Source organism: Amycolatopsis sp. NPDC051716 (assembly GCF_040681595.1).
Lineage (GTDB): Bacteria > Actinomycetota > Actinomycetes > Mycobacteriales > Pseudonocardiaceae > Amycolatopsis.
Genome location: NZ_JBFAZA010000006.1, coordinates 50136 through 106930, shown reverse-complemented (window position 1 = coordinate 106930; position 56795 = coordinate 50136). Strand labels below are relative to the sequence as shown.

Sequence of the window (56795 nt, the reverse complement as noted above, 5' to 3'; positions counted from 1 at the left end):
CGGAACTGGTCACCCGTGGTGAACAGGTAGCCGTTCCCGGCGCCGCCCGTCGTGTTGCCGAGGCCCCACAGGAAATACGGCGTGCCCTGGTCGGCGGCGACGTTGACCTGAACCGAAACCGTGATGTCCGTGAGACCTCGCATGAGGTTGTCGGGCAGCCGGACGTGCCCGTTCGTGCCGCCGAGGCGCAGGCCTTCGTCGCCTTGCCACGTCGTGTCGCCGCTGACGCCGGCGTTGCGTCCGTGGCCCGAAGCGTCGGGCACGGTGGTCCCGGAGCCGCCGGTGAGGTCGTAGCGCACGACCAGGCCGTCGTCGAGGGTCGCCGCGTGGCCGGAAGTGGCCCAGACGGTGGTGGAAGCCGCGGCGACGGCGAGGGTGGCGAGGATCGCGGTCAGCGGTCTGGGCCGCCGGGCGAACTTCGGCGACGACGTCGTCGCCGAGAGTCGAACGGGCATACCGGATCTCCAGGAGGTGGGCGCCGACGGCGCGGGAAAGGGGTGATGCGGCTGATTCCGGGACCTGGGAATGGTCGCCGAGCGCGGAGTGAGCGCTAACATAGCTGCCGATCCCCGCGGGGTCAATCAGCTGTTTTGCCTGGTGGTGTCGGCGTCCCGACGATCGGGCCCTTGACACCGTGTGGCGCGGGTCACCTACACTACGACGGCTTGTTAGCGCTAACAATTCTGGGCCCGGCACTCGACGACGAGGTGGGTGGACGATGATCAGTCGACGCGGACTGATGGCGGGCACGGCGGCAGCCGCGGTCGCCGGCGTGCTCGGCAGCAGGGCCACGGCTCGCGCCCAAGCCGCCTCCGGCGGGTACGTCATGGCGTACTTCACCGAGTCGCCGTCGATGACGGGCGCCGACTACGGGCTGCACCTGGCGGTCAGCGCGGACGGCCTCGACTGGATGCCGCTCAACCAGAACAACCCCGTGGTGACGCCGACGGCGGGCACCGGCGGGCTGCGCGACCCGTTCGTGCTGCGCAAGCAGGACGGCCGGTTCGTCGTCCTGGCGACCGACCTCAAGGGCACCGACTGGTCGCTGCAGAACCAGTACGTGCACGTCTGGGACTCGGCGGACCTGCGCGGGTTCACCGGCTACCGCCGGATCAAGCTGCACTCGATGGCGACGCACAGCTGGGCACCGGAGGCGTTCTGGGACCCTTCGCGCAACCAGTACGCGATCATCTACTCGGCGGCGTACGGCGGCCACGACGTCATCATGGTCAACTACACCACCGACTTCACGACGGTCAGTGCGGCGCAGGTCTTCTTCGACCCCGGCCACGCGACGATCGACGGGACGATGGCCACCATCGGCGGCGTCAACTACCTGTACGTCAAGAACAACACCAACAGCACCCTGGTCGGCCAGCGCTCCGGCTCCCTGGCCGCCGGCGGTTTCACCACCTACAAGACCGGGATCTCCCCCGGGCGGGGGGTGGAGGCGCCGCAGATCGTGCCCGCGCTGTCGGGGAACCGCTGGTACCTCTGGGGTGACACGTGGAGCCCCAACGGCCGGTTCTTCTGCTGGGAGACCACCGATGTCGGCGCCGGGAACTGGACGCTGCTGAACGACCGCGCCTACACCCAGCCGCTGAACTCCAAGCACCCCGGCATCACGCCGATCACGGCCGCGGAGCGGTCCGCGCTCGTCGCGCAGTGGGGCGCCCCGGCGTGGCGACGGCTCAAGTCCTACAACTTCCCGGACCGCCACGTCCGGCACGCCGACTCCGTCGGACGCATCGACGCCTACCCGTTCGACCCCTACCAGGACCAGCTCTGGAAGCTGGTGCCCGGCCTGGCGGACGCGACCGGCGTCTCGTTCGAATCCGTCAACTACCCGGGCCGGTACCTGCGGCACAGCAACTACGAGTTGCACCTGGCGGCCGACGACGGCTCGGCGTCGTTCAAGGCGGACGCCACCTTCCACCAGACGGCCGGGCTCGCCGACGCGAGCTGGTCTTCGTTCCGATCGCACAACTACCCCGACCGCTACCTCCGGCACTACTCCTACGTGCTGCGGATCGACCCCCTCGGCAGCACCTCGTCCACTGTGGACAAGCAGGACGCGACTTTCCGCGTCGGCTACTGACCCGCTTGAGAAGGAGCCGTGATGCTACGACGACGTGGCGCGGTCTTGTCCTTGCTCGTGCTTGTCACTCTGTTGCTCGGCGCACCCGGTGCGGGCGCCGCGACGGTGACGGTGACCAACGGGAGCCAGTTCACCGATACCTCCGGCGCCCTGGTGCACGCCCACGGCGGCGGGATGCTCAAGGTGGGCGCGTACTACTACTGGTTCGGCGAGAACCGCAACGCCGACGACACCTTCCGGGCCGTCTCGGCCTACCGCTCGGCCGACCTGAAGACCTGGGAGTTCCGGGGCGACGTGCTGACGCAGTCGTCGGCGGCCGAGCTGGGCCGGGCGAAGATCGAACGGCCGAAAGTGCTCTACAACAGCTCGACCGGACAGTACGTGATGTGGATGCACAAGGAAAACGGGGACGACTACGCCGAAGCACGCGCGGCCGTGGCCACCTCCTCGACGGTCGACGGCGGCTACACCTACCGCGGCAGCTTCCGCCCGCTCGGCGTCCACATGTCGCGGGACATCACGCTGTTCAAGGACGACGACGGAACCGCGTACATGGCGTCCGCGGCGCGTGAGAACGCCGACCTCAACGTGTACCGGCTCACCGCCGACTACACCGGCGTCGCGGCGCTGGTGCGGACGCTGTGGCCCGGCTCGTACCGCGAGGCGCCGGCGATGTTCAAGCGCAACGGCGTCTATTTCCTGCTCACCTCGGCGGCCACGAGCTGGCAGCCGAACCAGCAGAAGTACGCGACGGCCACGAGCGTCACGGGCACGTGGAGCGGGTTGGCGAACGTCGGCGACTCCACCGGCTTCGGCAGCCAGACCGCGTACGTGCTGCCCGTGCAGGGCTCGCAGGCGACCTCCTACCTCTACCTGGGCGACCGCTGGGCGGGTGCCTGGAACCGCCCGGTCAACGAGTCCCGGTACGTGTGGCTGCCGCTGAGTTTCCCCAGTGCCACCACGATGTCGATGAGCTGGTACCCGAAGGTGAGTGTCGACGCGGCGACCGGTGTGGTCGCGGGTGCCGCCACCGGCAGTGCGTACGAGTCGCTGGTAGCGCGCCACAGCGGCAAGTGCGCGGACATCCCGAGTTCGGCGCGCGACGACGGCGTGCAGCTGAAGCAGTATTCGTGCAACGGCGGCGGGAACCAGCAGTGGAGCGAGCTGGACCTCGGCAACGGGTACGTCAACCTGATCGCCCGGCACAGCGGGAAGTGCCTCGACGTCTCGGACGGCTCGACGGCGGACGGGGCCGCGGCGGTGCAGTGGACGTGCAACGGCGGCACGAACCAGCAGTGGCAGGCGCAGGCGGCCGACGGCGGGTACGTCCGGTGGGTGGCCCGGCACAGCGGCAAGTGCCTGGACGTCGTCTCCGCGTCGACGGCCGACGGCGCCGCCGTCAAGCAGTACCCGTGCACCGGCGTGACGAACCAGCAGTGGCAGCGGCGAGCGGCCTGAGCGGGCTCCGTTCGGCCCTTGACGACCGGAGGAGGGCTCGCTAGCTTTTTGCGAAACTCCTTCACGTTTGGGGCCGCCATCATGCGCCTGCTCGTGGCTTTGCTCACCGCCGTGGCGATGACCTCCGGTGTCGTCGCTTCCGCTGTCGCCGAAGACGTTCCGCAGCACCGGTTGACCGTGCGCGGCTCGGCTTTCGTCGACGAGTACGGCCGCGAAGTGGTCTTGCGCGGCTTCAACGTCTCGGGGGAGACGAAGCTGGCAGAAAACGGTTTCCTGCCGTTCGCCAACGCGGCCGACGCACGCCGTTCCGCGCAGGCGATGCGGGCCCTCGCCGGCGCGAACGCCGTGCGCTTCCCGATCGCGTGGGCCGGGACGCAGCCGGTGCGCGGGCCGGTGAACACGCAGTACCTGGCGAAGCTGACCGACCAGCTGAAGGCGTTCCTGGACGAGGGGTTCACCGTCCTGCCCGACTTCCACCAGGACCTGTTCTCCCGCTACCTGTTCAACCGCGGCAGCTGGTACACCGGCGACGGCGCGCCGAAGTGGGTCGTCGACCTCGGCGGCTACCCCGCGGAAAGCTGCGGCGTCTGCGCCCACTGGGGCCAGAACATCACCCAGAACGGCGCGGTCCAGGACGCCACGAAGGACTTCTGGCACAACGCCCGCGGCGTCCAGGACGAGTTCGTCGGCCAGGCCGTCCAGACGATGTCCTACCTGCGCACGAACCTCAGCGCCGCCCAGTTCGCGGGCGTCGCGGGCATGGACCCGTACAACGAGCCCTTCGCCGGGCGCTATGACCAGGGCCAGGACAGCAAGGCGTGGGAACAGAACGTGCTGTGGCCGTTCTTCAAGCGGTTCCGCGACGCGATGGATTCCGCCGGCTGGCAGGACAAGCCCGCGTTCGTCGAGCCGAACATGTTCTGGAACGCCAACATCTCCTTCCAGCTCCACCCCGGCGGCTTCCAGGACACCGGCGTGCTGGGGCCGCGGTACGTGTTCAACACGCACTTCTACGACCAGCTGGCGCAGTCCGGCGTGTTCATGCCGGGCAAGGCGGGCGACGGCCAGTACAGCGCGAGCTTCGGCACGGTCCGGGACCGCGCGGCCGCGCTGGGCACGACGGCGATCGTCACGGAGTTCGGCCACCCGATGACCGGCTACACCTCCGACAAGACCCCGACCGTGGACAAGGCGATGTACCAGGCCCTGGACTCGCGCGTGGCCGGCGCGAACTGGTGGCGCAAGCCGGCGGAGTCGGGCCCGGTGCTGTCGGCGACGCAGTGGCAGTGGGACATCTACAGCGGCCGCCACCACGAGCTGATGAACGACAACCCGGGCAAGGTCAAGACGGACGGCGACGCCTGGAACGGCGAGGACTTCTCCTCGGCCCGCACGGCGGACGACGGCACGGTCCAGCTCCGCCAGGACGCGCGCTTACTCGACCGCCTCTACCCGGCGGCGGTCGCCGGGCACACGCTGGCGTTCACCTACGAGGACCGCTCGCGCGACGGCAGCCAAACGCTGACGTGGAACCAGATCCCGTCGACGATGCCGGCGACCGCGGCGCTGACCGGCGCGGGCCGGTACGGCGTCCTCGTGTGGCAGGGGACGGACTCGGGAGCCCCGACCGAACTGCACGTTCCGGCCGGGCTGACCCCGACGGTGGTCACGGACCTGGCCTCGGTCACCCGGGTGGGCGACCGCCTGCGCCTGCCGGCGACCCCGGGCCTGCACTACGCCCTGATCGCGGAACCGGCGGCGGCGCCGACCGCGGCCCAGCTGGCGGCGGTCCGGGCGGAACTCGCCGCCTGGGCACCGACCGCGGTGAAGTAGCCCGCCCGGCCCCAAGCGCCCCAATGTGGCCTTCGGTGCGTTCAACGCACCGAAGGCCACCTTGGGTGCGTTCAACGCAACCAAGGCCACATTGGGGCGCTTCTCTCGGGCGGCGGGCGGCGGGCGGCGGGCGGCTTGCGGTGCTAGCGCAGGGAGGCGATCCCGGCCAGGAAGATGTCGACGCCCGCGAGGAACTGCTCGCGGTCGTCGTGCTCCCGGAGCTGGGTCGCCGCCCGATGCACGAACGGGTATTCGTCCGGGTCGAGTGCCGCCCACCGGGCGGCGACCGCGCCCAGGAAGGCGTCGCGGTCGCCCTCGTCGGCGGCGAGCAGCCGGGCGTTGGCGGCGTTCTGCCCGGCGACGCCGAGGACGTAGTTGACCAGCGCGCCCGCGGCGTCGAACAACGCCTGTTCGGGCACTTCGAGCGCCACGAGCAGCCCGCCGATGCGCTCGTAGACCTCCAGGAGCGCGGGCCGCCACGGCTCCCGGGACAGCTGGGCGCCGACCCAAGGGTGGGCGTCGATCGCGTCGAACAGGCCCAGCGACACCGTGCGCAGCGCTTCCCGCGGGTCGCCGCCGGCCACGGCATCGCCCATGACGCGGGCGATGACGGCGTCGGTCGCCGCCGCGAGGAGGTCGCTCTTGTTGGCGACGTGGTGGTAGATCGCGCCGTAGCCGGTCGACAGGCGGGCGGTGAGCGCGCGGAACGTCAGCGCGGCCTCGCCGCCCTCGTCCAGGATCGCGGCCGCCGCCTGCACGATCACTTCCTTGGACAGCCCGTCCGTGCGCCGTTGGGCTCGGTTCGCCATGTGCTGATCATCGCACGGTTGGAACGCCGATCCAAACTCGTGCTAGCGTGATGTTTGGAACGACGATCCAAACGGAGGAAAACCATGACTGTCACGATCATCGGAGCCGGCCTCGGCGGGCTCGTCCTGGCCCGCGTCCTGCACCTGCACGGCATCCCGGTCGAGGTGCACGAGGCCGACGCTTCATCGGCCGCCCGGCGCCAGGGCGGCATGCTCGACATCCACCCCTGGAACGGCCAGCCGGCGCTCGAGGCGGCCGGCCTGACCGAGGGGTTCCGCAAGCTCGTCCTGCCGGGCCGGGAATCCTCGCGCGTGGTCGACCACCACGGCACCGTGCTGCTCGACCAGCCCGACGACGGCACCGGCGAACGTCCCGAAGTGCAGCGCGGCGAGCTGCGGCAGCTGCTGCTCGACTCGCTGCCACCCGGCACCGTCCACTGGGGACACAAGGTCACCGGGGTGCGGTCCCTCGGCGACGGTGGCCACGAGGTGCGCCTGGCCGACGGCACCAGCTTCGGCACGAGCCTGCTGGTGGGCGCGGACGGCGCGTGGTCGAAAGTCCGGCCGCTGGTCTCCGCGGCCACCCCGGAGTACGTCGGCGTGTCGGTCGTCGAGACGTTTCTCTTCGACGGCGACGTCCGCCACCCCGCCGCCGCGAAGGTGGTCGGCGCGGGCGCGCTCTACGCGCTGGCGCCCGGCAAGGGGTTCGTCGCGCACCGGGAAAGCGGCGGGACGCTGCACACGTACGCGCAGCTGTTCAAGCCCGAGGACTGGCTGGCCGGGGCCGACGCGGCGACCGTGACGGCGCGGGTCGCCGGGGAGTTCGCCGGCTGGGCGCCCGAGCTGACCGCGTTGATCACCGAAAGCGACACCCCGCCGGTGCTGCGCCGCCTCGCCACGCTGCCGGCCGGCCACCGCTGGGACCGCGTGCCGGGGGTGACCCTGCTCGGCGACGCGGCCCACCTGCTGCCGCCGAACGGCGAAGGGGCCAACCTGGCCATGCTGGACGGTGCCGAACTCGGCCAGGCCCTGGCCGCCCACCCCGGTGACGTGGAGACGGCGCTGGCCGAGTTCGAGCGGGCCATGTTCGCGCGTGCCGCGGCGGAAGCGGAGGACGTCGACGTCTACGCGATCATGTTCGGCGACGACGCCCCGCACGGCATGGTCGCCATGCTGACCGGGGCCGGGGAGTAGCTACTCGGCGGCGGTGTCCGCCCCGATGCCCGCCGCGATGCCCGCCCCGATGCCGTCGAGGAGGAAGCCGAGGCCGAGGCGGAAGGTCTCGTCGGCGTCGAGGTGGGCGGCGTCGCGGACGACCGTCTCCAGTGCGGGGAACCGGCCGGTGGCGAACATCCGCACCAGGTAGGGCCCGTGGGTGCGCTGCCACTGCCGCTGGTCCAGCCCGCTGGCGCGCTCGGCCCGCCGTTCGGCGATTTCCCGGCGGACCGCGCCGATCACGTACGCGTCGACGGCGGCGGCCACCGGCATGACCACGTCCACGTCGACGCCGTCCAGCGCGGCCAGCACCGCCTCGCCCCGGGCCAGCGCGTTCGGGCCGAGCTGGGGCCGGCCGCCGATCAGGTCGGCGAACCACTCGTGCCGGTACGCGGCCTGCCGGGTGGCTTCGGCCACCGACGTCAATACTTCCCGCCACCCGTCCCCGGCCGGCCGGATCTCGGCGTGGACGGCGTCGACCATCAGGTCGAGCAGCTCGTCCTTCGTGTCGATGTAGCCGTACAGCCGCATCGGCCCGACGTCCAGCGCGGCCGCGATCTTGCGCAACGACACCGCGTCCAGGCCGGCTTCATCGGCCAGTTCGACCGCTGTCCGGACGATCAGGTCCCGGCTCAGCGGGGCCGGCGCCGGCCGGTTCGCCGGCTCCGGTCGTTCCCACACCAACATGGGCGTGACAATACATCGGCTCTCGCGATACACTGTATCGAAACGTACGGCGTATCAGAGGGGGAATCCATGACCATCGCCATCGTGGGAGCCGGCATGGGCGGCCTGGCGCTCGCCCGGGTCCTGCACGTGCACGGCATCGAGGCCGTCGTGTACGAACGTGACGCTTCGCGCGGCGCCCGCCGCCAGGGCGGCATGCTCGACATCCACTCCGGGCAGCGGGCGCTGCGCGAAGCCGGTCTGCTCGACCGGTTCATGGCGGTCGCCCGCCGGGAGGGGCAGGACATGCGTCTCCTGGAGCCGGACGGCACCCTGCTGCTCCAGGAGGACACGCCGGACGACGCCCCGATGGCGCGCCCCGAGATCGATCGCACCGACCTGCGCAACCTGCTGCTCGACTCGCTTCCCGAGCGAACGGTCCGCTGGGGGCACGCGTTCGACCACGCCGAAGAGGGCGTCCTGCATTTCACCGACGGCACCAGCGCGCGCTACGACCTGCTCGTCGGAGCCGACGGCGCGAACTCCCGGGTCCGGGGCCTGCTCACCGACGCCCGCCCGGAGCACCTGGGCCAGAACGCGGTCGAGCTCGCGATCTCCGACATCGACCGCACCCACCCCGACCTGGCGGCCATGGTCGGCCGCGGCAACTACTGGGTGTTCGGCGACGGCAAGTCCCTGGCCGCCCAGCGCAACGGCGACGGTAGCGTCCGCATCGGCATCAGTTTTTACAACACGGGCGAAGACTGGTTCGCCACAAGCGGCATCCCGTTCGACAACCCACCCGCGGCCCGCGCCCGCCTGATCGAGCTCCTGGCCGGCTGGGACCCCCGCATCACGGCCCTGATCGCCGCAGCCGACGACACGTTCGTGCCCCGATCACTGGCGACGCTCCCACCGGGCCTGACCTGGCCATCATCTGCCACGGTCACGCTGGTCGGCGACGCGGCGCACTTGATGCCCCCGGTGGGAGAGGGAGCCAACATGGCCCTCCTGGACGGCGCCCTCCTCGCCCTGGCCCTGGCCGCCCACCCGGCCGATTTCGGAGCGGCGGTGGCGGAGTACGAGAAGGAGATGTTCGAGCGCACGGAAGCGGCGGCCCGGATGTCCGCGGGCATGCAGGAGTTGCTGATGTCCCCGGATGCGAGCCGTCGGTTGCTCGAGTTCTTCCAGCCGAGGTAGGGGAGTCGCGCATTTCGTCGAGGAGCCGCCCGGAATCCCGTTGGCAAGGGCCGGTTCGATCGCCGCCGGCGACAACACGGCGGGGCTCGGCCGCTGGTCGACTCCGAACGTGACGCTGTCCGGCGTCGCGGCACCTCTACGGCCGCAATAGGGGAGCGGGCGAACCTGACGTCGCCCACTCGGCGAAGCCCTCCCCGACCCGGGTGAGCGCACCGTGCGATTTCGGAGCGGCGCGGCCCTCCTCCCTCTGCCCCTGGCAGCGCACCCGGCCGTGGACTGCTCCAGTTCTTTCAGCCGAGGTAGGGGAGTCACGCATTTCGTCGAGGAGCCCCCTGGAATCCCGTTGGCAAGGGCCGGTTCGATCGCCGCCGGCGACAACACCGCCTCATCTTGGTCGACCCGGAGTGTGTGACGCAGCCCCGCGCCACTTGGCGAACGCGAGCCGCGGCTGGCTTGAGTTCTTCCAACCGCATTGAGGTCACGCGACCACCTTTCCGGTTCTGCTCGGCTGAGCTCGTCACTCGTTCGTCCCGATGCCGTGCGACCAAGGATGAAAATCACCGGCACCAAGAATGCGAAATAGGCTGATCGAGTGAAGGTGGTAACAGCGGTTCAAGGGGTCGCGATCCCTAGCTCGACAAAACGAGTGGAGGCGAGACTTCTTGGCCACTTTCCTGAATATCCTCCTGCACGTGATGCTGCTCGGGTCGATGTTGGTCTTCATCGCTTCGAGTGTGCTGGTGACATTTCGGACGGACAACGCGTTGGAGCGCGCGATCCGGGCCAGTGCGTTGTTCTGCGGGGCCATGGTGGTGCTCGGCGCGCAGGCGGCGGGCCTCGGGTTCGCCGAATTCACCGTCAACGCCCTGTCGAACACCGATCTTGCCGGCACGCTGTCGAAGATCGCGGGCGCCGCGGTCCCCGCCACCTTCGGGGTGGTCATGGGCCGGTATCTGAGCTATTCGGTGCGGCGTAGCGAAAACCTGGCGATCCGGGTGATGGCATTTGTCGGCACCCTGGCGGCGACGCAATTCGCGGCGATCTACGCGATTGCCGTGAAGGCGAACGGGCTCGAGCTCGGCGCGTCCGCGATCCCGAACATCTCTTTCGTCGTCGGCATTCTTCTCTACGTGGTGCTGAAGTACGAGCCGGGAAAGCAGCCGCGGCCGGGGAGGCTCGGCGCGATGATTTCCGTCAAGCTGCGAGCGCGGCCGGTCGAGGCGGCCGAGTCGTCACCCGGGGCCCGGCCGAAGCGGACCGAAGGGGACAGCCGTGGCCAGTCCGTCTGATCGCCGGAAATGCCCGTACTGCGGCAAGGTCTCCATGCTGGGCGAGCTGCCGATCGTCGGGACCAACCCCTACACCATCGCCGAAGCCAAAGACGGCGCGATGCCGTCGGGGACGCCGATCCGCGGGTGGCTGGAGGCGGACCGGTCGCGGTACCCGGTGCTGGCCCCGCCGCCGGGCTCCGCGTCGGCGGGCACGGTGAACTGGATGCGCAAGCACTTCTACCCGCGGGTCCTCCCGCACCCCGCCGAGGTCGCGGCCCCGGAGGACCTGCCCGCACGGCTGTGCCTCGGGTGCAACCACCCCCTGCCGGAGGGGATCGACGATCGCGAGATCTACGTGATCGCGGTCGTCGGCACCCACAGTGCGGGCAAGTCGCACTACCTGACCAGCATGATGAACGAGGCGTACACCCGGCAGGGCCTGGTCGACCACAACTGCGTCGAGTTCCTGCCGGACGAGGCCACCGCCAAACGCTTCGACGCCGACTACTTCGTGCCGTTGTTCGAAGAGAGCAGGGTGCTCGAACCGACCCAGTACGAAACACCTGACCCGCTGGTCTTCCAGGTCACCTACGAGGGGCAGAAGCCCTGCCTGCTGCTCTTCCACGACGTCTCGGGCGAGGTGCTCATGGATCGGGCGAGCCGCGCCCACGCGGCGTCGTTCGTGCGGCGGGCGGATGGCGTGATCTTCCTCGTGGACCCGCTGTCCTTCCCGAGGGTGCGCAGCGCGATGAAGCACCTCCCGGACGCCGCCGAACGACAGCCGAACCAGGCGAACCTGCTCGCGGCGTACGTCTCCGACCTCGCCGAGGAGGCACGGGCGCGAGTTCCCATCGCCGTGACACTGTCCAAATCGGACGTCCTGGCGACCGCGCTCGGGCGCGAAGACCTGCTCTTCGCCCGGCATCGCGCCGCCGGCTGGGCCGGGTGGAACGCCGAAATGGACCAGATCGGCCGGCAGGTCCGGGAGGTGCTGACCGAGCTCGGTGCACACGACCTCCTCTCCGCCACCAGGCGAATGGCGAAGGTGTCCTACAACGCCGTCAGCGCACTCGGCCGGACCCCACGGCCGGATCGGACGCTCGACGGGCCTCCCGACCCCATCCGGTGCCTCGAACCCCTGGTCAACGTCCTCGATCACCTCTCTCCGATCGTCGGCTCATGACGGATGCGCAGCTCGAGCAGCTCTGGTTCACCTGGGCCCGGCACGGCACCGAGAACAGGCTCGGGTTCCAGGTGGTGGCCGCGACCCCGGCGCTGCTCGACAAGACGAACCGCCGCCGGAGCGAGGCACTCGAACTCTGCCGGTACCGAGCCCCCACCGGCGCCCGAGACCGAGGCGAAGCGCCGGTCTCCTTCGGCTGGACCGACCGTGACGACACGAGGTACGTCTTCCACAAGGTCTACACCGGCACCGACGCCTTCGGCAGGCCCGGCAACTTCGCCGCCCACATCGTCGCCGGGCCCCGGACGATGCTGCCGGCGCGGGAGCTGCTCGCCCGCTTCCGCTCGCCTTGGTGGTGGACCGAAGGTGCGGCGCCGGACCCGGAACTGCCGAGAGTCACGCTTTCCGAGATCGAGCCGGGAAGCCTCGACCTCGCGGAAGCGCCCGAACTCCTGGCAGCCGCGCTCTTCACGGCGCGCCGGGGGCGGCCGGTGGCGATCAGGCAACCGCCGGACGTGGCGGTCGCGATCGTGGCGGCACTGGCCGAACGGGTGCCGTGGCTCGCCGACGACATCTCGTTCTCCAGCTACGAGTCACGCGATACCGCGGCCCGGTTCGAGATCGTCGGGATGGACCCGGCCAGTCAGCCGCCGCCCGCTTCGCTCGTCTTCGGTTCGCCGCACCGCGACACCGATGCGGTGGAGGCAGCGCGGATCGTCGTGTCGCCGGAGCGGATCGATCGAGCCGCGACGTCGATCGGACGGTCGGTCGTGCCGGATGCCGGCCGCGGCGTGGATTTCGGTGCGCTCGCCGATTCGGTGATCGCCTTCCACAGCCTGCTGGTGGACGGCGACATCGACCGAGCGAAGCTGCGTACGGCGTTGGCGTCGGCGCCGGGGATCACCCAGCTCGCCCGTGTCGAGCGCGGTGTGACCGCTTTGGCGCGGGCCATCGTCGCCGGGGAGGCGCTGCATTGGCCGGCTCTCGGCCAGGCGTGTACCGGCGGTTGCGCGGAGAAACTGGGCGACGAGGTGGCGACCGAAATCCTCGCCGCTCAGGACACCCGCGCTCCCGCGTCGACGCTCCAGCGGCTCGAGACCGAATTACCGGCGCTGGTGACCGCTGTCTGCGTCGCGCTGTGCCGCAAATGGGCCGCGCGCCAAACGCCGATGAAGCTGGACGTGCCCGGCGCGGTGGCCGTGCTGAGGGGGCTGCGCGATCCCCGCACCTGCGACGACGAAGTGCTGACCGGGCTCGCGGCCGAGGCCGCTCGCGATCCGCTGCTCAGCCTGAACGGGACCGGTCTCGGCCGCGCCGTTCGCGGCCGGATCCTCGCGCAGGTGCTGCGCCGGACCACCCAGGTGATCGACCTGGGGGCGCTGGTGAGCGCCGAGCCCGAGCTCGGCCAGGCGGCGGCACCGTACCTGCGCCGGGTGGAGCCGTTGCGCGAGCTGCTCGGTGCGATCGACGTCGAGGCGGTGCCGGTTTTCGCCACCGGTGTGCTGCGAGAGCTCGAGCCGGAAGCCGGCTACGAGTTCTTGGCCTCCTACGCGGATCGCTTGGGCAACGGGGAACGCCTGACGCTGCTCGCGAGCTGCCTGCCGGGTGAGGGCCGGCGGAGCCGCCAGTGGTCGGACGTCGTGCGGACCGCGCTGGAAGGCGTCATCGACGAAGCGATGTCGGCCCCGCGGTTCCGCAACCCCCTCACGAAGCAGGTGTGCGACCTCGTGGAGACGACCCGCTGCGGGCCGGTTGGGGAGGTGCTGTCCCGCCGTGACCCGGGTACGCCGACCCGGTTGTCCGCTGAGCTGCAGCTGACCCTGCTGCTCGGCGGTTCCCCGTCGCAAGCCGAGCTCTCGGCCCTGGTGGATCGGCTCGCCCTGACGCTGCCGCCCGAGTTCGTGGCAAGCGCGCTCGTGGACGCGGCCCACCGCCGGCTCAGGGCGGGGCCCAGTGCGGCACGGGTGCTCGTGCACCTCGCCCGGATGATCGCCGCCGGACGGCTCCCGACCCGCCACCACCGCCTGCGCGGCCGCCTGGACCGCGACGCCCGGGACTTGGCCCGATCGTGCGGGCAACCCGAGCTGGCGGCCGGCCGCATCGAGGTGGCCGGGCTCGGCGGGGCGGCCGAAGCTTGGTGGCACCGGCTGACCAAGCCGAAACGTCGCTGGCCCATCGTGCTGTCCCCGCCCGTGACGGACGGGCGGTGAAGCCCCCGGCCTGCGGTCGGCCCGGGGCGCGGTGCCCGGCAACGGTCGGGCGGGTGGGAGCTGTCGCTGGTCAGGCGAGGGTTACCCTGAACGACGATGACCGAGAACCAGGCACCCAGGGCGTACCAGATCCGCACCTTCGGCTGCCAGATGAACGTGCACGACTCCGAGCGGCTCGCCGGGCAGCTCGAGGACGCCGGCTACGTTCCGGCCACCGCCGGGGCCAAGCCGGACCTGATCGTGTTCAACACCTGTGCCGTCCGGGAGAACGCGGACAACAAGCTGTACGGCACCCTCGGGCACCTGCGCCCCGACAAGGTCGCGAACCCCGACCTGCAGATCGCCGTCGGCGGGTGTCTCGCGCAGAAGGACCGCGGGGAGATCGTCAAGCGGGCGCCGTGGGTCGACGTCGTGTTCGGCACCCACAACATCGGGGCGCTGCCCACGCTGCTCGAGCGGGCCCGGCACAACGCCGAGGCCGAAGTCGAGATCCTCGAATCGCTCGAGACCTTCCCCTCGACGCTGCCCGCGCGCCGCGAATCGTCCTACGCGAGCTGGGTGTCCGTTTCGGTCGGCTGCAACAACACCTGCACCTTCTGCATCGTGCCCGCCCTGCGCGGCAAGGAACGCGACCGGCGGCCCGGCGAGATCCTCGCCGAGGTCGAGGCGCTCGTCGCCGAGGGCGTGCTCGAGGTCACCCTGCTCGGCCAGAACGTCAACTCCTACGGCGTCGAATTCGGTGACCGGCTGGCGTTCGGCAAGCTGCTGCGCGCGTGCGGCACCGTCGACGGCCTCGAGCGCGTCCGGTTCACCTCGCCGCACCCGGCCGCCTTCACCTCCGACGTCATCGACGCCATGGCCGCGACCCCGAACATCTGCCACCAGCTGCACATGCCGCTGCAGTCCGGGTCCGACCGGGTGCTGCGCGAGATGAAGCGGTCCTACCGCTCGGCGCGCTTCCTGAACATCCTCGACGAGGTCCGCGCGGCCATGCCGGACGCGGCGATCACCACCGACATCATCGTCGGCTTCCCGGGCGAGACCGAGGAGGACTTCCAGGCCACCCTGGACGTCGTCGCGCAGGCCCGCTTCTCCAGCGCGTTCACCTTCCAGTACTCGAAGCGCCCGGGCACGCCGGCCGCGACGATGGACGGCCAGCTGCCGAAGGAGGTCGTGCAGGAGCGCTACGAACGCCTGGTCGAGCTGCAGAACGCGATCTCCTGGGAAGAGAACAAGAAGATCGTCGGCCGCCGCGTCGAGCTGCTCGTCGCCGCGGGCGAGGGCCGCAAGGACGCCGAGACGCACCGGATGAGCGGCCGCGCCCGCGACGGGCGGCTGGTGCACTTCACCCCGGCCGGCGCTCACGTCGACCGCGCTGTCCGCCCCGGAGACGTCGTCGAGACGATCGTCACCTACGGCGCACCGCACCACCTGGTGGCCGACGGCGACCTGCTGTCCCACCGGCGGACGCGCGCCGGCGACAACGCGGAGGCCGGGCTCCGGCCGAAGACGAGCGGCGTCACGCTGGGCCTGCCGGGCTTCGGTGCCCCGGCCGCCCAGCCCGAACCGGTGAGTGGGTGTGCGCTGTGACCGAGTCCCGTGGCAACGGCGAACTGGCCGAGCTGGCGGCCGAGATCGACGAAGCGGGCAAGCGCGCGTCCCGCACGGTGGAGCTGGGCCGCCGCGGGTTCACCATCGCGGTGTTCGCGTTCGTGCTGCTGATCTGCCTGATCCTCCCGTGGGTGGGCGACCACGCGGGCTGGCAGGTCCTGGCCGGCGAGGGCGGCGGCATCCCCCAGCTGTTCGCGGCGACGTCGACGGGCGTGGGCATCCTCGGCTCGGCTCTGGCCCTGGTGACGCGGCGCTGGTGGCTGGCCTGGGTCTGCGCGGCGGGCGGCTGGTTCGCCTCGGTGGACGGGCTGCTGGCGATCTGGTCCCAGCAGTCGTCCCACGCCCCGGGCTCCGCGGGCGGCGGCCCGGGGCTCGGCATGGTGATCGCCTGGATCGCGATGATCTGTCTCGCGGTCCAGTGGATGCGCACGGCGTTCTCCCGATCTTGAGAACCGGCGGGGACCGGGTTCAGCCGACGCGCAGGGTGAGGGTGCTCGCCGAGTACGCGGCGGCGTAGAGGGTCGTCTCGGGGTGGTAGAGCCGCAGTGAGACGGTGGCGCTCAGGCTGAAGCTGAGGTCGAAGCGGAAGCCGCCATTCGGCCGGCAGGTGGTGTCGGCGATGTTCACCCAGGCGCCGGCCTGCAGCTGCTGCACGATGACGGTTTCGACGGACTGTTCGGAACGGGCCGCGTCGAGCACCTGCAGGTTGCCCTTGAGGTCGACCTTCTCGTTGACCTTGACGTGGTCCTTGCCGAGCTTCCCCTCGACCTTCACCTTCCCCTTGCCGGCTTCGACGCCGGAGGAGAGCGGAGCGGCCCCGGCCGGGGCGGCGAGCGCGGGGGAGAGCCCACCGAGGGCGACGCTGATCGCCAGCGCGGAGAGGATGCGGCCGGTGGTGCGGGATGTCCTGGTCATGATCGAAGTGCAGCACCGGGTGGACCGGAATGCGCGCGGTAACCCCCGGTCGGGGCGGTGACCGAACCCCTTCGGGTGGGCCGGGTTGCGGAACGGCCGGCCTCGCATGGCTCTGCGTGGCCCGGTCTGGTCTGGCTTGGCGTGGTTCGGCCTGGCCAGGGGAGGCGCGGCCCGGTTCGGCCTGGTGAGGCCCGGGCCGGTTCGGCCTGGCGAGGCCCGGCCTGGCGACGCCCGGCCGGCTTGGCTGGCTTGGCTCGCCCTGCGTAGCGCGGATCGGCTCCGCCTGGCTTGGCCTGGCTCGCCCGGCCCGGCTTGCCCTGACTCGCATGGCTTGGCTCTGCGGGCCTGACCTAGCGAGACCCAGCTCGGCCAGCCCGGCCCAGCCCGGCTTGGCGCAGTTCGGCTGGCGCGGCGCGGCTCCGCTCCGCCCGGCTTGGCTCGCCTGGCCTGGCCTGGCCTGGCCAGCCCGGCTTAGCTCGCCCGTCCCCGCCCGTCCCCGCCCGTCCCCGCCCGTCCCCGCCCGTCCCCGCCCGGCGTGCTCGGCTCTGCTGGCCTGACCTGGCGAAACCCGGCTAGGCGCGGCCCGGCGGCACGGCCCGCCCTCCCTGGGGGCTGCCCCCGCTTTCAGCGTATCGGCGGCCACCGTCAGAACCGCCCGGAAACGCGCCTGAGCGGCCGCCTTATCCACAACACGACGACCCTGTGGGCAAACCGCGAAGGCCCTCCTCACCAGCCATAACAGCCGGCAAGAAGGGCCTCCGCGAAAACCGGCCTCAGCTGACCGCGAACCTCACCAGTCCGCGACCGCCGCCGCGAAACCGACCACACCGGCCCGCGAACCTCAGCGATCAGCGCCACAAACCTCAGCGCCACAAACCTCAGCGCCACAAACCTCAGCGCCACAAACCTCAGCGCCACAAACCTCAGCGCCACAAACCTCAGCGCCACAAACCTCAAAACCCACAAACCTCACCGGTCCGCAACAGCCGCTTCCGCGGCCTGCAGCCACTCGCGCCACTGAGCCGCCTGCTCATCCGCCTTCTTGGCCCGCCGCTCATCCCCGGCCGCCCGGGCTTTCGCCGCCTGGGACTCGTACTGCTCCACGCGCTCGCGGAACTGGGCCGCTCGGGCCTGGGCCTCCGGGTCCGTCTTCCGCCAGCGGGAATCCTCCGCCGACTTGACCGCGTCCTGGACCGCCTTCAACCGGCCGTCCAGCTCGCGGATGCGCTCGCGGGGGACCTTGCCGATCTCGTCCCACTGTTCCTGGATGCGGCGCAGCGCGCTCTTCGCCGCCTCCAGGTTGGCCGCCGCGTCGATCTTCTCGGCCTCGACCAGGAGCTCTTCCTTGCGGGCCGCGTTCTGCGTGAACTCCGCGTCGCGCTCGGAGAACACCGAGGACCGGCGGGCGAAGAACTTGTCCTGGGCCGCGCGGAAGCGCTGCCACAGTGCCTCGTCGCTGTCCTTCGGCGCCCGGCCGGCCGCCTTCCACTCGGTCATCAGGTCCTTGTAGCGACCCGCCGTCTCGCCCCAGTCCTCGGACTCGCTGATGGCCTCGGCTTCCGCGATCAGCTCTTCCTTGCGCTGCTTGGCCGACGCGCGCTGCTTGTCCAGCTCGGCGAAGTGGGACCCGCGGCGGCGGTTGAACGCTTCGCGGGCCTTCGAGAACCGCTTCCACAGCTCGTCGTCGGTCTTGCGGTCGACGCCCTTGACCGTCTTCCACTCGTCCAGGATCGTGCGCAGCCGGTCGCCCGCCGCCTTCCACTGGGTGGAGTCGGCCGCGATCTTCTCGGCCTCCTCGGCCAGCTCCTGCTTGCGGGCGATCGCCGCCGCGCGGGCCTCCTCGCGCTCCGCCTTCGCGCTGGCCAGCGCCTTCTCGGCGTGGGCGATGACGTACTCCAGCCGGGCGGCGAGCGCGGCCAGGTCACCGACCACGGCGGCCTCGGGCAGCCCGTCCCGGATCTGGGTGGCGCTCGACAGCGCGTGCTTCGGGTCGCCGGCCCCGGAGATCAGCCGGGTCTCCAGCAGCTCGACCTCGGTGCGCAGGTCGTCGAAGCGGCGTGCGTAGTGCACCAGGCCCTCGTCGGGGGTGCCTGCCTGCCAGACGCCGACGGCGCGCTCGCCCTCGGCGGTGACGACGTAGACGGTGCCCTCGTCGTCGATCCGGCCCCAGGTCGACGGGGTGGGTTCGGCGGGCGGCACGGGCGGGGCGGCGTGCCCGGCGTGCAGCGCGTGCGGCACCGGGTGCGGGGCCGGGGTACCGGTGGAAGTGTTCTCCTGGGCCATCGCAGGCTCCTTATCGCCTGTACGCCCGCGGTTGCGGGCGCCCCGCCGCGAAGCGGGGCCGGGTAATGCGGTCGTCACGGGCCGTGCTCGGATGCTACGGCCCCACGCGGCATTCAAGCAGCTCAGCGCGCACCGTGGTACTGGATGGGCCACTCGAAGCTCGTGATCCTACTTCCGGTGGACGCTCCGTGTCGGCCCGCAGGTATCGTCAGCCGCCGTGAACAGCCCCGCCGTCCCGGTCGCCGTGGTCGGGCCGACGGCCACCGGGAAGACCGCGCTGGCCGTGGACCTGGCCCGCGCGCTCGGCGGCGAGGTCGTCAACGCCGACGCGATGCAGCTCTACCGGGGCATGGACATCGGCACCGCCAAGGCCACCGAGGCCGAGCGCCGCGGCGTCCCCCACCACCTGCTCGACGTGCTGGACGTGACCGAAACGGCGTCCGTCGCGGCCTACCAGCGGCACGCGCGGGCCGAGATCGAGCGGCTGCTGGCCGGCGGCCGGGTCCCGGTGCTGGCCGGCGGGTCGGGCCTCTACGTCCAGGCCGTGCTCGACGACCTGCGCTTCCCGGGTACCGACCCGGCCGTCCGGGCCCGGCTCGACGCGGAAGCCGAGCAGCTCGGCACGCCCGCGTTGTACACCCGGCTGGGTGAGCGCGATCCGGTGGCCGCCGCCAAGATCCTGCCGACCAACACACGCCGGATCGTGCGCGCCCTCGAGGTCATCGAGATCACCGGCGAACCGTTCTCGGCGAACCTGCCCGCGCCGGGGCCCGCCCGCTACGGCACGGTCGTCATCGGTGTCGACCGGGCGCCCGAGGAGCTCGACGAGCGCGTCAACGAGCGCGTGGAGCGGATGTTCGCCGCCGGGCTGGTCGACGAAGTGCGCGAGCTCGAGAAGCGGGGCCTGCGCGAGGGGAAGACGGCGGCGCGGGCGCTCGGGTACCAGCAGGTGCTCGCCGAACTGGACGGCGAGGGCGACTTCGAGGCGGCCGCCGCGGCGACGGCGCAGGCGACCCGGCGCTTCGTCCGCAAGCAACGTTCCTGGTTCCGGCGCGACCAGCGGATCCACTGGTTCGACGGCGCCGATTCCGGGCTGGCCGCGCGCGTCCTGGATACCCTGGCCCGGTAATCTTGCCCCTATGGGCGGTATCGAGTTCCTCAAGGGGCACGGCACACAGAACGACTTCGTGCTGCTCCCCGACCCGGCGGGCCGCCTCGAGCTGACCGAGGCCAGGGTCGCCGCGTTGTGCGATCGCCGGCGCGGCCTCGGGGCCGACGGCGTGCTGCGCGTCGTGCGCGCCGCCGAGCTCGGCGAGCCGTCCGCGGGCGAGTGGTTCATGGACTACCGCAACGCCGACGGGTCGATCGCGGAGATGTGCGGCAACGGTGTGCGCGTGTTCGCCCGCTACCTGGTCGAAACCGGCCTGGCCGCCGAGGGCGAGTTCGTCGTCGGCACCCGTGCGGGCGACCGCCCGGTGGTGGTGCACCCGGACCGCTCGGTGACCGTCCACATGGGACCGGCGACGATCACCGGGACGTCGGTCACGGTGGTGGCCGGCCGCCCGTTCTCCGGCGTGGCGGTCGACGTCGGCAACCCGCACCTGGTGTCGCTGCTCGACGACGACGTGGCCGGGCTCGACCTGCGTGAACAACCCGACTTCGACCACGACGTGTTCCCCCACGGCGTGAACCTCGAGTTCATCAACTGCCTCGGCGAAGGCGCGCTGCGGATGCGCGTGCACGAGCGCGGGGTGGGCGAGACGCGGGCGTGCGGCACGGGCACGGTCGCCGCGGTGGCGGCCGCGTTCCACCTGGCGGGCACCGACACCGGCGCGTCCACAGTGGACATCCCGGGTGGCCGCGTCGAGGTGACGGTGTCCCGCGGCGCGTCGACGCTGTCCGGGCCCGCCGAGATCGTGGCGCGCGGCGAGCTCGACGAAGCCTGGTGGGCCGCCGCCGGTTCGTGACCGGGGCGGCCCACCCCCGTCAGACCTTGGCCTCGACCGCGAAGCCGCCTTCGCGCGTCTCCAACGACGAGATCGCGCCCGCGGTGCGGATGTCCGGCTCGATGGCCGCGAACCGCGCCAGCACCTCGGCCGGTCCGGTCACGGTGAGCGTCTCGACGGCGGACCGCATCGACACCTTCGCGTCCGTCTTCGCCCGGCGGACGGCCGCGATCACCGCGCCGGCCAGCGGAAGCAGCTCCGGGTCACCGTCGGACGCCGCCACCGGAGGCCACTCGGCCCGGTGCACCGACCCCGCCTGCCACCACGACCAGACCTCCTCGGTCGCGAACGGCAGGAACGGCGCGAACAGCCGCAGCAGGGCCGAGAGCGCCGTCACGAGCGCCGCGCGCGCGGACTGGGCCGCGTCGGGACCGCGGTCCCCGTACGCGCGGCCCTTCACCAGCTCGACGTAGTCGTCGCAGAACGTCCAGAAGAACGTCTCGGTCACCTGCAGCGCCCGCGCGTAGTCCAGCGCCTCCAACGCCGCCGTCGCCTGCTCGGTGACGACGGCCAGCGACGCCAGCAGCGCCCGGTCCAGCGGCTCGGTGGCGACCGCGCCGGGCATCGGCACGCCCAGACCCAGCACGAACCGGCTCGCGTTGAGCAGCTTCGTCGCCAGCCGCCGCCCGACCTTCATCTGGCCTTCGTCCACCGCCGTGTCGACGCCGGGCCGCGCGCTCGTCGCCCAGTAGCGGACCGCGTCCGAGCCGAACCGCTCCAGCAGGTCCACCGGGGTGGTCGCGTTGCCCTTGGACTTCGACATCTTCTTGCGGTCGGGGTCGAGCACCCAGCCCGCGATCGACGCCGCCCGCCACGGCAGCACGCCGTGCTCCAGTTCCGCGCGCACCGCCGTCGCGAACAGCCAGGTGCGGATGATCTCGTGCGCCTGCGGCCGCAGGTCCATCGGGAACACCCGCTCGAAAAGGTCGTCGTCGAGGCTCCACCGGCCGACGATCTGCGGCGTCAGCGACGACGTCGCCCACGTGTCCATCACGTCCGGATCGGCCACGAACCCGCCCGGCACCCCACGCTGTTCCGGCGTGCACCCCGGTGGCACGTCGCTGCTCGGGTCGACCGGCAGGGTGTCCGGCAGCAGGCGCGCGTCGTAGTCCGGCTCGCCGTTCGCGTCGAGCCGGTACCACAGCGGGATCGGCACGCCGAAGAACCGCTGCCGGCTGATCAGCCAGTCGCCGGCCAGGTTCTCCACCCACGACGAGTACCGGACGCGCATGTGCTTCGGCACCCAGTTCAGCTCTTCGCCGCGGGCGAGCATCTTCTCCCGGAAGGCGGCGTCGTTGCCGCCGTTGCGCAGGTACCACTGCCGGCTGGCGACGATCTCCAGGGGCTTGTCGCCCTTCTCGTAGAACTTCACCGAGTGCGTGATCGGCCGCGGTTCCCCGCGCAGGGCCCCGGCTTCGCGCAGCAGGCGGACCATGATCTCGCGTCCCGTGTGGACGGTCTTGCCCACCAGCGGCGCGTACGCCTCCGCGGGCACCCCGGAAGGCGCGTCCGGCAGGAAGCGGCCGTCACGGCCCAGCACCACCCGCGTCGCCAGCCGCAGCTCCCGCCACCACGTGACGTCGGTGGTGTCGCCGAACGTGCACACCATCGCGATCCCGCGGCCCTTCTCGGGATCCGCGAGGTGGTGCGCCACGACGGGCACCTCGACGCCGAACACCGGCGTCCGCACGGTTTTCCCGAAGAGCGGCTTGAACCGTTCGTCATCGGGGTGCGCCACCAGGGCGACGCACGCGGGCAGCAGTTCCGGCCGGGTCGTCGCGATCACGACGTCGGCGCCGTCCGGCCCTGCGAACGCGAGGTCGTGGAAGGCACCCGGGCGTTCGCGGTCCTCCAGTTCGGCCTGGGCGACGGCGGTGCGGAACGACACGTCCCAGAGCGTCGGCGCTTCGGCCTGGTAGGCCTCGCCGCGCTCGAGGTTGCGCAGGAACGCGCGCTGCGAGATCAGCCGCGAGTCGTGCCCGATCGTCTGGTAGGTCATCGTCCAGTCGACCGAGAGCCCGAGCTGCCGCCACAGCTGCTCGAAGATCTGCTCGTCGGTCACGGTCAGGGATTCGCACAGCTCGACGAAGTTCCGGCGCGAGATCGCCACGACGTCCTTGCCCGGCTTCTCCGGCGGCCGGAACTCCGCGTCGTAGGGCAGCGACGGCTCGCAGCGGACGCCGAAGTGGTTCTGCACCCGGCGTTCGGTCGGCAGGCCGTTGTCGTCCCAGCCCATCGGGTAGAAGACCGCGAGCCCGCGCATCCGCTTGAACCGCGCGAGGACGTCGGTCTGGGTGAAGGAGAACACGTGCCCGATGTGCAGCGACCCGCTGACCGTCGGCGGGGGAGTGTCGATCGAGTAGACCTCGTCCCGGGTCTTCGTCCGGTCGAAGCGGTAGGCATCCGTGGATTCCCATACGGGTACCCACTTGGCCTCCAGACCGTCGACACCGACCTTGTCCGGGACTCTCGGGCGCTCGTATGGGGTACTCATGAACCAACTCTAGGCGGCGCCGGAACCGCTTTTCGCCTCGGTCGGCAGGTCGCGCATGTGCCGCAAGGGTGAGCAGACCACCCAAAGCGCGGCGGTGGCTTCGCCGGCCACCGCCACCCACATCGCCCCGCGCAGCCCGAGCCCTTCGCCGAGCGCGCCGCCCAGCAGCCCGCCGAGCGGGATCGTGCCCCAGACGACGAACCGCGCGCTCGCGTTCATCCGGCCGAGCAGCCGGTCCGGGCAGATCGCCTGCCGGTAGGACACGGAGGCGACGTTGTAGACGATGATCCCGAACCCGGCGACGACCAGCCCGGACCCGGCCAGTCCGAGCCGCCAGTCCGGCGCGGCGAGCGGGACCAGAAGGTGCCCCGGCCAGGTCAGCAGCGGCACCAGCCAGATCGACCGGGCGTGGCCGATCCGCCGCGTGAGCGCCCCGGAGCAGACCGCGCCGAGGATCCCGCCGACGCTGCCGGCGGCCAGCAGCACGCCGACCGCGGCCGGCGGCAGCCCGACGGTGCGGGTCAGGAACAGCACCTCGACCGCGGTGAAGGCACCGTTGAAGAGGTTTCCGGTCGCCGTGCAGGCCACGCTCGCGCGCAACGGCTTGTCGGAGAAGACGAACCGCAGGCCTTCGGCGATCTGCGGCAGCAGCCGCGTGTGCCCGGTCCGTTCCGGCTCGGGTTCGGTGGCGCGGATCCGCAGCAAGCACAGCGCCGACGCCAGGTAACCCAGCGCGGTCACCAGCACGGTGTTCGCCGCGCTCACCAGCTGGACGAGGACGCCCGCTCCGCTCGGCCCGGCGACCCCCGCGACCGACTGGACGGCCTGCAGCTTGGCGTTGCCCTCCAGCAGGCGCTCCCGGCCGACGAGCGAGGGCAGGTAGGACTGGTAGGCGACGTCGAAGAACACCGTCGCGGCACCCACGAGCAGCACGACCACCAGCAGCTGGGCGAGCGTCAGCACCCCGGCCCACCACGCGAGCGGCACGCTGAGCAGCAGGGCGAAGCGGAGGAAGTCGGCGGTGAGCATCACCCGGCGGCGCCGCAGCCTGTCCACCCACACCCCGGCGGGCAGGCCGATCAGCAGGAAGGCGAGCGTCTGGGCCGCGGTGAGCAGACCCATCTGGAACGGCGTCGCGGACAGGCTCACCGCCGCGAGCAGCGGGATGGCGGTGTACCCGACGGCGGTGCCGAGCTGGCTGGCCGCGTCGCCGGCGAAGAGCCGTCTGAAGTCCGGGTGGAAGAACAGTGACCCCCTGTGCATGGTTCCCGAGTGTGCCGCGAGTGATTGGAAAGTGTCAATCACTGTTCGCTCTAGGCTGTACGCCGTGCTCCCTGCGAAACGACGTGCCGCGACCGAAGCCGAGGCGGCCGCGCTGGCCTCCGGAATACGGCTGCGCATCATCCGGTTGACCTTCTCGGAGGCGCTGACGAACAAGGAGCTCGCCGAAAGGCTGGGCCGGGATCCGGCGACGACGCTGCACCACGTGCGCAAACTCGTCGAAACCGGCTTCCTCGCCGCGCAGCCCCCGCGCCGCGGGACCCGGGGCGCCCGCGAAATTCCGTATCTTTCGACGGGGCTTTCGTGGACACTCGACTCATGCGGTGACAAGGGCGTGGAACAGGCGGTTCTCGAGGCCTATCTGGCCGAGATCGCCGAGACCGGATTCGAGGGCGTGCACCAGTCGCGCCTGGTCGTCCAGGTGGCCCCCGAGGAGCGGGCGGAGCTGCAAACGCGGCTCAACGCCCTGCTCGAGGAGTTCCAGGCGCGCCCCCGCCGTCCCGGCGCCGAGCGCACCGCGGTCTACCTCGCCACCTATCCCAGCACGTAAAAGTTCGGTTCCCGCGGCGAATCGTGGGAACATGGAGGCACGATGACAGAACTGACACACACCGAAGACCACGACGACGACCTGTACGACGGCGACCCGTCCACAGGCGAAATGGAGCTCGAAGACCGGGCGTCGCTGCGCCGGGTCAGGGGACTGTCCACGGAGCTGGACGACGTCACCGAGGTCGAGTACCGGCAACTGCGGCTCGAGCGCGTCGTGCTGGTCGGCGTGTGGACCGAGGGCACGGCCCTGCAGTCCGAGGCGTCGCTGGCCGAGCTGGCGCGCCTGGCCGAGACGGCGGGCTCGGAGGTCCTCGAAGGCCTCATCCAGCGGCGGACCAAGCCGGACCCGGCCACCTACATCGGCTCGGGCAAGGTGCGGGAGCTGCGGGACATCGTCGGCTCCACCGGCGCCGACACCGTGATCTGCGACGGCGAGCTCTCGCCGGGCCAGCTGCGGCAGCTCGAGGAGAAGGTCAAGGTCAAGGTCATCGACCGGACCGCCCTGATCCTCGACATCTTCGCCCAGCACGCCCGGTCGAAAGAGGGCAAGGCGCAGGTCGAGCTGGCCCAGCTGCAGTACCTGATCCCGCGGCTGCGCGGCTGGGGTGCGTCGCTGTCCCGGCAGGCCGGTGGCCGTGCCGGTGGCGCGAACGGCGGCGTGGGCCTGCGCGGTCCCGGTGAGACCAAGCTCGAGACGGACCGGCGGCGGATCAACAAGCGCGTGGCGAAGCTGCGCCGGGAGATCGCGGCCATGGACACCATCCGCGAGACCAAGCGCGGGCGGCGGCTGGCCAACGAGGTGCCCAGCGTGGCGATCGTCGGCTACACCAACGCCGGCAAGTCGAGCCTGCTCAACGCGCTGACCGGGGCCGGGGTGCTGGTGGAGGACGCGCTGTTCGCCACCCTCGACCCGACCACGCGGCGCGCGCAGACGCCGGACGGCCGCGGCTACACGCTGACCGACACCGTCGGGTTCGTGCGGCACCTGCCGCACCAGCTGGTGGACGCGTTCCGCTCGACGCTGGAGGAAGCCGCTGACGCGGACCTGCTCGTGCACGTGGTGGACGGGTCCGACCCGGCGCCCGAAGAGCAGGTCAGTGCGGTGCGCGAGGTGCTCGGCGAGATCACGCGCAAGCGCAAGGAGCCGCTCCCGCCGGAGCTCCTGGTGATCAACAAGGTCGACGCGTCCGACGACGTCAGCCTGGCCCGGCTGCGGCACGCGCTGGCCGGGTCGGTCCAGGTCTCGGCCCGGACCGGAGCGGGCATCCCGGAGCTCGTCGAGGTGATCGCCGACCGCCTGCCGCGGCCGGAGGTCACGGTCGACGTCCTGGTGCCGTACTCGCGCGGCGAGCTGGTCGCGCGGGCGCACGCGGACGGCGAGGTCCTCGAAGAGGAGCACGCCGAGGACGGCACGCGCCTGCTGGTGCGGGTCCGCCCGGACCTCGCGGCGGCTTTGCGCGAGTTCGAGACCAACTCGACCAGGGCCTGAGACGTCTCCGTAGTGTGCGATCCACCGGGGTCGCACACTACGGAGGTGGCTGGGTGCGCTGGGTGGTCGCGTTTGCGGCAGTTTCGCTGGGTCTGCTGAGCGGGCCCGTCCCGGCTTCCGCGGCTCCGGCGGCTCCGGAGCCGCTGTGCACGATGAAGGATTCCCGGATCGGCGAGCTGTCCGGCCTGGTCTCCGACGGCAAGCAGTTGTGGGCGATCAACGACGGCGGCAGCAAGGTCCAGGTGTTCGTGCTGGGCCGGGACTGCAAGGTCCAGAAGGTCCTCACGGAGAAGACCGACCCGTTCGACGTCGAGGACCTGGCCCGCACCCCCGACGGAACGCTGTGGCTGTCGGACACCGGCGACAACCAGAAGGGCCGGCTGACCGTCGCCCTGCTGGAGATGAGCCCGCAGGGCAAGGTCACCGTGCACCGGCTCACCTACCCGGACGGCCAGCACGACACCGAAGCGCTGATCATGGACAAGGCGGGTACGCCGTACCTGATCACCAAGGACGTCCTCGGCGAGGCCCGCGTGTACCGGCCGTCGGGGCCCCTGGCGAGCCCGGGCCCGACCAACCTGGAGAAGGTCGGCACGGTCAAGATCGCCACGACGGACACCCAGGGTGGCCCGGTGGGCTCGATCGGCTCGGTCCTGGTGACGGGCGGAGCTTCGATGGCCGATGGCAGCGTCATCGCGTTGCGGACCTACACGGACGCGTACGTGTACGCGGCTCCGGACGGCGATGTACTCGCGGCGCTCCAGCGCAATCCGGTGCGGATTCCGTTGCCGGGGGAGAAGCAGGGCGAGGCGATCGCGTTCGACCCGGACGGGACGTTGCTCTCCGGCAGCGAAGGCGTGGGCCAGCCCCTCCGCACGGTGCGGGGCGCGGCGGCATCGGCCGCGCAGTCCGTCGCACCGGCGGAGGGGACGACCTCGACCGGCGCCGGCGCGTCAGCCGGCTCGGCGGAGGACGGGGCCGGGCTCCCCATCCTGCCTGCCGCCGGGATCACGCTCGCGGTGGTCGGTCTCGGCTGGTTCGGCTTCAGCAAGCTGCGCCGCCGGGCCCGCCGCTGACCTTCGGCTCCCCACGGCCGAAGATCATCCGATCCGGTGAATCTCCCGGGCCGTGCGAAAGCCCGGGCGCTCCCTAGAGGCGTCGCAGGACCGCGACGACCTTGCCGAGCACCGTGGCGTCGTCACCGGGGATCGGCTCGTACGCCTCGTTGTGCGGCATCAGCCAGATGTGGCCGTTCTTGCGCTTGAACGTCTTGACCGTGGCCTCGCCGTCGATCATCGCCGCGACGATCTCGCCGTTGTCCGCCTCCGGCTGCTGGCGGACGACGACCCAGTCGCCGTCGGTGATGGCCGCGTCGATCATCGAGTCACCGGTGACCTTCAGCAGGAACAGCTCGCCCTCGCCGACGATCTCCCGCGGCAGCGGGAAGACGTCCTCGATGGCCTGCTCGGCCAGCACCGGGCCACCGGCGGCGATCCGGCCGACCAGCGGCACGTACGCCGCCTTCGGCATGACCGGCTGCTGGTCCATCTCGATGCCCATGGGGTTGTCGTCGGTCGCCGACAGGACGCCGACCGCGCGCGGGCGGTTCGCGTCCCGGCGCAGGTAGCCCTTGCGCTGCAGGGCACGCAGCTGGTGCGAGACCGACGACGTCGAGGTCAGCCCGACCGCCTCGCCGATTTCGCGGACGCTCGGCGGGTAGCCGAACCGGCTCACCCACGAGCGGATCACGTCGAGCACCTGCTGCTGGCGGACGGTGAGGGTCTCGTCCACGTCGTACACCTCGGGCATGGTGTGCACCTTGCCCGAGCCGCCGGGGGACCCACTGGTCCTGCCCGCCTTGTTCTCCTTCGCCACTGCGTCGCCTCCCAGACGTTCGCTGCACGTTTCTGCGCGCCGGCCGCCGCCCGCGGGGTGCGGGCAGCCTCGCCGGGCGGCATCTGCCCGGCAGATGCCCTGGTCACCGACGTTAGCCCCCGGGCACGGCGATTTCAAACATCTGTTCGATCGACACGCCGTGTCCGCTCGATTTTGTCGGTGGCAGGTGGTAGACCTTCGCACGGGCGTTCGATAGAACGCCTGTTCGACCTTGATCCACGGGCCGCCGCGGCCCGGGAAACGGGCGGACACAGGGTTTCGAGGAGGTTCGGATGTCCATTCTGGCCGAACGCGGACACGTTCGCCCGGCGACCCCGGTCCCGGCGCCCCTCCGTCCCGTGCGCGTCCTGCGCGGCCGCCGCGGCGAGGTGCACCGCCCGCCGACGCGCGCGCGGGTCGTGGCGGGCCGCCGCCCGGCCGGCGCCCCGTGCGCGGCGCCGCGGCGGGTGCCGGTGCGCTGGCCGTGGCTCGCCGGGCTCGCCGTCGCGAGCTGCCTGGTGGTCACCGGGCTGGGGCTGTTCGCCGGCGGTGCGCCGGGTGCCCCGGTGCCCGCGCGGACCGCGACGGTGTCGGTCGAGCAGGGCGACACGCTCGCGTCGCTGGCCTCGCGGTTCGCGCCGGAGAGCGAGCCGGGCGCGGTGGTCGCCCGGATCAAGGAGCTGAACCGGCTGGACCAGGCCGTGCTGGTGCCCGGACTGCCGCTCACGGTCCCGGTCGCCGACGTCCCAGCCCCGTGAGTCCCCCGCGGTTCGGCGGCAACGAGCGGGTGCGCCGCCGGGCGGCGGCCGTGGTGATGGCTCCGGTGCCGGTCGCACGTGGCGCTGCACGGCCGCTGTGATGGCTGGTGCCGTCTCGGAGCGTGGGCAGCGCGCCGGGTAAGTGGGGCTTGCGTTGTGATGGCTGGTGTTGGCTCGAAGAGCGGGCAGCGCCCCGGGTAAGTGGGTCTTGCGCTGAGTGATGGACCGTGCCGGCTCGAAGCGCGGGCAGCGCCCCCGCGCGGTCGTACGGGGTCCTGCGCTGTGATGGCCGGTGTCGGCTCGAAGCGCGCGGGCAGCGCCCCGAGTGGGCGTGCTCTGCGCGAGTCGTCCCGGCTTGGTGCCGAGCGCCGCGGGCGTCCGCGGCGAAATCACCCGGCCCGGTGAAACCTCCGCCCGCCGAAGCCACCCGCCCGGCCGATCCGAAGCCTGCCCGGAGCGTCCTGGCGCGCCACCCGAACAGACCAACCACGCCCCGACCAGGGCGAGCACCCCGCGGCCCCCTCGCCACCGCCCTTCTGGCTCCGCCGGCCGCGCCACGCCGGTCTCACCCGGCCGAGGTGGAACCCGGCCGCGTCGCTTGCGCCCGCCCCCGCCGAGTTCTACGCTCGCCCGCTATATGTAGTAGTTACACCGCTGTAGTTGGTCCACAGGTTGGGGTAGACTGGGCAGCAGTTGTCCACAGCTGGTCGGCGTTTACCCACCGGATGTCCACAAAACGATCACCAAGTGCAGGGGTGCGCGGTGGCCGCGGGGACGTCGACCGCGGGCGGCCGGCGAGGAGGGGAAGGTGATCGGCGGATGAGGTGCCCGTTCTGCCGGCATGCGGACTCTCGGGTCGTCGACTCCCGAGAGGTGGATGAAGGCCAGGCGATCCGCAGGCGGCGCTCGTGCGCGTCGTGCGGACGGCGGTTCACGACGTCGGAGACGATGGTGCTCGCCGTCGTCAAGCGGTCCGGCGTCACCGAACAGTTCAGCCGGGACAAGGTGGTGAGCGGCGTCCGCCGCGCCTGCCAGGGCAGGCCGGTCGACGACGACGCGCTGCAGCAGCTCGCGCAGCGCGTGGAGGAGTCGATCCGCTCCGCCGGGCTGGCGGAGATCCCGAGTCACGAGGTCGGCCTGGCCATCCTGGGCCCGCTGCGTGAGCTCGACGGGGTCGCCTACCTCCGGTTCGCCAGCGTCTACCGCTCCTTCTCCTCGGTCGAAGACTTCGAGAAGGAGATCGCCGACCTCCGTGAGGCCATGGCGGGTTCTGCTGCCCACGAGGAGAGCGATCAGCGCGAAGACGGCGACTGAGCCGTCCCGCTGCGGGAGAGGGTTCAACCGATGACGGAAACCGTGGGAACGGGGGCCCGCGCGGCCACCGGCAAAAAAGGCAAGGCCGCCGGCGGGCTCAGCGTGCGGCGCGTCTTCACGACCGAGGGGCAGCACCCGTACGACCAGGTGACCTGGGAGCAGCGGGACGTCGTCATGACCAACTGGCGCGATGGCTCGATCAACTTCGAGCAGCGCGGCGTGGAGTTCCCCGATTTCTGGTCGGTCAACGCCACCAACATCGTCACCAGCAAGTACTTCCGCGGCGCCGTCGGCAGCCCGCAGCGCGAACGCAGCCTCAAGCAGCTCATCGACCGGGTCGTGCACACCTACGTCAAGGCCGCGCGCGACCACGGCTACTTCGCCGCGCCGCAGGACCTCGAGATCTTCGAGCACGAACTCACCTGGATGCTGCTGCACCAGGTCTTCAGCTTCAACTCGCCGGTCTGGTTCAACGTCGGCACGTCGTCGAAGCAGCAGGTCAGCGCCTGCTTCATCCTCGCGGTCGACGACACGATGGAGTCGATCCTCAACTGGTACCGCGAAGAGGGCCTGATCTTCAAGGGCGGCTCCGGCGCCGGGCTGAACCTCTCCCGCATCCGCTCGTCGAAGGAGCTGCTCACCTCCGGCGGCACCGCGTCCGGGCCGGTTTCGTTCATGCGCGGCGCCGACGCGTCCGCGGGCACCATCAAGTCCGGCGGCGCCACCCGGCGCGCGGCGAAGATGGTCGTGCTCGACGTCGACCACCCGGACATCGAGGAGTTCATCCAGACCAAGGCACGCGAAGAGGAGAAGATCAAGGTCCTCCGCGACGCCGGGTTCGACATGGACCTCTCCGGCGCGGACATCTCCTCCGTGCAGTACCAGAACGCGAACAACTCGGTCCGCGTGTCCGACGAGTTCATGCAGGCGGTCGAGAACGGCACCGACTTCGGCCTGCGCGCCCGGCTCACCGGCGAGGTCATCGACCGCACCGACGCGAAGAAGCTGTTCCGCACGATGGCCCAGGCCGCGTGGGAGTGCGCCGACCCCGGCATCCAGTACGACGGCACGATCAACGACTGGCACACCTGCCCCGAGTCCGGCCGGATCACCGCGTCGAACCCGTGCAGCGAGTACATGCACCTGGACAACTCCAGCTGCAACCTGGCGTCGCTGAACCTGCTGAAGTTCGTCACGCCCGACGGCACGTTCGACGCGCCGCTGTTCGCCCGCGCCGTCGAGTTCATCATCACGGCGATGGACGTCTCGATCTGCTTCGCCGACTTCCCGACCGAGCCGATCGCCGAGACCACGCGCAAGTTCCGCCAGCTGGGCATCGGCTACGCCAACCTCGGCGCGCTGCTGATGGCGCTCGGCCACGCGTACGACTCCGACGGCGGCCGCGCGCTCGCGGCGGCGATCACGTCGCTGATGACGGGCGTCTCCTACCGGCGTTCGGCGGAGATGGCCCAGGTCGTCGGCGCGTACGAGGGCTACGCGCGCAACGCCGAAGCCCACCAGCGCGTGATGCGCAAGCACGCGGCGGCGAACGAGCTCGTCCGCACCTACCACTCCAACGACGCCGCGGTCCGCGCGCTGGCGACGGAGGAGTGGCAGAAGGGCATCGAAATCGGCACGAAGCACGGCTGGCGCAACGCGCAGGCGTCGGTGCTCGCCCCCACCGGCACCATCGGCTTCATGATGGACTGCGACACCACCGGGATCGAGCCGGACTTCTCGCTGGTGAAGTTCAAGAAGCTCGTCGGCGGCGGCTCGATGCAGATCGTCAACCAGACGGTGCCGCGCGCGCTCGAAGCGCTGGGCTACCAGACCGAGCAGGTCGAGGCGATCGTCGAGTTCGTCGCGCAGAACGGCCACGTCGTCGACGCGCCGGGCCTGCGTCCCGAGCACTACGAGGTGTTCGACTGCGCGGTCGGCGAGCGCTCGATCGCGCCGATGGGGCACGTCCGGATGATGGCCGCGGTGCAGCCGTTCCTGTCCGGCGCGATCTCCAAGACGGTCAACATGCCGGAGTCGGCGACGGTCGAAGAGGTCGAGGAGATCTACTTCCAGGGCTGGAAGCTCGGCCTGAAGGCCCTCGCGATCTACCGCGACAACTGCAAGGTCGGCCAGCCGCTGTCGACGGCGAAGAAGGAGACGACGGCCGCCGCCGCCGAGCCCGAGAAGGTCGTCGAGTACCGCCCGGTGCGCAAGCGCCTGCCGAAGAAGCGCCCGAGCCAGACGGTGTCGTTCACCGTCGGGGGCGCGGAGGGCTACCTGACGGCGGGCTCGTACCCGGACGACGGCCTCGGCGAGATCTTCGTCAAGCTCGGCAAGCAGGGCTCGACGCTGGCCGGCGTGATGGACGCGTTCTCGATGTCGATCTCGGTCGGCCTCCAGCACGGCATCCCGCTCGAGTTCTACGTCTCGAAGTTCTGCAACCTGCGCTTCGAGCCGGCGGGCATGACGGACGACCCGGACATCCGCATCGCGACGAGCGTGATGGACTACCTGTTCCGCCGCCTGGCCCTGGACTACCTGCCGTACGAGAAGCGCTCCCAGCTGGGCATCCTCTCGGCGGACGAGCGGTCGGCCGAAGTCGAGGCGACGTACGGCAACCCCGGCGTCGACCTGGAGGCCCTCCAGTCCACAGTGGACGCATCACCGGAGCCGCACGCGGAAGAACCGGAACACCCCCACCGCGAAGCCCAGACGACGACGGAGCTGATGGAGCTCCGCCTCGGCAAGGCGGCGGACGCCCCGCTCTGCATGACGTGCGGAACGAAGATGCGCCCGGCCGGCTCGTGCTACGCCTGCGAAGGCTGCGGCGCAACGTCCGGCTGCAGCTGACCGTTCCGCCGGCTGAACCGGGCGGTCGGCGCCCGGTTCAGCCGGCTTCACAGAATCTCCACGGAAGCCGCTCATCCGGTCCACAAGCACGCGGCATCATCGGACCGATGACTTACGCGCACTGGCTCCAGGATTTCGAAACCGAAGCCGAACGTCGCAGGCAACGCGAAGATCCGCCGTGGGAACGGGGCGCGAAGCTGCACCCCGACGTCGCGAGGAGCGTGCAGCGGTTCCAGGTCGGCGAAGCCGGTGACGGCGCCAACCTCATCGCGAAAGCCGCCGGCGACGACACCTACCTCGCCGCCGTGCGGCTCTTCGTCGCCGAGGAGCAGAACCACGCGCGGATGCTCGCCGGACTGCTCGCCGCCGCCGGAGTGCCCACGATCGCGAGTCACTGGTCGGACACCGTGTTCGTCAAGCTGCGGCGGGCGCTCGGGCTGCGGCTGGAACTCATGGTCCTGCTCATCGCCGAGGTCGTCGCGCTGCGGTACTACCGCGCCCTGCGCGACGGCACCGGCGACCCGCTGCTCACGCAGGTCGCCGCGCGGATCCTCGCCGACGAGGAGCGGCACGTGCCGTTCCACTGCCACCGGCTGGAGATCGCCTTCCGCGAGCTGGGCAAGCCCGCCCGGGCGGCCGTGTTCGGGGCGTGGCGGGTCCTGCTGCTCGGCGTCGCGATCACGGTCGCCGCGGACCACGGCGCGGCTCTGCACCGCCTCGGCGTCGGGCGGCTCGTCTTCGTCGCCGACGTGCTCACCGCGTTCGAAGCCGCGCTCGCGCGGATCCGTGGCGAGCAGCCGAAACCGGGCCCGCGGTACACCCCGAAGCGCGCCCGGCCGCGCGGGCTCTTTTAAAGGAGACCGGCCAGCTGCCGCAGGGCCGCAGTGATCCGCTCCACCGGCACCCCGCGAGACGTCTGGTGCAGGAACAGCTCCGGCGCCAGCGGCGCCAGCAGCACGTCGGCCAGGACGTCCGGGTCCGGGGCGCCCGCCGCCTCCGCCAGCACCCGGACGTGCGTGCGCCAAAACCCATAAGCGCCCGTCGTGAAGCGGGAATGCCCGACCTCGGCGCCCAGCACCAGGGCCGCGTGCCGCTCCAGCAGTTCCACCATCGCCTCGTAGAACGCCGCCAGGCGGGCGGCCGGGGGTGCGCCCGGGCCCAGCGGCGGGTCGCCGCGCAGGAGCTCCTCCTGCAGGCGGCGCTCGTGCTCGTCCAGCAGGGCCACGGCGATCGCCGCGCGGTCCGGGTAACGGCGGTAGAGCGTCCCGCGGCCGACGCCGGCCGCCCGGGCGATGTCCTCCATCGTCACCTCCGCCGCGCCGCGGGCGGTGAACAGCTCCTCGGCCGCCGCGAGGATCTTCGCGCGGTTGCGGGCCGCGTCGGCGCGTTCGGGCATGGGCGCCAGCCTAGGGAATATCCGGACAGGGCGTCCAGTTGAGTCAAGCGGACACCGCGTCCACTTGAGGAGGAATCGTGCCCCACCTGCTGCACCTCGACTCCAGCGCGCGCCGCTCGTCGTTCTCCCGCGAGCTCTCCGCCCGGTACGCCGCCACCTGGGCGGGCACCCGGACCTACCGTGACCTCGCCGCCGCCCCGGTCCCGGTGATCGGCGAAGCGTGGACCGAAATCTGTGACGCCCTGCTCGCCGCGGGGATCACCGACCCCGCGCACTACGCCGATGTCGTCGAAACGCCCTCGCAGAAGCAGGCCTGGGCGATCGTCGAGCCGCTGCTCGCCGAGCTGCTCGAAGCCGACGTCGTCCTGATCGGCGCGCCGATGTACAACTTCTCGATCCCGGCCGCCCTGAAGGCCTGGATCGACCAGGTGACGTTCCCGAAGATGTCCCTGCGCGGCAAGAAGTTCGTCATCGCCGGCGCGCGCGGCGGGACGTACGCGGCGGGGACGCCGCGGGCGCCGTTCGACCACCACGAGCGCTACCTGCGGGACTTCATCGCCGGGCACTACGACGTCGACGACGTCCGGTTCGTGCACGCCGAGCTGACCAACGCCCTGGTCGACCCGCACCTGACCGCACGTGAAGGGGAGCGGGTCGCGTCGCGCGAAGCGGCCCTGAAGGCGCTCTGATGGGGTGGGTGACGCTCGTCTTCGCCGGGCTAGTCGAAATCGCGTGGTCGCAGAGCATCAAGCCGACGGAGAACTTCACGCGGCCGTGGCCGACGCTCCTGTGCTTCGTGCTCGGCGCCGCCGCGGTGTACCTGCTCTCGCGCGCGATGGACACCGTCCCGGTGGGCACCGCTTACGCGGTGTTCACCGGGATCGGTGCCGTCGGCGCGATCGTGCTCGGCGTCGTCGTGACCAAGGACCCGCTGAGCGTCGGCCGGGTGGCCGCGCTGGCCCTGATCGTCGGCGGCGTCGTGCTCGCGCGGCTCACTTCGTGAGCTGCTCCCACAGGAACTCGAACACCAGCGCCCACTTGAAGGCCAGCTGCTCGTTGTCCGCCGCGGCGCCGTGGCCGCCTTCGATGTTCTCGTGATACCGGACGTCGTGCCCCTGCTCACGCATCCGCGCCACCATCTTGCGGGCGTGGGCGGGGTGCACGCGGTCGTCGCGCGTCGAGGTCACGAACAGCGACGGCGGGTACGCACGTCCACTGTGGACGTTCTGGTACGGCGAGTACTTCGCGATGTAGTCCCATTCCGCGGCGTCTTCGGGGTCGCCGTACTCGGCCATCCAGGACGCGCCGGCCAGCAGGAGGTGGTAGCGGCGCATGTCCAGCAGCGGCACCTGGCTGACGATCGCGCCGAACCGCTCCGGGTAGCGCGTCAGCATCACGCCCATCAGCAGGCCGCCGTTGCTGCCGCCCTGGATGCCGAGCTTCTCCGGTGTCGTGATGCCCCGCGAAACCAGGTCCGCGGCCACCGCGGCGAAGTCCTCGTACACGCGGTGACGCGCGGCCTTGATGGCCTGCGTGTGCCAGCCGGGCCCGTACTCGCCGCCGCCGCGGATGTTCGCGACGACGTACGTGCCGCCGCGGGCGAGCCAGCCGCGGCCGATCATCCCGCTGTAGGACGGCGTCAGCGAGACCTCGAAGCCGCCGTAGCCGGTCAGCAGCGTCGGGCCGCCCTCGGCGCCGGAGGGCCGGACGACGAAGTACGGGATCTTCGTGCCGTCCTCCGACGTCGCGAAGTACTGCGCGACGCTCATACCCGAAGCGTCGAAGAACGCCGGAGCCTGCTTCAGCACTTCCACCTCTTCGCCGACGTGCCCGTAGCTCAACGTCGACGGCTGGAGGAAGCCGCTGGAATCGATCAGGTACTCGTCGCTGACGTCGGGATCGGTGTCGAAGATGTCCGCGCTGCCGAACTCCGGGCCGCCGGCCAGCGGCGCCTCCTGCCAGCCGTCCGGGCCCGGGGTCAGCGTGCGCAGCTCGGTGCGGACGTCGCGCAGCGTGCCGAGCAGCAGGTGGTGGCGCGTCCAGGCCCAGTAGCTCAGCGAGGTGTGCTCGTCGGGCGTGAACAACGTCGTGAAGTCGCGGTCGCCGGCCATGAAGGCGTCGAAGAGGATGGCGATCAGCGAGCCGGCCGGGTGTTCCGTGCCGCCCACGGTCCACGCCGTGCGCGGCCGCACCAGCAGCCACTCGCGGTGCACGGACGCGCTCGCGTCGTCCGGGATGTCGATCTTGACCAGCCCGCCGGGCGTCCTGAGGTGCAGTTCCGAGCGGTAGAAGTCGATCGCGCGGCTGACGAAGTCGCGCTCGAAGCCTTCGGTCGGGTCGTGGGACGCGCCGATCGAGACGTCGTCGGGCTTGCCTTCGAAGACCACGGTCGCCGCCTCGAGCGGCGTGCCGCGGCGCCACTCCTTGGCCAGCCGCGGGTACCCGGAGCTGGTCAGCGAACCCGGGCCGAAATCCGTTCCGATGTAGACGCGGTCGACGTCGATCCAGCCGATCCGCGTCTTCGCCTCCGGGACCGTGAAGCCGTCCGGGACGAACTCGTGCGCGTCGAGGTCGAACTCGCGGACCACGGTGGCGTCCGCGCCGCCGCGGGACAGCTCGACCAGGCCACGCCGGTAGTCCGGCCGCAGCACGGTGGCGCCCTGCCAGACCCAGTTCTCGCCCTCGGCCTCGGCCAGCGCGTCGACGTCGAGCAGCAGCTCCCACTCGGGCTCGGCCTGCCGGTAGGACTCGAGCGTCGTCCGCCGCCACAGGCCGCGCGGGTGGGTCGCGTCCTGCCAGAAGTTGTAGAGGAACTCGCCGCGGCGGCGCACGTACGGGATCCGGTCGTCGGCGTCGAGCACCTCGCGCAGTTCGTCGCGCAGTTCGGCGAACCGCGCGCCGGCGGTCAGCTCGGCCAGCGTCTCGTCGTTGCGGGCGCGCACCCAGCCCAGCGCGTCGTCGCCGGTCACGTCTTCCAGCCACAGATAAGGATCCTCGACACTCATGACAGACAGTCTCGCCTGGTCTGGGGCCCGGCGGCCACCCGGTGGCGTGTTCGTTTCGTGATCCCTGCCTCCCGGGGTGTCCGTATGCTGGTGCCACACAGCAGGGGGAGACCGTGAACGACGCCGAACCGCCGTGGCCGGGGACGGCCCGGCCGCCGGAACCCGCGTGGACGCCGGAGCCGAACCCGTGGGCGCCCGGCTGGCCCACGGCCCCGCCCGTCCCGATCGCCCCGCCCCGCAACCGGCTCTGGGGTGCCGTCTCGGGCGTCCTGATCGTGGTCGTGGCCATCTCGCTGATCGCCGCCACCATCCCGCACCGGGTGGACGGCCGCGCGCTCGCCGCGCAAGGCGCCGATCCCGGCCGGGCGTACGGCGGCACCGGGAAGCCCCCGAAGGCCGTGCCGGAGCTGGCGCGCAACCCCCTGCTCGGCGACGGCATCAGTCCCGGGCCCGCCACCTGCTCCCTGCCCGAGCTCGGCCGGGCGGCCGAACAGCTCAAGGCCTACTACGGCGCGCTCGTCGGCTGCCTGGAGCAGTCGTGGCGCCCGGCGCTGGAGAAGGCGAACGAGCCGACGCTCACCGCCACCGTGTCGGTGACGCTGCCGGAGCACAGCTCGTGCGGCGAGGCGCCGACGGAGAACGAAGCCGTCGCCTACTACTGCGGCGGCGACACGACGATCTACGCCCCGACGGACTGGATGCTGTCGGACGCCGGGCTCAACAAGGCCCGGCACATCGCGACGCTCGCCCACGAATACGGCCACCACGTGCAGCGCGAGAGCGGCATCCTCTCCGCGGCGGCGGACAAGATGACCTCGCCGGACGAGGACAGCGCGGCCGACAAGGAGGTCGTGCGCCGGATCGAGCTGCAGGCGAACTGCTTCGGCGCGCTGTTCCTGACGGCCGTCGCCGGCACGGGCTCGATCAGCCGATCGCTGGCGAACGCCGCGGTCGCCGACTACGGCCGGGCCAACAACAGCGACACCCACGGCTCGCGCGAGCACCAGCTGTCCTGGGCGAAGGCGGGCTACGACGGCAAGGCCACGAAGGCGTGCGACACGTGGAGCGCCCCGGCCGGCGAGGTCAGCTGAGGGTCCAGGCGGGATCGCGGCCGAGGAGGGCCAGGAACCGGTCGAGCGGGCTCGCGTCCGCGGGAACCCCGACGCTGTGGGCGAAGGAGCCGTTCTTCTCGCGGCCTTCGTCCGGGATCCGCTCGGCCAGCTTCAAGGCGATGGACACGGCTTCGGCGTCCGGCTCGTAGGGCAGACCCAGGGTGCGGGCCAGGTCCCAGCCGTGCGCGAGCGTGTCGACCAGGTGCATGTGCGCCGCGATCGAGCCGGGGAACGTGCCGAAGTGGTTGATGGTGAGCGGCCGCTCCAGCACGGCGTCGCCGGCGAAGGCGTCGAGGAAGTCCTCGACGGACGCCTGGTACGCGGCGTAGGCGTCGTCGCCGAGGACACCGGCGTCCCAGTCCGGCGCCGAGCCTTCGCGGGCCGCCGTCGCGAAGGCGTGGTTCTCGCTGACCTGGTGGCGGAGCAGATCGGCGAGCGTCCAGCCGGCGCACGGGGTGGGGCGGGCGAGGTCGGCGGGGGTCACGCCGGCGACCATCTTGTCGAGGAGGAGCAGGGTGCGGCGGTCGAGTTCGCGGAGATCCATGCCGGTCACGGTAAGCCTGGCAGCGGACCACGAAAAGTGCCAAAGCCGTCCCAACCTTCGTGGGCCAATCTAGACTGACCCGGTGGAGATCCACATCGACCTGACCGGGACGCGCGGCCACCGCGACGCGATCTACCGGCAGCTCCGCGCGGCGATCCTGGCGGGCCGGATCCGGCCCGGCGAGGCGCTCCCGCCGACGCGTGAGCTCGCGCAGCGGCTGGCGGTCTCCCGGACGACGGTCAGCGCGGCCTACGACCGGCTCACCGCCGAGGGCTTCCTCGCCGCTCGCGTCGGCGCGGGCACGTTCGTCACGGCTGCGCCGGTTTCCGCCGAGCCCGTGCCGGCCGGTCCGGGTGTGCGGCCGCTCCCGGAGTGGGACGCCGTCCCGCCGCCGCCCGCGCCGTTCGCCCCGGCGCCGGAGTTCGACTTCCGGCCGGGCGTACCCGACCTCTCGCTGTTCCCGTTCGACACCTGGCGGCGGCTGATCACGCAGCGGCTGCGCGCCGGCCAGGCCGACCTGATGACCTACGGCGACCCGCAGGGCCACCCCGCCCTGCGCGCCGAAATCGCCCGGCACGCCGGCGTTTCCCGGGACGTCCGCGCCGGTGCGGCGCAGGTCGTCGTCACCGCGGGCGCCCAGCAGACGACCGACCTCGTCGCGCGGGTGCTGCTGCGGACCGGCGACCTGGCGGCCGTCGAGGACCCGGGGTACCCGCCGCCGCGGCTGGTGCTCGGCGCGCGCGGGGTGCGGGTCGCGCCGGTGCCGGTGGACGCGTCCGGGATCGTCGTCGACGCCATCCCGGCGGGGACGCGGCTGGTTTACGTGACGCCGTCGCACCAGTACCCGCTCGGCCTGTCGATGTCGCTGGACCGCCGCCTGGAGCTGCTGGACTGGGCCGAGCGGAACGACGCGGTGCTCGTCGAGGACGACTACGACACCGAGTTCCGCTACACCGGACGCCCGCTGGAACCGTTGCACAGTCTCGATTCCCGCGGCCGCGTCGTGTACGTCGGCTCGTTCTCGAAGGTGCTCTCGCCGGCCCTGCGGCTGGGCTTCCTCATCGCGCCGCCGACGCTGGTGCCCGCGTTGGTCAAGGCCCGCTACCTCACCGACTGGCACGCGCCGAACGTCGAGCAGGCGGCGCTGGCGGCGTTCATGGCCGAAGGCGGGTTCGCCCGGCACGTCCGGCGGATGCGGAAGGTCTACCGCGGCCGGCACGAGCTGCTCTCCGCGGTGCTCGCCCGGGACTTCGCGGACTTCCTCACGCCGTTGCCGTCGACGGCGGGCCTGCACCTCAGCGCGCTCGCGCCGGCGGACTGCGGCGGGCTGGTCCGCGCCGCTCGCCGTCGTGGCGTGCGGCTGTACTCGCTGGGGGATTTCGGCGTGGGGGAGCGGCGGCACGGCCTGGTGTTCGGTTACGGTGCGGTCGCGGCCGAGCGGATCGAGCCCGGACTGGCCCGGCTGCGGGCGCTGGCGGACGAAGGAGTGGCATGACCGACGACGTGATGGTGGCGATCGACGCCGGTCTGCGGCAGCACATCGGCGGCGACCGCGCCGGCGCGTACGCGGCCTTCGCGAAGCTGTGGGATTCGATCGGCGACGACGGCGACCCGCTGCACCGCGTCGCGCTGGCGCACCACATGGCCGACGTCTGCGACGACCCGGCCGAGGAACTCGCGTGGGACCTGCGAGCCCTGGCGGCGGCGGATTCGCTGACCGACTCGCGGGCCCGCGAGTACCACTCGTCGCTGGCGGCGCGCGGGTTCTACCCGTCCCTGCACCTCAACCTGGGCGAGGACTACCGCAAGCTGGGCGACCTCCCCGCGGCGCGCGAGCAGCTGGCACTGGCCCGCGAGCGCCTGGACGCCCTCGGCGACGACGACTACGCGGCCGGGATCCGGCTGGCCCTGGACGGGCTGGCCGAGCGGCTCGGCTGAATCGGTCCAAATACCACGAAGACGCCCCGTTTGCCGGACTTTCGCGGGGCGCCGGTGGGCCCTAACCTGTGGTGATCCAGCTCACCGACGGGAAGGATCGCCATGCGGATTGCGGATCTGCTGCGCACGAAGGGGTCGGCGGTCGCAACGGTCACCCCGGAGACCACGGTGACCACACTGCTGGCCGGACTGGCCGACCACAACGTCGGCGCGATGGTGGTCGTCGCCCCGGACGGCTCGATCGCGGGAATCGTCTCGGAACGCGACGTCGTCCGGCGCTTGAACGACCACGGCCCGGGCCTGCTCGACGGCCCGGTGTCGGAGATCATGACGAAACTGGTGGCGAGCTGCACCCCGGACGACTCGGTGGACCAGCTGTCGGTCCTGATGACGGAACGCCGCATCCGCCACGTCCCGGTGCTGGCCGAGGGGCGGCTGGCCGGGATCGTGTCCATCGGGGACGTCGTGAAGAACCGGATGGAACAGCTGGAGCAGAGCCAGGAACAGCTGCAGGCCTACATCGCGCAGGGTTAGCGGGAGGGCCGGCTCGCCTGTCTCCGGGCGAGCCGGCCCCTCGGACAAGCTCAAGTTCCTCGACGTGCCGGATGTCCCCGATAAGGTCGGATGCTCGGACCCGGCGAGAGGGGAATGGGGGCATGGCGGAGCTGCGCGAGCGCCGGAGAACCGGCCGCTTCCGCCATTGCGGTCATGGAAGCCGACCCGTACTCGCGCCTGGAGCGCGCCGTCCGCACGATGCCGGCGGCTTGCTCCGCTCGATCCGCACCGCTCAAGACGCGGACGTGGCAGCTGAGTTGGCCGTCGCGGCTGTCGCCACGGCGTTCCAAGCCGCGGTGCGGTACGTCAAGAACCACCGGGACCGACCTCGCCGGCGCTCACTCCCGCCAGCCCGACAGCTCCACGCCCTTCGCGACATCCACCCGGTAAGAGAGCTTCACTTCGCCCGTCTCACCCGGCGCCAGCGTCAGCTTCCACGTGAACTCACCCAGCGCGGACGTCTCCACCGGATCCGGCGACGTCTTCACCTCCTTCACCGTGATCGTGTCGTCCCGCGAAACCGGCGCCTGATCCAGTACCGTCACCACGGCTTCCCGTGGCCCATGGTTGACCACCGAAACGCGGTACTCCGCTTCCCGCCGCTTCTGCCCCGACAAAGTCGCCTTCGAAGCCGTCCGCCGCACCAGTTCCCGCTCCACCCGGATCCGGTCGTCGACGCCCAGTGCCAGCTCCAGTTCCTCGCCGGGCGCCCACGGCTCCAGCACCGTCGTCCCGACGAACTCCGCGTCGTGGAACACCGATGCCCGGCCCGGCCGCAGGGCGTGCTCCGACGTGTTCTCCACCGTGGCGCGCAAGTACGCCTCCTCCGCCAGTACCGGCGCCGTCACGTAGCCCAGGTCGGCCGTGAGCGAAAGCTGCGCCAACGTCGTCCGGTGTCCCTGCGCTCCGGACGGCACCGCCACCGGCCGCGGAGGCCGGTAGGTGACCGCCGTCGTGCCCTGCTCGACCGACGCCAGGTTCGGCACCATCGCCGGAGCCGCCGCCGCGAACCGGGCCATCCGCGCACCCTCGGGGGCGGCCCCCGCGGCCGCGGCCACGAACCCGCCCGGCGCGGGGTGGACGCGGTCCAGGTACCACGGCGAAAGTTCCGGCACCACCACCGACACCGCGGGCCGGGCCGTCGACAGCGCCAGTTCGCATTCCGGCCAGTCCTCGCCCGTGTACTGGCTGACGAGCCCGAACGACACCACCGTGACGTCGGTGCCGCGCACCCGGATGTCGTAGCCCGGCTCCCAGCTCGCCCCGGGGACCACATAGGACAGTTCGAGCTCGGCATTCCCGCCCGGGTCCGAGATCTCCAGCTCCACGACCACCGACGTGCTGTCCCGCCCGGTCTGCGCACCCTGCGCTTCGATCCGCCGGTCCAGCGCGGCGAGGTCCTCCCTCAGCCGCTCGATCCGCTCGCTCAGCACCCGGCGTGCCTTCAACGCCGACGCCAGCCGCGAACTCAGCGCGTCCGTCACCTCCGCGACGCGCGAGGGTTCGGCGGTCCCGTTGGCCAGTGCCTTCGCGAAGCTGCCGCCACTGCGCTTCGCGAGCGAAGTCAGCAGATCCACCTTCATCGTTTCGGCCGCTTCGTCGTCCAGGACGCCGTCGAGCGTGGCCTGGTCGGCCCGCCGCTGCTCCACGAGCGCCTGCAACGCCGGGTCGGCCGGGTCGGCGTGCCACTCGGTGCGCACATCGACGCCGGTGATCAGCGCGGGCCCGGTGCCGGTGACGCGCACCGAAGCCGGGTCGAGCGCCGGGGGCAGCCCCGCGAACGTCAGGCGCGGGCCGCCGTCGAGCGGAGCCTTGCCCCGGCGGGTGATCCGCGCACGCTGCGGGTAAACGGTCACGGCGGTGATCGGCGCTTCCACGGTCGGCATGCCTCCGACGTTAGTCTCTTGACACCCCCGCGGGCGGCCGGAAGTGTCTTCAGTCGTCCGCTTCGCCCGGCTTGGGGGTCCTGAGTGAAAGCCGCCGTCCTGCTCGCCGCCGTGCTCGCCCTGCCGCTGACCGCGGTCGCCGCGGAAGCCGCCGCCCCGCCGTCGCCGGTGTTCACCGGCGGTCAGGCGCAACCGGTGTTCGACCCGGCCGACGTCGTCCGCGAAGACGTCTGGGTCACCGCGCCCGTCGACAGCGACCACGACGGCACCGACGACCTCGTGCACGCCCAGGTCGTGCGCCCGCGCGCGACCCAGCAGGGCCTGAAGGTGCCCGTCGTCTACCAGGCCAGCCCGTACTACGCCGGCGGCAACGACGTCGCCAACCACGACGTCGACGTCGAGCTGTCCGCGCCCGGGTACGCCCGCGGCCCGGAAGGCCCGCGCGTCGCCGCGCACGGCGTCGGGCCGGCCGCGCCGATCACCTGGCGCTACCAGGACTACTTCACCGCGCGCGGGTTCGCCGTCGTCTACGGCGAGTCGCTCGGCACCGGCCTCTCGACCGGCTGCCCGACCACGGGTGACGTCAACGAGACGATCGGCGCCCGTTCGGTCGTCGACTGGCTCAACGGCCGCACGAGCGCCCGCGACTCGGCCGGCGCCGCGGCGAAGGCGGACTGGAGCACCGGCAAGACCGGCATGATGGGCGTGTCCTACAACGGAACCCTGCCCAACGCCGTCGCCAGCACCGGCGTCGAAGGCCTCGAGACGATCGTGCCGATCGCGGCCATCTCCAGCTGGTACGAGTACTACCGCCACGACGGCGCGGTCGTCGCGGCCGGCGGGTTCCAGGGCGAGGACGCCGACGTGCTCGCCGAGTACGTGTACACCCGCGCCGACCGGCAGGTCTGCCGCCCGGTGATCGACGGGCTGACCCGCGACCAGGACCGGGTCACCGGCGACTACACGCCGTTCTGGGAAGTTCGCAACTACCGCAACGACGTCGGCAAGGTGCGCGCGTCGGTGCTCGCGGTGCACGGCCTCAACGACTGGAACGTCAAGTCCGAGCAGGTCGCGACCTGGTACGAGGCGTTGAAGGCCCGCGGCGTCGAGCACAAGATCTGGCTGCACCAGTCCGGGCACGCGGACCCGTACTCGCTGCGCCGCGACGTCTGGCTCGCCACGCTGAACAAGTGGATGTCGCACTACCTCTACGGTATCGACAACGGCATCCAGAACGAGCCGAAGGCGACGATCCAGCGCGAAGACCTGTCGTGGACCGACGAGGCCGACTGGCCGGCGCCGGGCACCGCCGACGTCCGCGTGTACCCGTGGCCGGGCGGCCGCTCGAAGGGCGCGATCGACACGCGCAACCCGGTGCCGGGCACGGCGGCCACCGAAACCCTCGCCGACGACTCGTCGAAGACGATCGAGCAGCTGGCCGGTCTGGCGTCGTCCGGCAACCGCCTGCTGTACGCGACTCCGGCGGCGAAGCAGTCCGTACGTCTCTCCGGCACCGCTCGCGCCGACCTGGCGCTGGCGTTCGACCGGCCCGCCGCGAACGTCTCGGCCATCCTGCTCGACCGCGCGCCCGACGGCACGTCCCACGTGATCAGCCGGGGCTGGACCGACCCGCAGAACCGCACGTCGCCCGCCCGCACCGAGCCGATCACGTCCGGGCAGACCTACCGGATCGGCGTCGACCTGATGCCGAAGGACTACGTCCTCGCGGCGGGCCACCGGCTGGAGTTCCTGCTCGCCTCCAGCGACCACGACTACACGCTGCGGCCGAAGCCGGGCGCCGGACTCGCGCTCGACCTCACGAAGTCGTCGGTCACGCTCCCGGTCACGGGCGGCAAGCCGGCGCTGCGGGCCGCGTTCGGCTGATGCTGCCGAAGCACCTCCGAGCCGATGTCCGCACGCTGTGGGACTACCACGACCTGCGGCACGAGCCGCGGCGGTCGGACGTCGGGATCGGGCTCGGCAGCCGCGATCCCGGCGTGGCCGTCCACGCCGCGGAACTGTTCCACGCCGGGTGCTTCCCGCTGATCGTCTTCACCGGCGCCAACGCCCCGACGACGCTGGAGCGCTTCCCGCGCGGCGAGGCGGTCCACTACCGCGAGATCGCCCTGGGCCTCGGGGTGCCGGACGAAGCGATCCTGGTCGAACCCGAGGCCCGGCACACGGGGGAGAACATCGTGTTCACCCGGCGGCTGCTCGCCGAGCGGGGGATCGCGGTCCGGACCGTGACGCTCGTTTCGCGGCCCTACCAGCAGCGCCGGGCGTACGCGACGGCCAAGCGGCTGTGGCCGGAAGCCGACCTCGTCTGCGCCGCGAAGGGCGGCTCGCTGGAGGACTACGTCGCCGGCAGCGAGGAGGCCGACCGGGTGATCGGCATGCTCGTCGGCGAGACCCAGCGGATCACCGAATACGCCGAGCGGGGCTTCGCGATCCCGCAGCGCGTCCCGCCCGGCGTCGAGCGGGCGTTCGGCAGGCTGGTCGAGGCCGGGTTCACGCAGCGGCTGGTCACTGTCCGCGTCGACGATCACTGAATGTAACGATCGTCGCAGGTCAGGCGACTTACCGGCGTTCCGTCCGTTGCGAGAGGACCCGCCATGACCTCGACCGCCGAACCCGCCTTGGAGAGCCTGCGCACCCACCTGTCCGGAGCCGTGCTGACCGACGGCGACCCCGGCTACGACGTCGCGCGGTCGGTCTGGAACGGGGAGATCGATCGCCGCCCCGCGGTGGTGGTGCGGCCCGCCGGGCCCGCGGACGTGGCGACAGCGCTCGCGTACGCGCGTGAAGCCGGTCTCGACGTCTCGGTGCGCGGCGGCGGGCACAACTACGGCGGCGCCGCGGTCGTCGACGGCGGTCTCTGCCTCGACCTGAGCTCCCTCGGCGCGATCGACGTCGACCCGGCCGCCCGGACCGTCCGCTGCGGCGGCGGGACGACCTGGGCGCAGCTCGACGCGGCCACGCAGGAGCACGCGCTCGCGGTCCCCGGCGGCACCATCAGCCACACCGGCGTCGGCGGGCTGACCCTCGGCGGCGGCTTCGGCTGGCTCACCGGCAAGTACGGGATGTCGTGCGACAACCTGGTCTCGGTCGAGCTCGTCACCGCCGACGGCGAGATCCTGCGCGTGTCCGCCGGGCAGCACTCCGACCTGTTCTGGGCGCTGCGCGGGGGCGGCGGCAACTTTGGCGTCGTCACCGAGTTCGAGTTCCGGCTGCACCCGGTCGGCCCGGTCGTCCACCTGGGACTGTTCTTCTACGGTCTCGACGACGGCGTGGCCGCGTTGCGCCACGCCCGTGAGCTGCTCCGGACCCTGCCGGGCGAACTGGGGGTGCTCGTGGCCGGGCTCAACGCGCCGCCCGCGCCCTTCGTCCCGGAGATGTTCCAGTTCCGGCCGGGGTACGCCGTGCTGATCGCCGGTTTCGACGGGGAGGAGCAGCACGCCGAGGCGGCCCGGGCGGCGCGGTCCGGGCCGGCGCCGCTGTTCGAGTTCGTCTCGCCGATCCCGTACGTCGAGCTGCAGCGGATGCTCGACGGCGCCGCGCCGTGGGGCATCCTCGCCTACGAGAAGGCCGCCTACGCCGACGGCTTCACCGACGAGGTCATCGAGGTGATCGCGGACTTCCTGCCGCGCAAGACGTCCCCGCTGTCGATCATGCCGATCTTCTCGATGCGGGGCGCCTTCACGGAGGTGGCCGACGACGCGACGGCGTTCGGCGGCCCGCGGCGTGAAAGCATCCTGATCAACATCGACTCCCTCGCGACCGAGCCGGAGCCGTACGCCGTGGACCGCACGTGGGTGCGCGATTTCTGGGAAGCGCTGGTGCCGGTTTCGTCCAACTCGGCGGGCTACGTGAACTTCATGGCCGAGTACGAAGCCGACCGCGTCCGGACGTCGTACGGGCCCGAAAAGTACGAGCGGCTGGCCCGGATCAAGGCGGCGTACGACCCGCACAACGTGTTCCACCACAACGCGAACATCCCGCCCGCACCATGAGGGATCAGCCGGCGATGCCCGCCCGGTAGGCGAACGCGACCGCCTGCGCGCGGTCGCGCAGCCCGGCCTTGGCGAACAGGTGGTTCACGTGGGTCTTCACGGTCGCCTCGCTGACCACCAGGGTGCGGGCGATTTCGGTGTTCGACAGGCCCGCCGCGATCAGCCGCAGCACCTCGATCTCGCGCGCGGTCAGGCCTTCGACCTCCTTGACGCGCGGCGGGGCGCTGCGGGCGGCGGCTTCGACGAGCCGCCGCTGCAGCTCGCCGTCCACTGTGGACTGACCGGCGGCGGCCGAGCGCAGCGCCCGCGCGATGGACTCGGCGTCGGCGTCCTTCGTGAGGAACCCGCGAGCCCCGGCGCGCAGCGCGGCCAGCAGCGACTCGTCGTCGGCGTAGGTGGTCAGCACGACGACCTCGGTACCGGGGTGTTCGGCGCGGATCCGCTCGGTGGTCTCCACGCCGTCGCAGCGCGGCATCCGCAGGTCCACCAGCACGACGTCGGGGTGGTGCTCGGCGACGAGGTCGAGCGCGGCCAGGCCGTCGGCGGCGGCGCCGACCACCTCGACCCCGGGCAGCAGCCCGAGCAGCGTGACCAGGCCTTCCCGGACCACCGCCTGGTCGTCGGCCAGCACGACGCGCAGCGTCACGCCGGCACCGTCAGGTGAATCCGCCATCCGTCCTCCCCCGGTCCGCTCTCCAGCCGCCCGTCGAGCAGCGCGACCCGTTCGCCCATCCCGCGCAAACCGTAGCCTGCGGCCGGCGCGGCCGGCGGCCGCCTGCCCTGCCGGTCGGCCACGGTCAGCTCCACCGACCTCTTGACGTAGTGCAGCGTGACGTCCACTTCGGCCTGTGCCGTGTGCTTGCGGGTGTTGGCCAGCGCCTCCTGCACCGCGCGGACCAGCGTGGTGCCGACTGACGGGTCCAGTTCCCGCGGCTCCCCTTTGATCTCGAGGTCCGCGCGGGCACCGCTGTCGAGCCGGTACGCGGCGAGGAGGTCCGCGATCGCGCGTTCGACACCGACGGCGTCTTCGCGCAGCGCGGCCACGGCCTTCCGCGCTTCGGCGAGGCCTTCCGACGCCAGCGTCTGCGCCCGTTCGATCTGGGCGACGGCGTCCGGGCTCGCCCCGTCGCGCACCAGCATCAGCCGCGCGCCCTGCAGGTTCAGCGCCAGCCCGGCCAGCGAATGCGCCAGGACGTCGTGCAGCTCGCGGGCGATGCGGGTGCGTTCGGCGAGCGCGGCCGCGCGGGCGTGCTCCTCGTTGGCGGTCTGCGCGCGGGCCAGCGCCAGTTCGGTCTGCTCGATGCGGGCGAGGCGGGCCCGCCGGTTGAGTCCCATCAGCACGATCACGGCGAGGACCGCGTACGTCGACAGAGCGCCTTTCCACACGTCGTAGCGGACCGCCCCGGCCGTGATCGCCGCGATGTCGAGCGCGACCGCCAGCACGATCGGCAGCGTCGATTGCCGCAACACCACGAAGAACGTGGTGCTGAACATCGCCACCGACGCCCAGCTGCTCGGCAGGAGCACCCAGAGAGCGCCCGTGCTCGCGATCACCGCGAGGGGCAGCGCCGTCGTCAGCGGCCGGACGCGGGCCTCGTGGATCCACAGCAACGGGATCGACAGCGCGAGGGTCAACCCGATCAGCAGCCAGGTGCGCAGGTCCGCGCGAGGCATGGCGGCGACCATGGGCACCGCGACGAGCGCCCAGCGCAACCAGCCTTGGGCCCGGGGGAACGTGGCTGGTCGGGTCGTCATTTCGGCAGTCCTCCGCGGGTGCTTGTACGGAAAATGTACCGACTGGGACTTCTCTTCGTCGGGTCAAGTTGTCCCGTTTGTCAGGAGGTTCCCCCATGTCCAGGTTGCGACGGCTCGCCCTGCTCGCCGCCGCCGCGGCGCTGCCCGCGCTCGGCCTCACCCTCGCCGGCCAGGCGCCCGCCTCGGCCGCGCCGAACTTCCAGGTGCCGTTCAAGTGCGGCGTCACGGTGGACGCGGCCACGTTCAGCGGCCACAGCCCGGAGTACTCGGTCGACTTCCAGAAGTCCGGCATCACCGGGATGCCCGTGCTGGCTTCGGCTTCCGGCACCGTGACGCGGGTGGAGAACGAGGGCAGCGCCAGCTACGGCCGGTGGATCGAGCTGGACCACGGCGGCGGCTGGCGCAGCCGGTACGCGCACCTGTCGACCCAGTCCGTTTCGGTCGGGCAGTCGGTCACCGGTGGCAAGCAGCTCGGCACCGCGGGCTCGACCGGCAACGTCACCGGCCCGCACCTGCACTTCGAAGAGCGGCTCAACGGCATCGTGCAGAAGGCGAAGCTGAACGGCACCGCCGTGCCGTACTACGCGCACACCAACTTCACGAGCAAGAACGACTGCGGCGGCAACCCGTACTCCGCCGAAGAGGTGTGCGGCGACGGCTTCTCGGTCGTGGACCAGCAGGCGCTGGCCAGCTCCTCGGGCACGGCTTACCTGCTGTACAACGCGTCCACCAAGGCGAACTGCGTGACCACGCTGAAGGCCACGTCGCTCGGCACGGCCAGCGCGGTCGCGGCGTTCCTCGAGGTCCAGGGCGGCACCCGGACGACCGATTCCGGCAGCTTCACCTACTACGCCGGGCCGGTCAAGAAGACCGCCGACTCGACCTGCGTGAAGTGGGGCGGCTCGGTGGGCGGCAACACCTACGAGAGCGGGTTCGAGCACTGCGGCTGAACCTGTCCGGCCGGTGGGGCCGGGCAGCATAGCCCGCCCCACCGACAGGAACGCCCCGCCCGGCCACGGCCGGGCGGGTTCCGTCCACATCGGCCCCCGCCATCCACAGATTTCCCGCCACCGCCCCATCCGGCCCCGGCCTGCCGCACAGTGGAGGCATGACCACCACCACCCCGGCCGACCTCCGGAACCCCGCACAGCTGCTGACCGCGCTCCCGTACCTGATGGGCTTCAAGCCCGCGAAGTCCATCATCTTGCTCGGCCACCTGTTCCCGGGCGACTGCCCAGGCCTGATCCTGCGCGGTGACCTGCCTCGCCGCGAACACCGCGTCCGCCAGGCGCGGGCGCTGGCGGAGCGGTTCGCCGCGGGCTGCCACCTCGGTCTGACCCTGGTGATCGTCGGCAGCCGGCGAAGACCGGGAAAGCCGCCACCGCACAAGGGTTTCATCGACGAGCTGGTGCGGGCACTGGAGGACATCGGCCTTCCGGTGCTGCACGCCTTGTGGACGCCCGCGATCAGGACGGGCGCACCCTGGGCGTGTTACCGCAGCGAGGAATGCGCCGGCGCCTTGCCGGACCCCCGCTCGACGGTCGTGGCGGCGGCCGCGACCGAGTGCGGGACGGTGGCGTTCGACAGCCGCGAGGAACTCGAGGCCCTGCTGGCCCCTCGGTCACCGGAGGCACTGGCCCGCCGCGCGGAGCACTTGTCCCGCTCGCCATCCCCGCCCTGGCCCGCCGCAACCCGCGTCAACGACGCGGCATCGGTGCTCCGCGCGGCATTCGACCGCCGGCGCCGAGGCGACGGGCCACCGACGGACGAGGAAGCCGTGCTGCTGGCGAACGCGTTGAAGCTGCCGGAAATCCGGGACCTGTGCCTGGCGATGGCGGTGCCCCCGGCCACCACGGGAGCGCGCGAAGCCGAGCACCTCTGGCTGACGCTGGTCCGGGAGATCCCACCGCCGCACAGAGCCGAACCGGCGGCCCTGCTGGGCTTCACGGCGTACCTGCGCGGCGACGGGGCATTCGCGGGCATGGCCCTGGACAACGCCCTGGAGGCGGCCCCGGACCACGCGCTGGCCTCGTTGCTGAGAAGGGTCCTGGACACCGGAACGCCCCCGGAGGTGATCCACGGCCTGGCAGCGGCGGCGGCAGGACCCCTCGCAGGCTTCGGCCTGGAACCCGCGGACTTCGACGTAGGCCAAGCGGCATGAGGTGCGAAGCCCGTCGGCTGGCGCACCGACGTCGAGGCCGTGCAGGGCTCGGGCCGTCGGCGGTCAGTGCAGGGTCAGCCTCGCCGTGACTGGGTGAATTCCAGGTGCCCACGCGGTTCCGGCCAGTTCGGTCCGTTTCCGCCTGGAGCCGATGATCTCGGGGTGCGGGTGCGGGTGCGGGTGCGGGGTGCGGGGTGCGGGGTGCGGGGTGCCGGGATCGTGGGCCGGTCGCCCGAGATCGACGGTTCTGATGCCGGGACCCACCGTGCCGACCTGTCCCAGTTCTCGTCGGGAGCCGGCCATCTGGCGCGCGAAAGGCGCAGGCGCAAGCCCGGCTTGTCGGCGTCATCGGTCCGGCCGGGGTCGGCCTCGCCGTAGCTGGTGGATTCCCGGGTTTCGCGGGCGATTCGGGCCAGGCCGATCCGCTCCGGCCCGTGCGCAGTCCCTCGCGGGCGGGGGTGGATTCCCGGGCATTCTGGGCCGGTCCCTCCGGCTTCGGCCTGGTGCCGAGGCTCTCGAAGCGCGGCGCCAATCCAGACCGCCGCACTCGAGACCACTGCCCACCACGCCCACCGGCCCAACCCCACCGAGACCCGACGATCCGACGACGCGGCAGGCCAGGCACAGAGCCCCGGCCCGCCGCCCGTCGGTCAGCGCAGAATCAGCCTCGCCGTGCCTGGGTGAATTCCCAGGCGTCCCGCACAATTCCGCCCAAGTCGGTCCGCTCCGGCTTCCAGCCCAGCTCCTCGCGGGCCCGGTCGCTGGCCGCCACGAGCACCGACGGGTCGCCCGCGCGGCGCGGGGCCACCGCCGCCGGCACCGGGTGGCCGGTGACCTCGCGGCAGGCCTCGATCACCTCGAGAACGGAGAAGCCGGTGCCGTTGCCCAGGTTGTAGATGCGGTGCTCGCCCGCGGTGGCGTGCTTCAGCGCCAGCAGGTGCGCGTCCGCGAGGTCCACGACGTGGATGTAGTCGCGCACCGCCGTGTGGTCCGGCGTCGGGTAGTCGTCGCCGAAGATCTGGATGCGCTCGCGGTTGCCCGTGGCGACCTGGAGGACGAGAGGAATGAGATGGGTTTCCGTGGTGTGGCGCTCACCGAAGGCGCCGTACGCGCCCGCGACGTTGAAGTAGCGCAGGCTCACCGCCGCCAGGCCGTGCGCGCCGGCGAAGCTGGTGATCGCGGCGTCGATGGCGAGCTTCGTGGCGCCGTAGGTGTTGGTCGGCCGGGTCGGCGCCGTCTCCGGGATCGGCGACTGCTCCGGTTCGCCGTAGGTCGCCGCCGTCGAAGAGAACACCAGCCGGGGCGTGCCGTGCTCCTGCATGGCCTCGAGCAGCCGCAGCGACGTGACGACGTTGCCTTCCCAGTACTTCGCCGGCTCCGTCATCGACTCGCCGACCAGCGACTTGGCCGCGAAGTGCAGCACACCGTCGAAGCCTTCGCGCAGCAGGCTGCCCGCCACTTCGGCGGCGTCGCCTTCGATGAACCGCGCGTCCGGGTGGACGGCGTCGGCGTGCCCGGTCGACAGGTCGTCGACGACGGTGACCTGGTGCCCGGCTTCGACCAGCCGGGCGGCGCAGACACTTCCGACGTACCCGGCTCCGCCCGTCACGACCAGCTTCAGGGCGTTGCTCTGCTCCGACACGTTCAGGCCTTCCTGCCGAGGGTGACTGTGCTCCACAGTCTTCCCTCTAGCCGACGCGCGGGTCCGCGCGGGGGTTGCCCCGGGCGGACCCGCGCGGCGTCAGAGCTCGTCGCGGCCGGCGCCGCGGGAGGGCACCGCCGTGAACATCCGCGGCCGCCGGTAGCCGGCCTTCTCGTACGCCGCCTCGACGGCGTCCTTGACGCGCTCCAGGTCCGCGTCGCGGACCAGCGCGATCGCCGAGCCGCCGAAGCCGCCGCCAGTCATCCGGGAGCCGAGCGCACCGGCCGCTCGGGCCGAGTCGACCGCGAGGTCCAGCTCGGCCGTGGAGATCCGGTAGTCGTCGCGCATGCTGACGTGCGAGGCGTCCAGGTACGGCCCGATGTCGGCCAGCCGCCCGGCGCGCAGCAGCTCGACCGTGTCGAGCACCCGCTGGTTCTCGGTGACGACGTGCCGCACCAGCGGCACCAGGTCCTCCGGCAGCCGGTCGAGAGCGTCCGAGAGGCCTTCGTTGGTGATGTCGCGCAGCGCCTTCACCCCGAGCAGCTCCGCCGCCCGTTCGGTGCCGCGGCGGCGCTCGCCGTACCCGCCCTCGGCGTGCGAGTGCTTCGTGCGGGTGTCCATGATCAGCACCTGCAGCCCGGCCTCGGCCAGGCCGAAGGGGACCTGCTCCTGCTCGCCCGACCGGACGTCGAGGAACAGCACGTGGGACTCGGTGCAGCAGAGGGAGGCCGTCTGGTCGAGCAGGCCGGTGGGGGCGCCGACGAAGTCGTTCTCCGATCGCTGCACCCACCGCGCGACCTGGGGCCGCGTCGGGACGTCGGCGCGGCTGCCGTCCAGCTCCAGGCCGGCCAGCCCCAGCAGCGCCAGCGACACCGCGCACTCGAGCGCGTGGGAGGAGGAGAGCCCCGCCCCCGACGGCACGTCCCCGGCGATGACCAGGTCGGCCCCGTTCGCGAAGCCCTGGTCGCGCAGCACCCAGGCGACACCCGCCGGGTACGCGGCCCACCCGTCGACGGTGCCCGGCGCCAGGTCGGCGATCTTGAGCTCGCCGGAGCGCTGGAGCTGGCCGTCGTCGCCCAGGGTGGCCACGGACAGCACGCCGTCTTCGCGGGGCGACGCCGCCGCGGCCAGCCGGTGGGGCAGGGCGAACGGCAGCACGAAGCCGTCGTTGTAGTCGGTGTGCTCGCCGATCAGGTTGACGCGGCCGGGTGCCGACCAGACGCCGGCCGGCGCCGTGCCGTGGATCGTGCGGAACGCCGCCACGGCGTCCGTAGCGGGGCTCATCGGGCCTGCGCCAGGACGGCGTGGAGCGCGGAGCTGGCGACCTGGGCGGTGGTGTCCCCGCCGGTGACCTCGATGGTGCCGCCGGTGGCTTTGCCGACGGTGACCGTGCCACCCGGCACGATGCCGACGGACTTGAGCTCGGTCATCAGCGACTCGTCCAGCTGGACGTGCTCGGCGATGCGCCGGATCTCGACGCGGCCGCCACCGGTGCGGGCGAACTCGTCGAGCCGGACGAGGTCGGCCTCCGCGGGCGGCGCCGGGTCGCCGTCGCCCAGCTTGTCCAGGCCGGGGATGGGGTTGCCGTAGGGGGAGGTGGTCGGGTGGTCGAGCAGCTTGACCAGCTTGCGCTCGACGGCCTCGCTCATCACGTGCTCCCACCGGCAGGCCTCGTTGTGCACGTGCTCCCACTCGAGCCCGATCACGTCGACGAGGAGGCGTTCGGCGAGGCGGTGCTTGCGCATCACGGCGATGGCCAGTTCCCGGCCGTGGTCGGTGAGCTGGAGGTGCCGGTCGTCGGCGACCACGACCAGCCCGTCGCGCTCCATCCGGGCGACGGTCTGGCTCACGGTCGGGCCGCTCTGCTGCAGGCGCTCGGCGATGCGGGCACGCAGCGGAACGACACCTTCTTCTTCGAGCTCGTAGATGGTACGCAAGTACATCTCGGTGGTGTCGATGAGATCGTTCACGCTGTCCCCTTCGTCCGCGTTGCTCATCGTAGTCGTTGACCCCGGCAGCGGCGGCGGGCCTCGGGGGTACAGCGCCGATGGTTACCGATCCGGCCACAGCCACGGCCGAAGACTTCGTGGCAACGGTTGCGTGCCGAGCGGGGGACGGCCTGCTTTTGGCCGGATCGGTAACAACTCGCCGGTGGGGGATATGTCCGCACCCCGGCACGGCCGGGCGGGCGGCCGCTGGAAGATGGGAGGCATGCGTCCGCTGATCAGCACCACCGACCTCGCCACCGCACTGGCCGGCCCGGCCGGGGACCGCCCTGTGGTCCTCGACGTCCGCTGGCGGCTCGCCGGTCCGCCCGGCGCCGAGTCCTACCGGGAGGGTCACCTGCCCGGCGCGGTGTTCACCGACCTCGACAGCGTGCTCGCCGGCGAGCCGGGCGAGGGCGGCCGGCACCCCCTGCCCGACCCGGCCGACCTGCAGCGCGACCTGCGCGCGGCGGGCATCCGCACGGGCACCCCGGTGGTGGCCTACGACGATGCGGACGGCTCGGTGGCGGCGAGGGCCTGGTGGCTCCTGCGCTGGGCGGGCCACAACGAGGCCGCGGTCCTCGACGGCGGTTACGCGGCGTGGGCGGCCGAGGGGCACCCGATCAGCACGGAGGAGCCGCGGCCGGAGCCGGGCGACATCACGGTCAGCCCGGGAGGCATGCCGGTCCTGGACGCGGACGAAGCGGCCGCCCTGGCCCGCGACGGCCTGCTCCTCGACGCCCGCGCGACCCCGCGGTACGCGGGCGAGACGGAGCCGGTGGACCCCCGGGCCGGCCACATCCCGGGAGCGGTGAACGCCCCGTTCTCGGCCCACACCGCCTCGGACGGCCGCTGGCGCCCACCGGCCGAGCTGGCGGAGCGCTTCGCGGTCCTGGGCCTGCGCCCGGGCGAACCGGTCGGCGCCTACTGCGGCTCAGGGGTGACGGCGAGCTCGGTGGTCCTGGCCCTGGAGCTGGCCGGCCACCCGGGCGCGGGCCTGTATGCGGGCTCGTGGTCCCACTGGTCCCGCGACCCGAACCGCCCGGCGGCGACGGGCACCCTGCCCGGCTGAGCCACAGCGGGCTTGGCCCGGAGAGGGTGACGACCCAGGCCGAGCCGCCCTCGCCGACCCGGCCGAGCCATCAAGAGCCCGGCCGGCTCGGCGACGCTCGCCGAGCTGAAGCACGCCCGCGCGGCTGGGCCGGACCCGCACCTTGCGCGGCCATCCGCGCCCGGCGACGCTCAGCTCAGCTATTCGTGTCTGGCCGAGTCCGGCGACGCTCGCGGAGCTATGCGTGCCCGGCCGAGCTCAGCGATGCTGGCCGGGCCATCGGCGCGCGGCCGAGTCCGGCGACGCTCGCGGAGCCATGCGTGCCCGGCCGAGCTCAGCGATGCTGGCCGGGCCATCGGCGCGCGGCCGAGTCCGGCGACGCTC

General features: G+C 71.8%; 49 protein-coding genes (1 of these 49 only partly in view). 32 read left to right on the top strand and 17 right to left on the bottom strand.

The window, feature by feature from the left end; all coding sequences use genetic code 11:
• Positions 1-455 carry the start of a family 43 glycosylhydrolase gene (locus AB0M30_RS09995; RefSeq protein WP_364582113.1) on the bottom strand. The gene continues 3595 nt to the left of window position 1, outside the view, so only the first 455 of its 4050 coding nucleotides appear in the window; it begins with the start codon at positions 453-455; its stop codon lies beyond the left edge, outside the window.
• A gap of 263 nt (positions 456-718) precedes the next feature.
• On the opposite strand from AB0M30_RS09995, the gene AB0M30_RS09990 reads away from it, so the two are divergent.
• The 3 genes from AB0M30_RS09990 to AB0M30_RS09980 all read left to right on the top strand — a co-directional run bounded on the left by AB0M30_RS09990 (position 719) and on the right by AB0M30_RS09980 (position 5389).
• Entirely contained in the window at positions 719-2098 is a 1380-nt protein-coding gene (locus AB0M30_RS09990) for a glycoside hydrolase family 43 protein (RefSeq protein ID WP_364582112.1), read from the top strand.
• A gap of 21 nt (positions 2099-2119) precedes the next feature.
• Positions 2120-3556: an RICIN domain-containing protein gene (locus AB0M30_RS09985; RefSeq protein ID WP_364582110.1), complete on the top strand. Its 1437-nt coding sequence runs from the start codon at positions 2120-2122 to the stop codon at positions 3554-3556.
• An 81-nt stretch (positions 3557-3637) separates the two neighbouring features.
• On the top strand, positions 3638-5389 hold the full coding sequence (locus tag AB0M30_RS09980; protein ID WP_364582108.1) for a cellulase family glycosylhydrolase: 1752 nt from the start codon (positions 3638-3640) through the stop codon (positions 5387-5389).
• A gap of 143 nt (positions 5390-5532) precedes the next feature.
• On the opposite strand, the gene AB0M30_RS09975 is transcribed toward AB0M30_RS09980, so the two are convergent.
• Positions 5533-6198: a helix-turn-helix domain-containing protein gene (locus AB0M30_RS09975; RefSeq protein ID WP_364582106.1), complete on the bottom strand. Its 666-nt coding sequence runs from the start codon at positions 6196-6198 to the stop codon at positions 5533-5535.
• Positions 6199-6282: 84 nt separating this feature from the next.
• Here AB0M30_RS09975 and AB0M30_RS09970 point away from each other — a divergent pair, with 84 nt between their 5' ends.
• Entirely contained in the window at positions 6283-7392 is a 1110-nt protein-coding gene (locus AB0M30_RS09970) for an NAD(P)/FAD-dependent oxidoreductase (protein ID WP_364582104.1), read from the top strand.
• Here AB0M30_RS09970 and AB0M30_RS09965 read toward each other — a convergent pair whose 3' ends face one another.
• Complete coding sequence (locus tag AB0M30_RS09965) at positions 7393-8100, bottom strand: TetR/AcrR family transcriptional regulator C-terminal domain-containing protein (RefSeq protein ID WP_364582101.1); 708 nt, start codon at positions 8098-8100, stop codon at positions 7393-7395.
• A 69-nt stretch (positions 8101-8169) separates the two neighbouring features.
• Between AB0M30_RS09965 and AB0M30_RS09960 the strand changes: the two genes are divergently transcribed.
• The 6 genes from AB0M30_RS09960 (at position 8170) to AB0M30_RS09935 (ending at position 16003) form a co-directional block, all read left to right on the top strand.
• On the top strand, positions 8170-9279 hold the full coding sequence (locus AB0M30_RS09960; RefSeq protein ID WP_364582099.1) for an NAD(P)/FAD-dependent oxidoreductase: 1110 nt from the start codon (positions 8170-8172) through the stop codon (positions 9277-9279).
• 662 nt (positions 9280-9941) lie between these two features.
• Entirely contained in the window at positions 9942-10568 is a 627-nt protein-coding gene (locus AB0M30_RS09955) for a hypothetical protein (RefSeq protein ID WP_364582098.1), read from the top strand.
• Positions 10552-11733: a hypothetical protein gene (locus tag AB0M30_RS09950; protein WP_364582095.1), complete on the top strand. Its 1182-nt coding sequence runs from the start codon at positions 10552-10554 to the stop codon at positions 11731-11733. The genes AB0M30_RS09955 and AB0M30_RS09950 overlap by 17 nt, the downstream gene beginning before the upstream one ends.
• Positions 11730-13943 (top strand): hypothetical protein, encoded by a 2214-nt coding sequence (locus AB0M30_RS09945; protein ID WP_364582092.1) that lies wholly within the window; start codon positions 11730-11732, stop codon positions 13941-13943. Before AB0M30_RS09950 ends, AB0M30_RS09945 begins: the two co-directional genes overlap by 4 nt.
• Positions 13944-14039: 96 nt before the next feature.
• The gene (gene miaB / locus AB0M30_RS09940; RefSeq protein WP_364582090.1) at positions 14040-15533 is read left to right on the top strand and encodes a tRNA (N6-isopentenyl adenosine(37)-C2)-methylthiotransferase MiaB; all 1494 of its coding nucleotides are present in this window, start codon (positions 14040-14042) and stop codon (positions 15531-15533) included.
• Entirely contained in the window at positions 15530-16003 is a 474-nt protein-coding gene (locus AB0M30_RS09935; RefSeq protein WP_103342810.1) for a hypothetical protein, read from the top strand. The genes miaB and AB0M30_RS09935 overlap by 4 nt, the downstream gene beginning before the upstream one ends.
• A 19-nt stretch (positions 16004-16022) precedes the next feature.
• Here the strand turns inward: AB0M30_RS09935 and AB0M30_RS09930 are convergent, their stop codons facing one another.
• Positions 16023-16469, bottom strand: coding sequence for a hypothetical protein (locus AB0M30_RS09930; protein WP_364582087.1), 447 nt, complete (start codon positions 16467-16469; stop codon positions 16023-16025).
• Positions 16470-17316: 847 nt separating this feature from the next.
• On the opposite strand from AB0M30_RS09930, the gene AB0M30_RS09925 reads away from it, so the two are divergent.
• Positions 17317-17490, top strand: a complete 174-nt coding sequence (locus AB0M30_RS09925; RefSeq protein WP_364582628.1) for a pentapeptide repeat-containing protein — start codon at positions 17317-17319, stop codon at positions 17488-17490.
• Here the strand turns inward: AB0M30_RS09925 and AB0M30_RS09920 are convergent.
• Positions 17439-18752 (bottom strand): DUF349 domain-containing protein, encoded by a 1314-nt coding sequence (locus AB0M30_RS09920; RefSeq protein WP_364582084.1) that lies wholly within the window; start codon positions 18750-18752, stop codon positions 17439-17441. The genes AB0M30_RS09925 and AB0M30_RS09920 overlap by 52 nt on opposite strands.
• 217 nt (positions 18753-18969) lie before the next feature.
• Between AB0M30_RS09920 and miaA the strand changes: the two genes are divergently transcribed.
• Both miaA and dapF read left to right on the top strand, forming a co-directional pair.
• The gene (miaA, locus tag AB0M30_RS09915) at positions 18970-19881 is read left to right on the top strand and encodes a tRNA (adenosine(37)-N6)-dimethylallyltransferase MiaA (protein ID WP_364582081.1); all 912 of its coding nucleotides are present in this window, start codon (positions 18970-18972) and stop codon (positions 19879-19881) included.
• Positions 19882-19891: 10 nt separating this feature from the next.
• Positions 19892-20719 (top strand): diaminopimelate epimerase, encoded by an 828-nt coding sequence (dapF, locus tag AB0M30_RS09910; RefSeq protein ID WP_364582079.1) that lies wholly within the window; start codon positions 19892-19894, stop codon positions 20717-20719.
• A gap of 19 nt (positions 20720-20738) precedes the next feature.
• Here the strand turns inward: dapF and valS are convergent, their stop codons facing one another.
• Positions 20739-23252, bottom strand: coding sequence for a valine--tRNA ligase (gene valS, locus AB0M30_RS09905; protein WP_364582077.1), 2514 nt, complete (start codon positions 23250-23252; stop codon positions 20739-20741).
• 9 nt (positions 23253-23261) lie between these two features.
• Positions 23262-24515 carry an MFS transporter gene (locus AB0M30_RS09900; RefSeq protein WP_364582074.1) on the bottom strand — a complete coding sequence of 418 codons (1254 nt, stop codon included), beginning with the start codon at positions 24513-24515 and terminating at the stop codon, positions 23262-23264.
• Positions 24516-24579: 64 nt separating this feature from the next.
• Here AB0M30_RS09900 and AB0M30_RS09895 point away from each other — a divergent pair, with 64 nt between their 5' ends.
• From AB0M30_RS09895 to AB0M30_RS09885, 3 genes are read left to right on the top strand one after another with little or no spacing between them, the layout of a single operon-like run.
• On the top strand, positions 24580-25083 hold the full coding sequence (locus AB0M30_RS09895; RefSeq protein WP_364582071.1) for a winged helix-turn-helix domain-containing protein: 504 nt from the start codon (positions 24580-24582) through the stop codon (positions 25081-25083).
• 42 nt (positions 25084-25125) lie between these two features.
• Positions 25126-26574 (top strand): GTPase HflX, encoded by a 1449-nt coding sequence (gene hflX, locus AB0M30_RS09890; protein ID WP_364582068.1) that lies wholly within the window; start codon positions 25126-25128, stop codon positions 26572-26574.
• A gap of 53 nt (positions 26575-26627) precedes the next feature.
• Complete coding sequence (locus AB0M30_RS09885; protein ID WP_364582065.1) at positions 26628-27650, top strand: esterase-like activity of phytase family protein; 1023 nt, start codon at positions 26628-26630, stop codon at positions 27648-27650.
• A 73-nt stretch (positions 27651-27723) separates the two neighbouring features.
• Here the strand turns inward: AB0M30_RS09885 and lexA are convergent, their stop codons facing one another.
• Positions 27724-28383 carry a transcriptional repressor LexA gene (gene lexA / locus AB0M30_RS09880; protein WP_199191667.1) on the bottom strand — a complete coding sequence of 220 codons (660 nt, stop codon included), beginning with the start codon at positions 28381-28383 and terminating at the stop codon, positions 27724-27726.
• 359 nt (positions 28384-28742) lie between these two features.
• Between lexA and AB0M30_RS09875 the strand changes: the two genes are divergently transcribed.
• The 4 genes from AB0M30_RS09875 to AB0M30_RS09860 all read left to right on the top strand — a co-directional run bounded on the left by AB0M30_RS09875 (position 28743) and on the right by AB0M30_RS09860 (position 34225).
• Positions 28743-29207 carry a LysM peptidoglycan-binding domain-containing protein gene (locus tag AB0M30_RS09875; RefSeq protein ID WP_364582062.1) on the top strand — a complete coding sequence of 155 codons (465 nt, stop codon included), beginning with the start codon at positions 28743-28745 and terminating at the stop codon, positions 29205-29207.
• 819 nt (positions 29208-30026) lie between these two features.
• Positions 30027-30521, top strand: a complete 495-nt coding sequence (gene nrdR / locus AB0M30_RS09870; protein WP_103342822.1) for a transcriptional regulator NrdR — start codon at positions 30027-30029, stop codon at positions 30519-30521.
• 30 nt (positions 30522-30551) lie between these two features.
• A complete protein-coding gene (locus AB0M30_RS09865) occupies positions 30552-33371 on the top strand; it encodes a vitamin B12-dependent ribonucleotide reductase (protein WP_364582059.1) in 2820 nt (939 codons plus the stop codon).
• Positions 33372-33478: 107 nt separating this feature from the next.
• On the top strand, positions 33479-34225 hold the full coding sequence (locus AB0M30_RS09860; protein ID WP_364582057.1) for a ferritin-like domain-containing protein: 747 nt from the start codon (positions 33479-33481) through the stop codon (positions 34223-34225).
• Here the strand turns inward: AB0M30_RS09860 and AB0M30_RS09855 are convergent.
• Complete coding sequence (locus AB0M30_RS09855; protein WP_364582054.1) at positions 34222-34767, bottom strand: helix-turn-helix domain-containing protein; 546 nt, start codon at positions 34765-34767, stop codon at positions 34222-34224. The two genes, AB0M30_RS09860 and AB0M30_RS09855, sit on opposite strands and share 4 nt — an antisense overlap.
• A gap of 77 nt (positions 34768-34844) precedes the next feature.
• Here AB0M30_RS09855 and AB0M30_RS09850 point away from each other — a divergent pair, with 77 nt between their 5' ends.
• A complete protein-coding gene (locus tag AB0M30_RS09850; RefSeq protein WP_364582052.1) occupies positions 34845-35456 on the top strand; it encodes an NAD(P)H-dependent oxidoreductase in 612 nt (203 codons plus the stop codon).
• Entirely contained in the window at positions 35456-35770 is a 315-nt protein-coding gene (locus tag AB0M30_RS09845; RefSeq protein WP_043783342.1) for a multidrug efflux SMR transporter, read from the top strand. The genes AB0M30_RS09850 and AB0M30_RS09845 overlap by 1 nt, the downstream gene beginning before the upstream one ends.
• Here AB0M30_RS09845 and AB0M30_RS09840 read toward each other — a convergent pair.
• Complete coding sequence (locus tag AB0M30_RS09840; RefSeq protein ID WP_364582049.1) at positions 35760-37772, bottom strand: prolyl oligopeptidase family serine peptidase; 2013 nt, start codon at positions 37770-37772, stop codon at positions 35760-35762. The genes AB0M30_RS09845 and AB0M30_RS09840 overlap by 11 nt on opposite strands.
• A gap of 113 nt (positions 37773-37885) precedes the next feature.
• Here AB0M30_RS09840 and AB0M30_RS09835 point away from each other — a divergent pair, with 113 nt between their 5' ends.
• Positions 37886-38863 carry a neutral zinc metallopeptidase gene (locus tag AB0M30_RS09835; RefSeq protein WP_364582046.1) on the top strand — a complete coding sequence of 326 codons (978 nt, stop codon included), beginning with the start codon at positions 37886-37888 and terminating at the stop codon, positions 38861-38863.
• Here AB0M30_RS09835 and AB0M30_RS09830 read toward each other — a convergent pair.
• Positions 38856-39428, bottom strand: coding sequence for a TIGR03086 family metal-binding protein (locus AB0M30_RS09830; protein ID WP_364582043.1), 573 nt, complete (start codon positions 39426-39428; stop codon positions 38856-38858). The two genes, AB0M30_RS09835 and AB0M30_RS09830, sit on opposite strands and share 8 nt — an antisense overlap.
• Positions 39429-39510: 82 nt before the next feature.
• Between AB0M30_RS09830 and AB0M30_RS09825 the strand changes: the two genes are divergently transcribed.
• From AB0M30_RS09825 to AB0M30_RS09815, 3 genes are all read left to right on the top strand, one after another.
• Positions 39511-40923 (top strand): PLP-dependent aminotransferase family protein, encoded by a 1413-nt coding sequence (locus AB0M30_RS09825; protein WP_364582040.1) that lies wholly within the window; start codon positions 39511-39513, stop codon positions 40921-40923.
• Positions 40920-41366: a hypothetical protein gene (locus AB0M30_RS09820; RefSeq protein ID WP_364582038.1), complete on the top strand. Its 447-nt coding sequence runs from the start codon at positions 40920-40922 to the stop codon at positions 41364-41366. Before AB0M30_RS09825 ends, AB0M30_RS09820 begins: the two co-directional genes overlap by 4 nt.
• A 102-nt stretch (positions 41367-41468) precedes the next feature.
• Positions 41469-41900 carry a CBS domain-containing protein gene (locus AB0M30_RS09815; protein WP_364582036.1) on the top strand — a complete coding sequence of 144 codons (432 nt, stop codon included), beginning with the start codon at positions 41469-41471 and terminating at the stop codon, positions 41898-41900.
• Positions 41901-42259: 359 nt separating this feature from the next.
• Here the strand turns inward: AB0M30_RS09815 and AB0M30_RS09810 are convergent, their stop codons facing one another.
• Positions 42260-43807 carry a DUF4139 domain-containing protein gene (locus AB0M30_RS09810; protein WP_364582034.1) on the bottom strand — a complete coding sequence of 516 codons (1548 nt, stop codon included), beginning with the start codon at positions 43805-43807 and terminating at the stop codon, positions 42260-42262.
• A gap of 84 nt (positions 43808-43891) precedes the next feature.
• Here AB0M30_RS09810 and AB0M30_RS09805 point away from each other — a divergent pair, with 84 nt between their 5' ends.
• The 3 genes from AB0M30_RS09805 to AB0M30_RS09795 all read left to right on the top strand — a co-directional run bounded on the left by AB0M30_RS09805 (position 43892) and on the right by AB0M30_RS09795 (position 47817).
• Positions 43892-45691: a Xaa-Pro dipeptidyl-peptidase gene (locus AB0M30_RS09805; protein WP_364582032.1), complete on the top strand. Its 1800-nt coding sequence runs from the start codon at positions 43892-43894 to the stop codon at positions 45689-45691.
• Positions 45691-46356 (top strand): YdcF family protein, encoded by a 666-nt coding sequence (locus AB0M30_RS09800; RefSeq protein ID WP_364582030.1) that lies wholly within the window; start codon positions 45691-45693, stop codon positions 46354-46356. The genes AB0M30_RS09805 and AB0M30_RS09800 overlap by 1 nt, the downstream gene beginning before the upstream one ends.
• A gap of 63 nt (positions 46357-46419) precedes the next feature.
• Complete coding sequence (locus AB0M30_RS09795; protein WP_364582028.1) at positions 46420-47817, top strand: FAD-binding oxidoreductase; 1398 nt, start codon at positions 46420-46422, stop codon at positions 47815-47817.
• Between the two features lie 4 nt (positions 47818-47821).
• Here AB0M30_RS09795 and AB0M30_RS09790 read toward each other — a convergent pair whose 3' ends face one another.
• Positions 47822-48463 carry a response regulator transcription factor gene (locus AB0M30_RS09790; RefSeq protein ID WP_364582625.1) on the bottom strand — a complete coding sequence of 214 codons (642 nt, stop codon included), beginning with the start codon at positions 48461-48463 and terminating at the stop codon, positions 47822-47824.
• Entirely contained in the window at positions 48460-49572 is a 1113-nt protein-coding gene (locus tag AB0M30_RS09785; RefSeq protein ID WP_364582026.1) for a sensor histidine kinase, read from the bottom strand. Before AB0M30_RS09785 ends, AB0M30_RS09790 begins: the two co-directional genes overlap by 4 nt.
• Positions 49573-49667: 95 nt before the next feature.
• On the opposite strand from AB0M30_RS09785, the gene AB0M30_RS09780 reads away from it, so the two are divergent.
• Together AB0M30_RS09780 and AB0M30_RS09775 are read left to right on the top strand one after the other, a co-directional pair.
• A complete protein-coding gene (locus tag AB0M30_RS09780) occupies positions 49668-50522 on the top strand; it encodes a M23 family metallopeptidase (protein WP_364582024.1) in 855 nt (284 codons plus the stop codon).
• Positions 50523-50680: 158 nt separating this feature from the next.
• Positions 50681-51733 (top strand): DUF4192 domain-containing protein, encoded by a 1053-nt coding sequence (locus tag AB0M30_RS09775; protein WP_364582021.1) that lies wholly within the window; start codon positions 50681-50683, stop codon positions 51731-51733.
• A gap of 661 nt (positions 51734-52394) precedes the next feature.
• Here the strand turns inward: AB0M30_RS09775 and galE are convergent.
• The 3 genes from galE to AB0M30_RS09760 form a co-directional block, all read right to left on the bottom strand.
• Positions 52395-53375: a UDP-glucose 4-epimerase GalE gene (gene galE, locus AB0M30_RS09770; RefSeq protein WP_364582018.1), complete on the bottom strand. Its 981-nt coding sequence runs from the start codon at positions 53373-53375 to the stop codon at positions 52395-52397.
• A gap of 99 nt (positions 53376-53474) precedes the next feature.
• Positions 53475-54659 carry a galactokinase gene (galK, locus tag AB0M30_RS09765; protein WP_364582015.1) on the bottom strand — a complete coding sequence of 395 codons (1185 nt, stop codon included), beginning with the start codon at positions 54657-54659 and terminating at the stop codon, positions 53475-53477.
• Entirely contained in the window at positions 54656-55372 is a 717-nt protein-coding gene (locus AB0M30_RS09760) for a metal-dependent transcriptional regulator (RefSeq protein ID WP_013224289.1), read from the bottom strand. The genes galK and AB0M30_RS09760 overlap by 4 nt, the downstream gene beginning before the upstream one ends.
• 214 nt (positions 55373-55586) lie before the next feature.
• Here AB0M30_RS09760 and AB0M30_RS09755 point away from each other — a divergent pair, with 214 nt between their 5' ends.
• On the top strand, positions 55587-56432 hold the full coding sequence (locus AB0M30_RS09755) for a sulfurtransferase (RefSeq protein ID WP_364582013.1): 846 nt from the start codon (positions 55587-55589) through the stop codon (positions 56430-56432).
• Positions 56433-56795 lie beyond the last annotated feature (363 nt).

Coding starts and splice junctions, on each gene's coding strand:
- AB0M30_RS09990 (WP_364582112.1), top strand. CDS start 719: ATGATCAGTCGACGCGGACTGATGGCGGGCACGGCGGCAGCCGCGGTC.
- AB0M30_RS09985 (WP_364582110.1), top strand. CDS start 2,120: ATGCTACGACGACGTGGCGCGGTCTTGTCCTTGCTCGTGCTTGTCACT.
- AB0M30_RS09980 (WP_364582108.1), top strand. CDS start 3,638: ATGCGCCTGCTCGTGGCTTTGCTCACCGCCGTGGCGATGACCTCCGGT.
- AB0M30_RS09975 (WP_364582106.1), bottom strand. CDS start 6,198: ATGGCGAACCGAGCCCAACGGCGCACGGACGGGCTGTCCAAGGAAGTG.
- AB0M30_RS09970 (WP_364582104.1), top strand. CDS start 6,283: ATGACTGTCACGATCATCGGAGCCGGCCTCGGCGGGCTCGTCCTGGCC.
- AB0M30_RS09965 (WP_364582101.1), bottom strand. CDS start 8,100: ATGTTGGTGTGGGAACGACCGGAGCCGGCGAACCGGCCGGCGCCGGCC.
- AB0M30_RS09960 (WP_364582099.1), top strand. CDS start 8,170: ATGACCATCGCCATCGTGGGAGCCGGCATGGGCGGCCTGGCGCTCGCC.
- AB0M30_RS09945 (WP_364582092.1), top strand. CDS start 11,730: ATGACGGATGCGCAGCTCGAGCAGCTCTGGTTCACCTGGGCCCGGCAC.
- miaB (WP_364582090.1), top strand. CDS start 14,040: ATGACCGAGAACCAGGCACCCAGGGCGTACCAGATCCGCACCTTCGGC.
- AB0M30_RS09930 (WP_364582087.1), bottom strand. CDS start 16,469: ATGACCAGGACATCCCGCACCACCGGCCGCATCCTCTCCGCGCTGGCG.
- AB0M30_RS09920 (WP_364582084.1), bottom strand. CDS start 18,752: ATGGCCCAGGAGAACACTTCCACCGGTACCCCGGCCCCGCACCCGGTG.
- dapF (WP_364582079.1), top strand. CDS start 19,892: ATGGGCGGTATCGAGTTCCTCAAGGGGCACGGCACACAGAACGACTTC.
- valS (WP_364582077.1), bottom strand. CDS start 23,252: ATGAGTACCCCATACGAGCGCCCGAGAGTCCCGGACAAGGTCGGTGTC.
- AB0M30_RS09900 (WP_364582074.1), bottom strand. CDS start 24,515: ATGCACAGGGGGTCACTGTTCTTCCACCCGGACTTCAGACGGCTCTTC.
- hflX (WP_364582068.1), top strand. CDS start 25,126: ATGACAGAACTGACACACACCGAAGACCACGACGACGACCTGTACGAC.
- lexA (WP_199191667.1), bottom strand. CDS start 28,383: ATGCCCGAGGTGTACGACGTGGACGAGACCCTCACCGTCCGCCAGCAG.
- AB0M30_RS09875 (WP_364582062.1), top strand. CDS start 28,743: ATGTCCATTCTGGCCGAACGCGGACACGTTCGCCCGGCGACCCCGGTC.
- nrdR (WP_103342822.1), top strand. CDS start 30,027: ATGAGGTGCCCGTTCTGCCGGCATGCGGACTCTCGGGTCGTCGACTCC.
- AB0M30_RS09865 (WP_364582059.1), top strand. CDS start 30,552: ATGACGGAAACCGTGGGAACGGGGGCCCGCGCGGCCACCGGCAAAAAA.
- AB0M30_RS09860 (WP_364582057.1), top strand. CDS start 33,479: ATGACTTACGCGCACTGGCTCCAGGATTTCGAAACCGAAGCCGAACGT.
- AB0M30_RS09855 (WP_364582054.1), bottom strand. CDS start 34,767: ATGCCCGAACGCGCCGACGCGGCCCGCAACCGCGCGAAGATCCTCGCG.
- AB0M30_RS09845 (WP_043783342.1), top strand. CDS start 35,456: ATGGGGTGGGTGACGCTCGTCTTCGCCGGGCTAGTCGAAATCGCGTGG.
- AB0M30_RS09840 (WP_364582049.1), bottom strand. CDS start 37,772: ATGAGTGTCGAGGATCCTTATCTGTGGCTGGAAGACGTGACCGGCGAC.
- AB0M30_RS09830 (WP_364582043.1), bottom strand. CDS start 39,428: ATGGATCTCCGCGAACTCGACCGCCGCACCCTGCTCCTCCTCGACAAG.
- AB0M30_RS09820 (WP_364582038.1), top strand. CDS start 40,920: ATGACCGACGACGTGATGGTGGCGATCGACGCCGGTCTGCGGCAGCAC.
- AB0M30_RS09815 (WP_364582036.1), top strand. CDS start 41,469: ATGCGGATTGCGGATCTGCTGCGCACGAAGGGGTCGGCGGTCGCAACG.
- AB0M30_RS09810 (WP_364582034.1), bottom strand. CDS start 43,807: ATGCCGACCGTGGAAGCGCCGATCACCGCCGTGACCGTTTACCCGCAG.
- AB0M30_RS09800 (WP_364582030.1), top strand. CDS start 45,691: ATGCTGCCGAAGCACCTCCGAGCCGATGTCCGCACGCTGTGGGACTAC.
- AB0M30_RS09795 (WP_364582028.1), top strand. CDS start 46,420: ATGACCTCGACCGCCGAACCCGCCTTGGAGAGCCTGCGCACCCACCTG.
- AB0M30_RS09785 (WP_364582026.1), bottom strand. CDS start 49,572: ATGACGACCCGACCAGCCACGTTCCCCCGGGCCCAAGGCTGGTTGCGC.
- AB0M30_RS09780 (WP_364582024.1), top strand. CDS start 49,668: ATGTCCAGGTTGCGACGGCTCGCCCTGCTCGCCGCCGCCGCGGCGCTG.
- AB0M30_RS09775 (WP_364582021.1), top strand. CDS start 50,681: ATGACCACCACCACCCCGGCCGACCTCCGGAACCCCGCACAGCTGCTG.
- galK (WP_364582015.1), bottom strand. CDS start 54,659: ATGAGCCCCGCTACGGACGCCGTGGCGGCGTTCCGCACGATCCACGGC.
- AB0M30_RS09760 (WP_013224289.1), bottom strand. CDS start 55,372: ATGAGCAACGCGGACGAAGGGGACAGCGTGAACGATCTCATCGACACC.
- AB0M30_RS09755 (WP_364582013.1), top strand. CDS start 55,587: ATGCGTCCGCTGATCAGCACCACCGACCTCGCCACCGCACTGGCCGGC.